The 57,671-nt window shown below is 42.7% G+C and carries 50 protein-coding genes (2 of these 50 running past the window's edge); 32 read left to right on the forward strand and 18 right to left on the reverse strand.

What is annotated here, in order from left to right:
- Positions 1-455, forward strand: partial view of a DEAD/DEAH box helicase gene (locus NST59_RS03680; RefSeq protein ID WP_058837808.1) — the end only. Its footprint begins 688 nt before the window's first position; 455 of the gene's 1,143 nt are visible here — the last part of the coding sequence; its start codon lies off the left edge, out of view; it ends in the stop codon at positions 453-455.
- 34 nt (positions 456-489) lie between these two features.
- Here NST59_RS03680 and NST59_RS03685 read toward each other — a convergent pair whose 3' ends face one another.
- Positions 490-1,494 (reverse strand): NADP-dependent oxidoreductase, encoded by a 1,005-nt coding sequence (locus tag NST59_RS03685; protein ID WP_041108604.1) that lies wholly within the window; start codon positions 1,492-1,494, stop codon positions 490-492.
- 121 nt (positions 1,495-1,615) lie between these two features.
- Positions 1,616-1,993: a YfmB family protein gene (locus tag NST59_RS03690; RefSeq protein ID WP_039177083.1), complete on the reverse strand. Its 378-nt coding sequence runs from the start codon at positions 1,991-1,993 to the stop codon at positions 1,616-1,618.
- 221 nt (positions 1,994-2,214) lie between these two features.
- On the opposite strand from NST59_RS03690, the gene NST59_RS03695 reads away from it, so the two are divergent.
- The 12 genes from NST59_RS03695 (at position 2,215) to NST59_RS03750 (ending at position 19,462) form a co-directional block, all read left to right on the forward strand.
- A complete protein-coding gene (locus NST59_RS03695) occupies positions 2,215-2,562 on the forward strand; it encodes a general stress protein (protein ID WP_039177084.1) in 348 nt (115 codons plus the stop codon).
- 959 nt (positions 2,563-3,521) lie between these two features.
- Positions 3,522-4,178, forward strand: a complete 657-nt coding sequence (locus NST59_RS03700; protein ID WP_144490797.1) for a class I SAM-dependent methyltransferase — start codon at positions 3,522-3,524, stop codon at positions 4,176-4,178.
- A 265-nt stretch (positions 4,179-4,443) separates the two neighbouring features.
- Entirely contained in the window at positions 4,444-5,169 is a 726-nt protein-coding gene (locus NST59_RS03705; protein ID WP_034282729.1) for a GTP cyclohydrolase II, read from the forward strand.
- A gap of 32 nt (positions 5,170-5,201) precedes the next feature.
- A complete protein-coding gene (locus NST59_RS03710; protein WP_144490798.1) occupies positions 5,202-6,005 on the forward strand; it encodes a formylglycine-generating enzyme family protein in 804 nt (267 codons plus the stop codon).
- 4 nt (positions 6,006-6,009) lie between these two features.
- Positions 6,010-7,767 (forward strand): WD40 repeat domain-containing protein, encoded by a 1,758-nt coding sequence (locus tag NST59_RS03715; RefSeq protein ID WP_058837805.1) that lies wholly within the window; start codon positions 6,010-6,012, stop codon positions 7,765-7,767.
- 283 nt (positions 7,768-8,050) lie between these two features.
- A complete protein-coding gene (gene ribD / locus NST59_RS03720) occupies positions 8,051-9,133 on the forward strand; it encodes a bifunctional diaminohydroxyphosphoribosylaminopyrimidine deaminase/5-amino-6-(5-phosphoribosylamino)uracil reductase RibD (RefSeq protein ID WP_144490799.1) in 1,083 nt (360 codons plus the stop codon).
- A 110-nt stretch (positions 9,134-9,243) separates the two neighbouring features.
- Positions 9,244-12,609: an exosporium glycoprotein BclB-related protein gene (locus NST59_RS03725; protein WP_341040147.1), complete on the forward strand. Its 3,366-nt coding sequence runs from the start codon at positions 9,244-9,246 to the stop codon at positions 12,607-12,609.
- A gap of 141 nt (positions 12,610-12,750) precedes the next feature.
- Positions 12,751-14,346, forward strand: a complete 1,596-nt coding sequence (locus tag NST59_RS03730) for a sensor histidine kinase (RefSeq protein WP_064497712.1) — start codon at positions 12,751-12,753, stop codon at positions 14,344-14,346.
- A 3-nt stretch (positions 14,347-14,349) separates the two neighbouring features.
- The gene (locus tag NST59_RS03735) at positions 14,350-15,045 is read left to right on the forward strand and encodes a response regulator (protein WP_025092679.1); all 696 of its coding nucleotides are present in this window, start codon (positions 14,350-14,352) and stop codon (positions 15,043-15,045) included.
- A 3-nt stretch (positions 15,046-15,048) separates the two neighbouring features.
- On the forward strand, positions 15,049-16,026 hold the full coding sequence (locus NST59_RS03740) for a tripartite tricarboxylate transporter substrate-binding protein (protein ID WP_144490800.1): 978 nt from the start codon (positions 15,049-15,051) through the stop codon (positions 16,024-16,026).
- 329 nt (positions 16,027-16,355) lie between these two features.
- Entirely contained in the window at positions 16,356-17,654 is a 1,299-nt protein-coding gene (locus NST59_RS03745) for a citrate:proton symporter (RefSeq protein ID WP_041087208.1), read from the forward strand.
- Between the two features lie 176 nt (positions 17,655-17,830).
- Positions 17,831-19,462, forward strand: a complete 1,632-nt coding sequence (locus NST59_RS03750; RefSeq protein ID WP_144490802.1) for a M14 family metallopeptidase — start codon at positions 17,831-17,833, stop codon at positions 19,460-19,462.
- Positions 19,463-19,515: 53 nt separating this feature from the next.
- Here the strand turns inward: NST59_RS03750 and NST59_RS03755 are convergent, their stop codons facing one another.
- Positions 19,516-20,001 (reverse strand): phenolic acid decarboxylase, encoded by a 486-nt coding sequence (locus tag NST59_RS03755; RefSeq protein ID WP_144490803.1) that lies wholly within the window; start codon positions 19,999-20,001, stop codon positions 19,516-19,518.
- A 112-nt stretch (positions 20,002-20,113) separates the two neighbouring features.
- Here NST59_RS03755 and NST59_RS03760 point away from each other — a divergent pair, with 112 nt between their 5' ends.
- A complete protein-coding gene (locus NST59_RS03760; RefSeq protein ID WP_107164104.1) occupies positions 20,114-20,671 on the forward strand; it encodes a PadR family transcriptional regulator in 558 nt (185 codons plus the stop codon).
- A gap of 104 nt (positions 20,672-20,775) precedes the next feature.
- A complete protein-coding gene (locus tag NST59_RS03765; RefSeq protein ID WP_058837493.1) occupies positions 20,776-21,882 on the forward strand; it encodes a nitric oxide synthase oxygenase in 1,107 nt (368 codons plus the stop codon).
- Positions 21,883-22,168: 286 nt separating this feature from the next.
- Here the strand turns inward: NST59_RS03765 and NST59_RS03770 are convergent, their stop codons facing one another.
- Positions 22,169-23,566 (reverse strand): MFS transporter, encoded by a 1,398-nt coding sequence (locus NST59_RS03770; protein WP_144490804.1) that lies wholly within the window; start codon positions 23,564-23,566, stop codon positions 22,169-22,171.
- A gap of 118 nt (positions 23,567-23,684) precedes the next feature.
- Between NST59_RS03770 and NST59_RS03775 the strand changes: the two genes are divergently transcribed.
- The gene (locus NST59_RS03775) at positions 23,685-24,572 is read left to right on the forward strand and encodes a LysR family transcriptional regulator (protein ID WP_126681357.1); all 888 of its coding nucleotides are present in this window, start codon (positions 23,685-23,687) and stop codon (positions 24,570-24,572) included.
- A 260-nt stretch (positions 24,573-24,832) separates the two neighbouring features.
- Here NST59_RS03775 and NST59_RS03780 read toward each other — a convergent pair whose 3' ends face one another.
- Entirely contained in the window at positions 24,833-25,105 is a 273-nt protein-coding gene (locus NST59_RS03780; protein ID WP_126681356.1) for an acylphosphatase, read from the reverse strand.
- 122 nt (positions 25,106-25,227) lie between these two features.
- Here NST59_RS03780 and NST59_RS03785 point away from each other — a divergent pair, with 122 nt between their 5' ends.
- The gene (locus NST59_RS03785; RefSeq protein ID WP_058837489.1) at positions 25,228-25,878 is read left to right on the forward strand and encodes an MOSC domain-containing protein; all 651 of its coding nucleotides are present in this window, start codon (positions 25,228-25,230) and stop codon (positions 25,876-25,878) included.
- Between the two features lie 42 nt (positions 25,879-25,920).
- On the opposite strand, the gene NST59_RS03790 is transcribed toward NST59_RS03785, so the two are convergent.
- The 3 genes from NST59_RS03790 to map form a co-directional block, all read right to left on the reverse strand.
- Positions 25,921-26,058 (reverse strand): YflJ family protein, encoded by a 138-nt coding sequence (locus tag NST59_RS03790; RefSeq protein WP_064497716.1) that lies wholly within the window; start codon positions 26,056-26,058, stop codon positions 25,921-25,923.
- 134 nt (positions 26,059-26,192) lie between these two features.
- Complete coding sequence (locus NST59_RS03795) at positions 26,193-26,354, reverse strand: hypothetical protein (RefSeq protein ID WP_087976421.1); 162 nt, start codon at positions 26,352-26,354, stop codon at positions 26,193-26,195.
- A gap of 123 nt (positions 26,355-26,477) precedes the next feature.
- Complete coding sequence (gene map / locus NST59_RS03800; protein ID WP_024424611.1) at positions 26,478-27,227, reverse strand: type I methionyl aminopeptidase; 750 nt, start codon at positions 27,225-27,227, stop codon at positions 26,478-26,480.
- A 189-nt stretch (positions 27,228-27,416) separates the two neighbouring features.
- On the opposite strand from map, the gene nagE reads away from it, so the two are divergent.
- The gene (gene nagE / locus NST59_RS03805) at positions 27,417-28,784 is read left to right on the forward strand and encodes an N-acetylglucosamine-specific PTS transporter subunit IIBC (RefSeq protein ID WP_144490805.1); all 1,368 of its coding nucleotides are present in this window, start codon (positions 27,417-27,419) and stop codon (positions 28,782-28,784) included.
- Positions 28,785-28,802: 18 nt separating this feature from the next.
- On the opposite strand, the gene NST59_RS03810 is transcribed toward nagE, so the two are convergent.
- Both NST59_RS03810 and NST59_RS03815 read right to left on the reverse strand, forming a co-directional pair.
- The gene (locus tag NST59_RS03810; RefSeq protein WP_058837487.1) at positions 28,803-29,561 is read right to left on the reverse strand and encodes a DUF817 domain-containing protein; all 759 of its coding nucleotides are present in this window, start codon (positions 29,559-29,561) and stop codon (positions 28,803-28,805) included.
- 440 nt (positions 29,562-30,001) lie between these two features.
- Complete coding sequence (locus NST59_RS03815; RefSeq protein ID WP_341040162.1) at positions 30,002-31,363, reverse strand: DJ-1/PfpI family protein; 1,362 nt, start codon at positions 31,361-31,363, stop codon at positions 30,002-30,004.
- Positions 31,364-31,842: 479 nt separating this feature from the next.
- On the opposite strand from NST59_RS03815, the gene NST59_RS03820 reads away from it, so the two are divergent.
- Positions 31,843-32,346, forward strand: a complete 504-nt coding sequence (locus tag NST59_RS03820; RefSeq protein WP_024426621.1) for a DoxX family protein — start codon at positions 31,843-31,845, stop codon at positions 32,344-32,346.
- 43 nt (positions 32,347-32,389) lie between these two features.
- On the opposite strand, the gene NST59_RS03825 is transcribed toward NST59_RS03820, so the two are convergent.
- Complete coding sequence (locus tag NST59_RS03825; protein WP_144490807.1) at positions 32,390-32,977, reverse strand: YjgB family protein; 588 nt, start codon at positions 32,975-32,977, stop codon at positions 32,390-32,392.
- A 98-nt stretch (positions 32,978-33,075) separates the two neighbouring features.
- Positions 33,076-35,061, reverse strand: a complete 1,986-nt coding sequence (locus tag NST59_RS03830; protein ID WP_126681355.1) for an LTA synthase family protein — start codon at positions 35,059-35,061, stop codon at positions 33,076-33,078.
- Between the two features lie 579 nt (positions 35,062-35,640).
- On the opposite strand from NST59_RS03830, the gene NST59_RS03835 reads away from it, so the two are divergent.
- The 6 genes from NST59_RS03835 to treR all read left to right on the forward strand — a co-directional run bounded on the left by NST59_RS03835 (position 35,641) and on the right by treR (position 43,665).
- Positions 35,641-37,299 (forward strand): pyridoxal phosphate-dependent decarboxylase family protein, encoded by a 1,659-nt coding sequence (locus tag NST59_RS03835; protein WP_039177127.1) that lies wholly within the window; start codon positions 35,641-35,643, stop codon positions 37,297-37,299.
- A gap of 31 nt (positions 37,300-37,330) precedes the next feature.
- Positions 37,331-39,055: a methyl-accepting chemotaxis protein gene (locus NST59_RS03840; RefSeq protein WP_058837483.1), complete on the forward strand. Its 1,725-nt coding sequence runs from the start codon at positions 37,331-37,333 to the stop codon at positions 39,053-39,055.
- Between the two features lie 157 nt (positions 39,056-39,212).
- Positions 39,213-39,599 carry a DnaJ family domain-containing protein gene (locus tag NST59_RS03845; RefSeq protein ID WP_341040167.1) on the forward strand — a complete coding sequence of 129 codons (387 nt, stop codon included), beginning with the start codon at positions 39,213-39,215 and terminating at the stop codon, positions 39,597-39,599.
- Between the two features lie 165 nt (positions 39,600-39,764).
- On the forward strand, positions 39,765-41,201 hold the full coding sequence (gene treP, locus NST59_RS03850) for a PTS system trehalose-specific EIIBC component (RefSeq protein ID WP_041087235.1): 1,437 nt from the start codon (positions 39,765-39,767) through the stop codon (positions 41,199-41,201).
- 15 nt (positions 41,202-41,216) lie between these two features.
- Complete coding sequence (treC, locus tag NST59_RS03855) at positions 41,217-42,917, forward strand: alpha,alpha-phosphotrehalase (protein WP_144491764.1); 1,701 nt, start codon at positions 41,217-41,219, stop codon at positions 42,915-42,917.
- Positions 42,918-42,936: 19 nt separating this feature from the next.
- Complete coding sequence (gene treR, locus NST59_RS03860) at positions 42,937-43,665, forward strand: trehalose operon repressor (RefSeq protein ID WP_144491763.1); 729 nt, start codon at positions 42,937-42,939, stop codon at positions 43,663-43,665.
- Between the two features lie 16 nt (positions 43,666-43,681).
- On the opposite strand, the gene NST59_RS03865 is transcribed toward treR, so the two are convergent.
- Complete coding sequence (locus NST59_RS03865) at positions 43,682-47,974, reverse strand: multifunctional 2',3'-cyclic-nucleotide 2'-phosphodiesterase/3'-nucleotidase/5'-nucleotidase (RefSeq protein ID WP_341040170.1); 4,293 nt, start codon at positions 47,972-47,974, stop codon at positions 43,682-43,684.
- Positions 47,975-48,228: 254 nt separating this feature from the next.
- On the opposite strand from NST59_RS03865, the gene NST59_RS03870 reads away from it, so the two are divergent.
- A complete protein-coding gene (locus NST59_RS03870) occupies positions 48,229-48,747 on the forward strand; it encodes a type 1 glutamine amidotransferase domain-containing protein (RefSeq protein WP_024425275.1) in 519 nt (172 codons plus the stop codon).
- Between the two features lie 108 nt (positions 48,748-48,855).
- Here NST59_RS03870 and NST59_RS03875 read toward each other — a convergent pair whose 3' ends face one another.
- A complete protein-coding gene (locus NST59_RS03875) occupies positions 48,856-49,071 on the reverse strand; it encodes a DUF1128 domain-containing protein (RefSeq protein ID WP_003214000.1) in 216 nt (71 codons plus the stop codon).
- Positions 49,072-49,148: 77 nt separating this feature from the next.
- Positions 49,149-50,504: an alanine/glycine:cation symporter family protein gene (locus NST59_RS03880; RefSeq protein ID WP_039177145.1), complete on the reverse strand. Its 1,356-nt coding sequence runs from the start codon at positions 50,502-50,504 to the stop codon at positions 49,149-49,151.
- 173 nt (positions 50,505-50,677) lie between these two features.
- On the opposite strand from NST59_RS03880, the gene NST59_RS03885 reads away from it, so the two are divergent.
- From NST59_RS03885 to NST59_RS03895, 3 genes are read left to right on the forward strand one after another with little or no spacing between them, the layout of a single operon-like run.
- Entirely contained in the window at positions 50,678-51,148 is a 471-nt protein-coding gene (locus NST59_RS03885; protein ID WP_144491761.1) for a low molecular weight protein-tyrosine-phosphatase, read from the forward strand.
- A gap of 20 nt (positions 51,149-51,168) precedes the next feature.
- A complete protein-coding gene (locus NST59_RS03890) occupies positions 51,169-51,492 on the forward strand; it encodes a YtxH domain-containing protein (protein WP_341040174.1) in 324 nt (107 codons plus the stop codon).
- Between the two features lie 27 nt (positions 51,493-51,519).
- A complete protein-coding gene (locus tag NST59_RS03895) occupies positions 51,520-52,338 on the forward strand; it encodes a YihY/virulence factor BrkB family protein (protein WP_039177150.1) in 819 nt (272 codons plus the stop codon).
- A gap of 204 nt (positions 52,339-52,542) precedes the next feature.
- On the opposite strand, the gene NST59_RS03900 is transcribed toward NST59_RS03895, so the two are convergent.
- Together NST59_RS03900 and NST59_RS03905 are read right to left on the reverse strand one after the other, a co-directional pair.
- Positions 52,543-53,049, reverse strand: coding sequence for a GNAT family N-acetyltransferase (locus NST59_RS03900; protein ID WP_106025877.1), 507 nt, complete (start codon positions 53,047-53,049; stop codon positions 52,543-52,545).
- Positions 53,050-53,065: 16 nt separating this feature from the next.
- Positions 53,066-54,229, reverse strand: a complete 1,164-nt coding sequence (locus NST59_RS03905; protein WP_064497727.1) for an MFS transporter — start codon at positions 54,227-54,229, stop codon at positions 53,066-53,068.
- Between the two features lie 75 nt (positions 54,230-54,304).
- On the opposite strand from NST59_RS03905, the gene NST59_RS03910 reads away from it, so the two are divergent.
- The 3 genes from NST59_RS03910 to NST59_RS03920 all read left to right on the forward strand — a co-directional run bounded on the left by NST59_RS03910 (position 54,305) and on the right by NST59_RS03920 (position 56,665).
- Positions 54,305-54,682 (forward strand): OsmC family protein, encoded by a 378-nt coding sequence (locus NST59_RS03910; RefSeq protein ID WP_106025878.1) that lies wholly within the window; start codon positions 54,305-54,307, stop codon positions 54,680-54,682.
- A 65-nt stretch (positions 54,683-54,747) separates the two neighbouring features.
- Positions 54,748-55,815, forward strand: a complete 1,068-nt coding sequence (gene cax / locus NST59_RS03915) for a calcium/proton exchanger (RefSeq protein WP_106025879.1) — start codon at positions 54,748-54,750, stop codon at positions 55,813-55,815.
- A 67-nt stretch (positions 55,816-55,882) separates the two neighbouring features.
- Complete coding sequence (locus NST59_RS03920; protein WP_017358796.1) at positions 55,883-56,665, forward strand: YfkD famly protein; 783 nt, start codon at positions 55,883-55,885, stop codon at positions 56,663-56,665.
- A gap of 356 nt (positions 56,666-57,021) precedes the next feature.
- Here the strand turns inward: NST59_RS03920 and NST59_RS03925 are convergent, their stop codons facing one another.
- Positions 57,022-57,671, reverse strand: partial view of a YebC/PmpR family DNA-binding transcriptional regulator gene (locus tag NST59_RS03925; RefSeq protein ID WP_024425262.1) — the 3' portion only. It continues 70 nt past the right edge of the window; the window shows 650 of its 720 coding nt (coding positions 71-720); its start codon lies beyond the right edge, outside the window — the gene reads right to left on this strand; the stop codon is at positions 57,022-57,024.

Here is a 57,671-nt window from a genome sequence, read left to right on the forward strand (position 1 = left end):
TGAAACTACTGCAAAAGCTATCACGGCTTGAGGACATGCAGGCGCTCGTTTTTGTGCGTGACATTACGAACTTAAGCATTTATGCAGAGAAATTAGCGTATCACCATGTCGACCTTGGTGTCCTTCATAGTGAAGCAAAAAAAGCTGAGCGTGCTGTAATATTAAAATCATTTGAACAGCGTGAATTCCCGCTCCTCCTTGCAACAGATATTGCAGCAAGAGGAATCGATATTGATGACCTGCCATATGTCATTCATGCAGATATGCCAAATGAAGAGGGCTACATCCACCGTTCAGGCAGAACCGGACGTGCTGGAAAAGAAGGCGCAGTCATCAGTCTTGTCACACCTCAAGAGCAATCAATGCTGAAAAAAATGGCGAAAAAGCTAAATCTTTCGCTTGAAGAAATTGTGTATAAGCAAGGCCAGCTGCAGCTTGCGCCCAAGCAGGCATAAGAAAAGGACCCTCCATGTGGAAGGGTCCTTTTTGTTATGAAATTTTGACAAGCTGTTTTCCGACATTTTCTCCTTTGAATAGTCCAAGGAATGCATCAGGAATGTTATCAAATCCTTCAATGATTGTTTCTTTATATGTGAGTTTGTCTTCTTTTACCCATTGTGCGAGATCCTTCGCTGCCTCTCCAAAACGATCTGAATAGTTGGCAACGATGAAGCCTTGCATCAATGCGCTTGTTTTGATGAGTTTTGTTTGCACACGAGGACCGATATCTTCGCTTGCACTAATATTATAAGAAGAAATGGCACCGCATACTGGAATGCGTGCAAAACGGTTCAAATGATTCATCACCGCATCTGAAATTTCGCCGCCTACGTTGTCAAAGTACACATCAACGCCGTTAGGACAGGCTTTTGCAATCGCATCATCTAAATCATTCGTTGTTTTATAATTAATCGTTTCATCAAAGCCTAATTCTTTTAAATAAGCGAGTTTATCATCAGATCCGGCAATTCCCACGACGTGTGCGCCTTTGATCTTAGCGATTTGTCCCACAACGGAACCAACGGCACCTGCGGCTCCAGAAATGACAACCGTCTCGCCTTCTTTTGGCTGGCCAATCGCAAGCAGGCCAAAGTAAGCGGTTTGCCCTGGCATCCCCAAGATGCCTAAATAATAGGACAATGGCGCAATGGACGGATCAATTTTAGTCAGAGATTCAGCTTTGGCAGTGGAATATTCTTGCCAGCCAAGGAAACCAAGGACAAAATCACCCTTTTCAAATTGAGGCGATTTCGACTCAACGACTTCTCCGACGACACCGCCCTGAATCACTTCATTTAGCTTGAACGGAGGTGTATAGGATTTTGTATCCTGCATTCGTCCTCTCATATAAGGATCTACAGAAACATATTTCGTTTGAATCAAGACCTCTCCATCTTGCGGTACAGGTATATCTACTGTTTCAAAATGAAAAACATCTTTTGTAGGTAATCCTTTTGGACGTTTAGCTAATTGAATTTGCTTTTGTTGACTCATGTCAAATCCTCCCTTTCACTTACAGCCTAGATTTACATTAACATGATGCTTCTTTTCGTTCAAAACATACGGTCTTTTCAAAACACACACAAAAAAGCAGCCGCCATCTCATCGAAGGGGACTACTTTTTCTGAAAAGATACAGAGAGGAGCGGCGGGAGACAGCCAAACAGCTGATACACATCCGCATCACGTTCTTTTAACAAATATTCGTTTGCATTTTGCATGGAGGCCTTCATCATATCGCGCGTCACAAAAGGAAAAAGGATATTCAAATATGAGGACAACAGGTCTTGTGGATCTTGTTCAATTGACTCGATATCTCCAATGTTAATAATGATGGAAAAGAGATAATCAATGGAGATGCGAAAGTGCTGTTCGGCAAACAATGTAAGCGGCTTTGTATTCGCTTCTTCAGGATTCCACTTTTGAAAAAGCTGTTTCACCAAATCACTGACAACCCAAGCATTAAACTGCTGCTCCGCTGAAAAGTAATACATCAGCTCTCCCTCATTTCTAGCCTCCAGTATAAGAATTGTACAACAAATCCACAGGAATGAACACGATATTTCAGAAAATTTAGTCACTTTAACAGGCTTTTTGTCAAAAATAAGTCGATAGGCATGGTATGCTCATTAAGCAAATTGGATGTGCTCTTGTAAGGTTTAATGTCAAAAGTGACGGGTAAAAGATTCGTAAGACGTTAAAGGAGGAATATAAAATGAAACCTGTTGTAAGAGAGTATTCAAATGATGAAACACTTCAAAGAGATGTAGAGCAATTAAAATCGATCGGTGTTGCAAGAGAGGACATTTATGTTCTATCCCATGACGATGATCGAACAGAGCGTATTGCAAATAATGCAGATGCCAATACGATAGGCTCAAGAGAAGTTGGACTTAAACATGCGGTCGGGAACATCTTTAGTAAAAAGGGAGATGAGCTCCGCAATAAAATTCATGAAATTGGTTTCACCAAAGAAGAAGCTGAGACATTTGAAGAACATTTAGATGAAGGGAAAGTGCTTCTCTTTGTCACAGATCATGAAAAAGTGAAAAACTGGGCGTAAACGCCAACTGAAAAAGCCTCTTACTTTTGTAAGGGGCTTTTTTTCATGCCTCCATGTCTGAAGGAGAGACATATATCTTTTTTACGATAAAAAACAAATACAGAAGTATGGAATAAATAGTAAACTCTCTAATTGAAAATGCCGCTATACCAAAGAAAAACATGGGGAATCAGAAAAAATAGTCGAAATATCACAAAAAATCATTCGGGAAATAATTATTGTATCTTTCTATTTTGATTTAAAATTAAATAAAAAACTTGTGTAATTTAGTAGATAAATTTCTTAGTTCTATTGGTTTAAATTGTATTTTTGTGTAGAAATGATTGTTTTAAGGTCAAAAAACCACGAAAAATACCTGTATTTTCAATTAGAAAATTCATTTTAATGTTTAGGAAATAATTTGTTGACAAAATAAACTAAAAACAATATATTTGGCTTATTCCAGTCATTATGGAATTAGTTGTTAAATTTCTGACGAGTTTATTCGGAGCATCACTTAGTGAAAGGGGGTGGCAGAAACCAAGGCCTAAGCGCCTTTAAGTTACAAAAGTGTCTACTAAAACAAAAAAAGAATCATTTACTTGAAAAAAAATGATAGTCATTCTAAACAGTAGATTGGTTTTTCTACTATGAACACTTTGCAAGAGATAGTCAAAAGGCGTTAAGTCCTTATACAAAAGGGAAAGCGGTTTCAATAAAGGGTGTGAATTGATCGAACGGTGAAGGAGGTGATCTCATATGAAAAAAAGAGAGAACAAGCTGAGGCGAGGCGGCCTTCAAACGGCTGCATATGAGGAGGATGAATGCTGAAAAAGAAGAGTGAACATGTGGGATGCTTCTCTCCTTTTTCAGACAAACAGATTTTCCTAAAAAATCCATCTTTCATTTTAACATAAGGTTTTTGGCTTGAAAACCACCTTTGTCCGAAAAGGCGATTGTGAATTGAAGGAGGTTTCATGATGAAAAAGGCTTTGTACCATGAAGACAGTGGTTTGTATTTAGAAAAGATGCGCATGGCATTCCAAGAGCATTATGAGCAAAGAACAGATATGTGGTCCACTGATCCATCCTTAACAGACGCAGCAGTGATGTCATTAAAGGCATGGCGTTCAAGGGAAAAGAATGCACTTGCTTCTGTACTGGATATCGGGTGCGGCAACGGCCGTGCACTTGAACATTTAAGCGGGCTTTCCGCATATGTCGGTATCGACCTGTATGAGCATGAGGAGTGGGAAGGGTTACAGAAAAGAGAAACAGTTCCTGTCCACTTTGTTCATCAAGATTTTATGTCATGGTCCATGGATCAGGAACGCGGGATGCAATTTGATTTGATTTTAGATCATGGTTGCTTTCATCATCAACATCCTGATGATCATGAACGTTATTTAAAACAGGTCTCTTCTTTACTTCATGAAGGCGGTGTCTTTTCACTTGTTGTCTGGGGAGAAGAGTGGAAAACAGGATTAATCGGAGAAGATGGCCGTTTTCATTTTTCGTTTTCAGATTCTCAGCTTGGCGAAAAAATTTGTACATCAGGTCTTGAGCTTGTATCCATATCACCATTACAAGCGAAGGCCGGAATATGCCAGCATCATGTCATTGCCGTCAAAATCTAGTACAAAGGTGAGTGATTCAAAGCTAGCAGAGGTGTTCAAGTTAAGAAAGAGCGTCTGCCAATCAAGGGCGTTTGCTGCTCTGACAAAAAAGCATATGAACCAAGATTTCTGCTCCTTTGTACTGGAAATGGACAAGGTCTAAAGCGATGAGAGACACTGCACATTCATTTCCTTCTGCGGGAGCACACAGGCAGAGGGAGTGCGTACACATATTCATCACTCCATCACTGCGCTATGGGTGCAGTGATGAATAGGGGGGAGACAAATGAACAAGTTTGTAGATGAATTACAATCAATGATTCATCATTTTACCTTTCAAGAAAAACACTATTTGCTCGTGGGGCCTGTGAATTTGCCAATTTCCATTCAACATGAAGAAGTGCCATTTAAGTGGTATGCCTTCGCACCTGTTGAACGGGATACAAAACCAACGATCGAATCGATTGTCCAAATGAGTACCGCGCAGCAAACCTTTTCCTCTTGTCTCTTATTTGGCGACTTTGAAAATGAACGGCCGCCGCTTGTGCGAATCCATAGTGTCTGCCAAACAGGTGATGTGTTTGGGTCACTGAAATGTGACTGTGGTCCACAGCTTGCATTATCACTGAAGAAAATCACCGATTACGGAAAAGGCATGCTTGTGTATATGGCCAATCAAGAAGGGCGGTCTATTGGGCTGATGGCAAAAGCATTGACGTATAAATTACAGGAAATGCAGCTGGATACTTTTGAAGCCAACCGTCTGATCGGCTGCGGGGATGATGATCGGCATTACGAGGAAGCAGCAGCAGTTCTGCACTATTTAAACAAAGGGAAACCATTGCATTTACTAACGAACAATCCGGATAAAGTCGATTCTATTGCAGCTTACGGTCTTCCTGTTTTGCGGTTTGATCATACGGTCGAAGCCTCTCTCTACAATGAAGCCTATTTAAAGGCAAAAGCAGCCTCAGGGCATATGGTCGATGAGAAGAAATTAATTAATCAATAGACGAGTTTATTGAAAGAAGGCGGGAGAAAAGCGTGAAACCTGATATCAATTGGATTCAAATTCCAAGCGGCTATGCAACGATTGGAAGTAATGAAGAAGATATGAAAAAGGCATCAGAATACTGGAAGGACAAGCTGCTCAATCCAACCTACGGCCGTGAGAAAAAGTTTCAAAAATGGCTGTACAAAGAATTTCCATCCTATCAGCCGTATATCAACGAATTTTTTATCTCAGATACGGTCGTCAGCAATGAACTGTATCAAAGCTATTGTAATGAAACAGGACAGACATACCCAGAGAGCTTAACGAACGAAGAGCTTGGCGGGGGAAAAGATCATCCAGCTTGGGGCATGGACATTGAGGAAGCCTTCTCGTTCTGTCAGTGGCTGAGCGGGAAACTGGGGATGGATGTGTCGATTCCTACGGAAGAAGAATGGGAGTATGCTGCCCGGGGAAACACGAGAAATCAATATCCATGGGGAGATGAGTTTGATCCTTCTTACTGCAATACGCACGAATCAAATATTGAAAAAACGACGCCTGTCCGTCATTACGAAAAGGGCAGATCCTTATTTGGTCTTTATGATATGGGGGGCAACGTCGAGGAATGGGTCAACACCAAATATCATGTATATGAAGGCGGCATCGAGGTCGTCGATGATTTAACGGAAACACTCGGAAGTGACTACTACATTTTAAAAGGCGGCTCCTTCGCAAGAGGTGGAGATTTATGCAGAGTCGCAAGAAGACACGGGAAGCACCCAGATCCCGTTTTTCGATTTACTGGTTTTCGTTTAGTGACTCGTCAAAAACAACATATAAAGGTGGGAGTGTAAAACCATGCATAGAGGACCAATTACATCTGTTTTATCAACTCAGCACGACCAAATTGTTTACACTGGCGGCTATGACCGTTGTATTTATCAGTGGAACCGGGAGACAGGAGAAGGAACGTTCATTGGCAGTCACGAGCATATCATTAACTCAATATCTCTTTCTGAAAACGGAAAGTATTTAGCGAGTGCATCGTCAGACTATACCATTCAATTATATGATACAGGCACAAATACACGAATCCGCACGTTGTTTGGTCATGCGGATGATGTAGAAGCCGTCGCTTTTGCGAAGCAGGATACTTTGCTTGTATCCGTATCCAGAGATAGAAGATGCTTAGTGTGGGATATCGAAACGGGTGCTATTTTAAGAGAATTCCATGGTCATAGCAAAGATGTATTAGCTGTATGGATACATGGTGATAAAGCTTACACAACAGGTGATGATGGATACGTCCTTGTATGGCTGTATGAGACCGGAGAAATTGTAGGGGAAATCGGCCCGTTTGATTATGAACTGGATACGATCAGCGGCAGCAATCAAAAAGAAGTATTCGCACTTGGCAGAGATGATGGCACCGTTATTATTTACGATGCGGCGACTTTACAGGAGAAGAAAATCATCAAAGCCCATTTACAGGGTGTCAAGCGCGTGAATTTTTCTCCAAGCGGCAATTACTTGCTGACAGCAGGCTACGACCATTTAATTAAGCTGTGGAATTATGAAACCGGTGATTTAGTCGATACGCTGCTGCCTCATAAATATCAGTGGGAGCGCTCGCTTGTCTGGACAGAGGATGAGAAGTCAATACTAGGAGCCAGCTTTGGAAAAACATATTGTGAATGGTCGATTGAAAAGGGCAAAGTCATATCAGATGAGATCGAAATGGCGACACCATCTATCAATGACATTGCGCTGACTGATGCAGGTGATATTATTACCGCATCAGATGATGGAAAATTCAGAAAAAATGGAATGGAAATTGCTAAATCAACGGGCGTTTTAACGAATGGAGTAGCTGTTGCACGGGATGGAAGCTATTATGCGTGGGGAGACCATGCAAGTCAGGTGCATATTGTTCATGAATCATTACAGCAAATGGTTTCGTTTGATCTCAACACAGGTCCGGTCAACAGCGTGTATTTCCACGAGGAGGATCGTCAATTTTATATTGGAACTTACGGCGGTTATGTCCATGTCATTTCAACAGAACACTTAAAGGAAATCGGCCGTTCCAAAGCACACGATTGTGCGGTCAAAGCATTAAAGGTAGAAGGAGATCATATCATCACAGCAGCGGTTGAAGGAACCATCTGTCTTTTAGATAAAAAGAGTTTATCCTTAAAAGCGGAATACATCGGTGCGACAGAGCTGTTAAATGATGTCTTTATTGATAGTAAACGAGACCGTATCGCCATTGTCAGCCGTGACAAGAATGTGAGATTGTTTGATTTGCATACTGGAAGAATTTTAGACCAGCATAACGAACACCAGTATTCGATTAAATCGGTCACAGTCACAGACTCTGGCTATATTGTAAGCGGCGATTATTGGGGCTATATCGTAGTGTGGAATCCAGAGCTGGATGTCAACACCGGCCCAATTAGAATTGCCAAAAATGGGATTAGTGCCATCAGACAATTAGGCAATGATGTATACGCAAGCTCATACGACGGCGGGATTTATCACGTTCGAGAAGATGGGACGCATACCGAAGTACTACGCTTATTCGAACAATTTCCGAAAGAAGTAATCTCTCATTAAGAAAAAGAATGTAAGCGGGGGATTCTCATGATAAGTGTTTGCAAGGAACATATGAAAAAAGGTCTGTCTGTACTCAATTGTCCGCATGTGCTCCTCATTAATAAATATGAATGTCGCAAATGCTGTTTTTGTAAACAACGAGCATCTTATAAACTTTTTTATTCCTTGCCTTACTATGATCGATCTGAAAAGAAACGGATGGAAAAAATATAGCACATGAGAATAGAACTCCTTCATTTCCTGAAGGAGTTCTTTCCCTTGAAAGAGAGGAAAGGAGACTTACATGAAAGACGATGTTTTTTATATGAAGCTAGCGATTGCCAACGCAAAAGTCATGAAAGGACAAACCTCACCAAATCCGCTTGTCGGGGCAGTAGTAGTCAAAAAAGGTGAGATCGTCGGAATTGGTGCTCACATGAAGGCGGGCGAACCGCATGCTGAAATTCATGCGCTGCAAATGGCAGGAGAAAAGGCGAAGGGAGCTCATCTATATGTGACGCTCGAACCTTGTTCGCATCATGGAAAAACAGGTCCTTGCTCAGAAGCGATAATAAAGAGCGGGGTGAAACGTGTGGTCATTGCCACTGGGGACCCAAATCCGCTTGTAGCAGGTAAAGGGGTCACAATGTTGAAACAAGCAGGGATAGAAGTAGAAGAAGGGATATGTAAACGGGAAGCGGACAGCTTAAATCTTCCTTTTTTTCATTCCATACAATCAGATATTCCATATGTCATATTAAAAACAGCCATTTCGTTAGACGGGAAAATTGCAACAGCTCATCAAGAAAGCAAATGGATTACGGGAACAGAAGCGAGGAATGAAGTGCAGCAATTACGTCAAGAAGCAGATGCTGTGATAACAGGCGTCGAAACCATTATTCAAGATGATGCAGGTCTTATTGTAAAAGATTCATTCGTGACACAGCCCATTCGTGTCATTTTAGATTCCACCTTAAGGATTCCGCTTCATGCGAAATGTTTAAACGATCATATGGCAGAAACCATTATTTGTACCTCAAACAAGTACGATCAAAAAAAATATCATCAACTGATGCAAAAAGGAATTCAAGTATTTGTCACAGGCGGAGAAAATCGGACAGATCTTCATGCAGTGTTACGTATGTTGAAAAAGCGTTCTGTGATGTCGGTACTTGTGGAGGCGGGAGGAAGTGTGAGTGCATCCTTTTTAGAAGCATCACTTGTGAACGAAGTCATTATTTATATGGCACCATTATTAATTGGAGGGAAAGATGCACCTACTTTCTTTGAAGGAGAAGGTGCGAGAACATTACAAGAAGCCATCCGTCCAATAGATATGGATTATAGTATGGTAGGAAAAGATTTAAAAATGACGATGAGACTTTAATGAAAGAAAGACCTTGTACATGAAGTGCAAGGTCTTTTGATTAATAAAAAAATAAAAGTGTACATACACCTTTCTAAGTCATGATGAATACGATGGATGGGGGTGATTCCATGAAAAGATGTAGGCAATGTGGTAAGACATATCCAACTCATTCGACAGACCACTACCAAAAAGGAAGCTGGTATGATGCGTATAAGGATGATGGCTGGGAATGTGATAGTTGTAAGAAAGGGAAATCAGAAAAGCCAAGGAAACCAGTGAAAAATCCTTGCTGCGGAAAAGATCCTTGTGTTTGTGTGATTCAAGGTCCGCCAGGCGGGAGAGGAAGAAGAGGCCCAGCCGGTCCGGCGGGTGCAGCAGGTCCAGCAGGTCCAGCGGGCCCAGCAGGTCCAGCAGGTCCAATCGGTCCAACAGGTGTAGGTTTAACAGGCATTCTGGCATTTGATCCAGCAGTAGCGCCAACCTATCCAGTAGGGCAAGTGGTGACATACGATGGCAGTACGTATGTGGTCAATTCAGCACCGCCATTAGGGACGCCTGATACATCACCGGACTATACGCTTTTAGCTGCTGCAGGAGCAACAGGTACAGGACCAACAGGTGTTACGGGAGATCCCGGTCCGACTGGGGCAACCGGCGCTACCGGTGTAGGTCTAACTGGAGTTGTTCCGTTTGATGCGGCAGCGGCACCAGGGTATCCAGTAGGTCAAGTGGTGACATATGAAGGCGAGACGTATCTTGTAAACACAGCATCGCCAACAGGTACACCCGATACTTCCCCAGATTATACGCTTTTAGCTGCTGCAGGAGCGACAGGAGTTACGGGCGCCACCGGCACAGGAGCAACCGGAGCCACAGGTGAAACGGGAGCGACCGGCGTCACAGGAGCAACGGGGGAAATTGGTCCAACCGGCGCCACTGGAACAGGAGCAACCGGAGCCACAGGTGAAACGGGAGCGACTGGCGTCACAGGAGCAACGGGGGAAATTGGTCCAACCGGCGCCACCGGCACAGGAGCAACCGGAGCCACAGGTGAAACGGGAGCGACTGGCGTCACAGGAGCAACGGGGGAAATTGGTCCAACCGGCGCCACTGGTACAGGAGCAACCGGTGCAACAGGTGAAACAGGAGCAACCGGCGTCACAGGACCAACAGGTTTAACTGGGGTAACTGGTGAAACAGGGGCAACAGGAGTGACCGGAGCGACTGGAGTCGGTTTATCCGGAGTCGCAGCGTTTGATCCAGCAGTAGCGCCAACTTATCCAGTAGGTCAAGTGGTGACATATGAAGGAGGAACCTACCTTGTTAACACGGCGCCACCAACAGGCACACCAGATACGTCACCAGATTATACGTTATTGGCCGCTGCAGGAGCGACTGGCGTTACAGGAGCAACCGGTACAGGAGTCACGGGTTCCACCGGCGCAACAGGAGTGACAGGACCAACGGGAGAGGTTGGTCCAACCGGAGTCACTGGCGTCACAGGAGCAACAGGAGAAATTGGTCCAACCGGTGCCACTGGTGTTACGGGAGCGACGGGGGAAATTGGTCCAACGGGAGCTACTGGTACGGGAGCCACCGGTGAAACAGGTGCAACAGGGGTCACAGGAGCGACAGGAGAAACTGGTGCCACCGGCGTCACAGGACCAACAGGTGCAACAGGGGTAACTGGTGAAACCGGGGCAACAGGAGTGACTGGAGCGACTGGAGTCGGTTTATCCGGAGTCGCAGCGTTTGATCCAGCAGTAGCGCCAACCTATCCAGTAGGTCAAGTGGTGACATATGAAGGCGGAACATATCTGGTCAATACAGCACCGCCAACAGGCACACCGGATACTTCTCCAGACTATACGTTATTAGCAGCCGCAGGTGTTACCGGAGCCACCGGCGTCACAGGAGCAACTGGGGTAACCGGTGATACTGGAGTCACAGGAGTAACCGGAGCGACAGGAGCAACTGGTGTAACGGGTGATACAGGAGCAACGGGAGTCACGGGTACAGGAGTGACCGGAGCCACAGGAGATACAGGAGCGACCGGCGTCACAGGTGTTACTGGAGCAACGGGAGCAACGGGAGCAACTGGAGCCACCGGAGTAACGGGTGTAGGATTAACTGGCATCCTGGCGTTTGACCCAGCTACAGCCCCAACCTATCCAGTAGGTCAAGTGGTGACATATGAAGGTGGAACCTATGTTGTGAATACAACACCACCAACAGGTACACCAGATACGTCCCCAGACTATACGTTATTGGCCGCCGCAGGTATTACCGGAGCAACAGGAGTAACCGGGGCAACTGGGGTAACAGGTGATACAGGAGCAACGGGAGCAACAGGAGTAACCGGAGCAACTGGGGTAACGGGTGATACAGGAGCAACGGGAGTCACGGGTACAGGAGCGACCGGAGCCACCGGCGTCACAGGAGTAACAGGAGCGACCGGAGCCACTGGCGCCACGGGTTTAACAGGTGCAACTGGGGTAACCGGAGCAACAGGAGCAACGGGAGCAACGGGAGTAACCGGAGCCACTGGTGTTACGGGTGATACAGGAGCAACGGGAGTCACGGGTACAGGAGCGACCGGAGCCACCGGCGTCACAGGAATAACAGGAGCGACCGGAGCCACTGGCGCCACGGGTTTAACAGGTGCAACTGGGGTAACCGGAGCAACAGGAGCAACGGGAGTAACCGGAGCCACTGGTGTTACGGGTGATACAGGAGCAACGGGAGTCACGGGTACAGGAGCGACCGGAGCCACCGGCGTCACAGGAGTAACAGGAGCAACCGGAGCCACTGGCGCCACGGGTTTAACAGGTGCAACTGGGGTAACCGGAGCAACAGGAGCAACGGGAGTAACCGGAGCCACTGGTGCCACAGGTTTAACAGGTGCAACAGGAGTAACCGGAGCCACCGGCGTCACAGGTACCGGAGCGACCGGAGCAACAGGTCCAACAGGTGTGACAGGATCGAGTGCGATCATTCCATTTGCTTCAGGTACACCTGCTGTCCTGACAACAATTGCAGGCGGACTTGTTGGAACATCCAGTTTGATCGGATTTGGTAACTCAGCGACAGGTGTCAGTATTGTAGGCGGAGTTATTGATTTAACAGGCGCTGCGGGTACATTAATCAACATGGCGTTCTCAGTTCCGAGAGCTGGAACAATCACGTCATTTGCCGGCTATTTCAGCACAACAGCAGCTCTTTCTTTAGTTGGCACGAGTGTTACCGTAACGGCTAGTCTGTTCGCTTCACCGACACCAAATAACAGCTTTACACAAGTAGCGAGTGTCACATTAGCCCCAGCTTTAACTGGAGTTTTAACACTGGGTGCTATTTCAAACGGTATTGCGACTGGTCTAAATGTACCAGTCACACCTGAAACACGATTGCTTGTTGTATTCTCTGCATCAGCTACAGGTCTATCCTTAGTGAATACCGTAGCAGGCTATGCGAGTGCTGGTTTATCGATCACGTAATAGGTATACAGGGATGACTCGATTCTGAGTCGTCCTTTTTTGTTTGAAAGAATTTTCTCTTAACTTAGTAAGAAAAAATGATATCATTTTCTTAGAGTCTATTCGGGTGAATCTACTGAATTAGGGGTTGTGGCGGTGAGGATGGGCAAAAGGAAAGTTACTTTACAAACGAAAATTTTGGGGTTAATTATCGGGCTTTTGCTTGTTGTCATTGCATTATTAACCATTTGTTTTGGTTTTCTGCAGACATCGGAAAGGCAGGGACAAGCTGAACAGCTGGCGGTGCAGACTGCTAGAACGATATCATATATGCCGCCCATTAAAGCATCGGTGGCCGTGTCAGCTTCCCAAAATGAAGAACAGGCAGTGCTTGAGCAAATGAAGGAGCAAGTAAGAGCACATGCCATCTTTATTACCAATCGAAAAGGAAAGGTTCTTGTTCATACGAATCATGAGGACGTAGGAAAAACCATCAGTGTATCGGAAGGAAGAAGTACCCTCTTATTTGGAGGAACTTCTATATCAACTGATGATTCTAATGGTGAAACCGTTGTCAGAGGCAGTGCGCCCATTATGAAAGAAACAGAAGGGCATGAAGAAATTATTGGGACAGTCACCGTTGAATTTTTAAAAAAGGAAATCGATCAAGCGACAGCTCATCAGCTATTGAAGCTTAGCTATATTGCCCTTTTAGTGCTCTTGCCTGGCATATTCGGTGCGATTTTTTTAACGAAGAGTATTCGCAAAGATACATTAGGGCTTGAGCCGCATGAAATTGCTTCGCTGTATCGAGAAAGAGAAGCGATGCTGCTCGCTATAAAAGAAGGGATCATTGCGTTTGACCAGAAAGGCGCGATTACGATGATGAATACATCAGCTGAACATATGCTGCGCGTCTCAGCAGAACTGCCCCTGCATATTGATCAAGTCTTGCCAAATGCCAAACTTCTTCTCTATTTAAAGGCAGAGACGATTGAACCTAACATCGAAACCGTCGTCAATGATAAAACCTATGTTTTAAATGTGAAAAAGGTAATGCAGGACAATCGAGTATTCGGGGGGATTGTGAGCTTTAGGGAGAAAACCGAACTGACGAAGCTGCTGGATACATTAACAGAGGTCAGCCAATATTCAGAAGACCTGAGAGCACAAACGCACGAATTCTCAAATAAGCTGTATGCCATCTTAGGCCTGCTTGAGCTGAATCAAGTCGATGAAGCCATCGACTTAATTAAAGAAGAATATCATCTGCAAAACCGACAGCACGATTTACTCATGAAGCAGATTCGATCTCCTAAAATACAAGCGATCTTACTTGGCAAGTTAGGGAAAGCATCTGAGAAGAAAGTCCAATTTCACATTGATGAAAATAGCTCACTTGAGCCGCTCCCAGCACATTTAAGTCTATCTCACTTTATCACCATCATTGGCAATCTCGTAGACAATGCTTTTGAAGCTGTAATAAATAAGGAGAAGCGCGAGGTAGACCTATTCATCACAGATATTGGGTTTGATATTATCATAGAAGTGTCAGATTCAGGTGATGGAGTGAATGAAGAGGAACTGTCACAGATTTTCACAAGAGGCCATTCGTCAAAGGGAGAAGGACGAGGCTACGGGCTTGCGAATGTGAAAGAAGTATTGGACGAGCTTGGGGGCTGGATTGAAGTTGCGAACCAAAAAGAAGGCGGTGCCATCTTCACTGTATACATACCGAAAGGCACAAAGGGGGAATAGATGGTGATTAAGGTACTCATTGCGGAGGATGATTTTCGAATCGCTGCCATTCATGAATCTTATATACAAAAGATAGAAGGATTTAAGGTCGCCGGAAAGGCAAAGAGTGCAAAGGATATGTGGGAGGCGCTCCAAAGGGAGCAAGTTGATCTCATCTTACTTGATGTCTATATGCCTGATGAGCTCGGCACAAACTTGCTGCCGCTTTTAAGAGAACGCTGTCCTGAAGTAGATGTGATCATTATCACGGCTGCAACGGAAACGACGCTTTTAAGAGATGCACTTCATTACGGAGTGGTTCATTATTTAATCAAACCGGTAACTGCACAAAAGTTTGCACAAGTTTTAACCGAATATAAAGAAAAGAAAGACATCATCAATTCAAAGGATGAAGTCAATCAAACGATGATCGATCTGTTTTTTGGGCAAATGCAGGAAGAGCCAAAACAAAGGGATGACAGAGATCTCCCCACAGGCATCAATTCACTGACCTTGGATAAAGTGAAAACATTGATGGCATCAGAGAACAGCGGAATTACAGCAGAAGAACTCGGGGAAAAGATGGGCGCATCACGTACAACTGCGAGACGGTACGTAGAGTATCTCGTGACAACAGGGGAATGCCGGGCAGAGCTTGCATACGGAATCATTGGCAGACCTGAACGTAAATATTATCCTGCCAAACAAGCGGAGTCATAAAAGATGAAAAAAGGAATATTTTTTGTTATCGTGCTCGGCCTTTGTATCACGCTCACCTTTAATGAAAAAGAGGCCGGAGATTCTTTCCTTCAGCAAAGCTCCTTATATATTGTAGTGTCAGGTGTACCAGAGGGAGGATTTGACCAAACGGCTCAGGTGATGAAATCAGTGCTTGAACAAGAGAAGCTGGTGAACCGGCCTGTGAACATTCTTTATCAAAGAGGCGGAACAGTGGATAAAGGATGGACATACATGATGGAGCGAGAAGCTAACTATATCAGTTTAAATTCAAGCTTATTGTTAAGCCGTAACTTGCTTGGCAGCAGTAACGTGACGATGAATGATGTGACACCGCTGGCAATTCTTGCAGAAGAGTGGCAGGTCGTCGCAGTCCCAGTGGATTCTCCTTTTGCAAATGGGAAGGAGCTGTTACACGCACTCAAGAAAAAACCAGATTCCTTAAAAATTGGGTTTGCCCCTGACTTTGGAAATGATGATCAAATCTCATTCGCCCGGGCAGCAGAAATGGCAGGGATTGATCCATATCGCATTCAATTTCTGAAATTTGACAGTGCAGATGATTTATTTCAGGCGCTTATCGATCATGAGGTAGATGCAGCAACGACTACTATTACAGAGGTTCGTCATGATTATGAAAAAAAGAGGCTGAAGCTCGTAGCCACGACAACCAGCGAGCGCTTAGATGGATTTGAAGATGTGCCGACATGGAAAGAGCAGGGCATTCCGCTCTTCTTTTCCCATTGGCGCGGTGTGATGGGCCCTAAACAAATGAGTCAGCATGACATTCGTGAATGGGATCAGCTTCTTCAAAAAATGACGAAAACGAGGTTATGGAAAAAACGATTAAAGCAAAAGGGCTGGACAAGTCGTTATATGAACAGCAAAGAGGCAAAGATCTTTATGGAAGATCAATTAAGGCAATACGAGCAATTGATACAAGGAGAACAAGCGGTCGAGTGAGACCGCTTCCAGCATGTAGACAAACCCTTGCATTCGCCCGCATTCCTGTGTGCCGGTGCTCACGAATCTCACATTCGCTCCACTCCAGTACTCGTCTTTCCTAGACTTCTATCAAGAAGACAAAGGGCTAAAATAAACCCTTTGTTTTTTTCATGGAATGAAAAAGGCCAATGTTTGAACAAAATGAACAAAAAGCATTTATCGACCGAAAAAGAATTAAAATTCATAATATTTACTTCAATTCTCACCTCAGATATGATGACAAAAAGGGTTGGAAATGGGATACCAACACATTAATGAAAGCGTATACAACATAAGGGGTGAACAATATGTTAGCAATCTTAGGATTTCTTATGATGATAGTATTTATGGTTTTGATTATGACGAAACGTATGTCTGTTTTAACGGCATTGGTGTTAACACCGATTGCATTTGCTCTTATCGCAGGTTTTCATTTTACTGAAATTTCAGACATGATTGTCAAAGGTGTGCAGCAAGTAGCACCGACAGCGGTCATGATCATGTTTGCGATTTTGTACTTTGGCATTATGATTGATGCGGGTTTATTTGACCCAATGGTGGCGAAAATTTTAAAAATCGTTAAAGGCGATCCATTAAAAATCGTAGTCGGAACAGCTGTCCTGACGATGCTTGTTGCACTTGATGGTGATGGAACAACGACATATATGATTACAACAACAGCGATGCTTCCACTATTTACACTGCTTGGCATCCGACCAATTATTTTAGCCGGAATTGCCGGAGTTGGCATGGGAATTATGAATACAATTCCGTGGGGAGGAGCCACACCTAGAGCGGCGAGTGCACTTGGGGTCGATCCTTCACTTTTATTTGGCCCGATGATTCCAGTCATTGGTGCAGGGGTTCTCAGTATGATTATTGTTGCTTATTTTCTTGGAAAAGCCGAAAGAAAACGTCTTGGTGTCATTGAACTTGACCAGCCGATTCATGCAAATGAAATGGCAGCGGCACTGCAAGATGACATCAAACGACCGAAGCTTTGGTGGTTTAACCTGGCGCTGACTTTGTTATTGGTTCTGCTGCTTGTATCAGGTAAAGTCAGTTTAACTGTTCTATTTGTTCTTGCTTTCTGTGTGGCAATTATTGTGAACTATCCGAACTTGGAACAGCAGCGTGAGCGAATTGCGGCTCACTCCACAAACGTTTTAGCCATTGCCTCGATGATTTTTGCGGCAGGTGTTTTTACAGGTATTCTAACTGGAACGAAAATGGTTGATGAAATGGCGATTTCGATTGTATCTGCAATTCCAGAGCAGCTTGGCGGCTTTATTCCAGTCATTGTCGCATTAACAAGCGGGATCTTTACTTTCTTTATGCCGAATGATGCATACTTTTATGGCGTACTGCCGATCCTATCAGAAACAGCGGCAGCTTACGGTGTCGATAAAATTGAGATTGCCAGAGCCTCTATTATTGGTCAGCCGATTCATATGTTAAGTCCACTTGTTCCATCGACTCATTTACTTGTTGGACTTGTTGGCGTATCACTGGATCAGCATCAGAAATTTGGGATGAAATGGGCTGTGCTGGCGGTCGTCGCTATGACTGTCATGGCAGTTCTCATTGGGGCTATTTCCATCTGGTAAATAAAAAGTGTCTGCTGTGAGCAGACACTTTTTTTAGGTCATATTGCTGGGCAGGCTCCATTCATTTGCCCTAGACAAAGATATGCCTGTTCCTCCAAAAGATTTATTTTTGAAAAATACTGACACTTTTGCTGTTTTTTTCTTTATAATGCAAATCAACGAAGGGAGAGGATAGCATGTCCAAACGAAAAGGCACGATTCTTTTTGCTGCTGTATGCCTCATGGCAGGCAGTTTGTCGTTGGTGAGCCCAACTTCAGCTCATGCAGAAACCCCTTATTACGGAAAGAATTATGAACAGCCGGCTTCAGTGAAAAAGCTATACCCTGAGCCTGACGAGACGTTTGATACCCCTGCCTTTCAGAAAAAAGAAGAAACATTTACGACACAAGAAGAGCTTCAAACTTTCTTACGAGACATTGTCCGCAAAAGTCCTTACGCCACGCAGAAACAGATTGGAACATCCATTGAAGGCAGGTCCATTTCGGCCCTGTACTTTACAAAGGATCGCTCGATTACTCCACTTTCAAAAAAGCCAACAATCTGGCTCCAAGCACAAATACACGGAAATGAACCAGCCTCTGGTGAATCTGCTCTCGTCATTGCAAAACGATTAGCAGGTGAAGAAGGAGAGCGTATACTTAATCATGTCAATATCATCATTGTCCCAAGAATCAATCCTGATGGTTCTTATGCGTTTGACCGCAGACTGGCAAACGGATTAGATGGAAACCGTGATCATATGACATTAGAATCTCCAGAATTGACAGCACTGCATCAAGAATTTAATCGGTATGCGCCAGAAGTGGTCATTGATGCCCATGAATACGATGTGGGTCAAAAGCAGTTTGAAGATATCGGTTCATCAGGCGCTCTCAAATATCATGATTTGCTTATTCTATCAGGGAAGAATCTAAACATTCCTGAAAACATCCGGCTGACATCAAATGAGTTATATGTTAACGGAGTTCGTGAAACGCTGACGAATAAAGGGTTTTCTAACGATTTGTATTATACAAACACAAGAGGAAAGGATGGCAAGATCGACATTTATGAAGGTGGAACGGATGCGCGAATTGGCCGAAATGCCTTTGCACTTTCGCCAGCCCTGTCATTTCTTGTAGAAAGCAGAGGGATTGGGATTGGGAGAGAGGATTTTGCCCGCCGCGTCGCTGCGCAAGTAGCCACCCATGAAAAAATCATTGAGACCACGGTGAAACATGCCAAGCAGGTGAAGCAGCAAATGGTGACGGAGCGGTTGAAGCTTGTGAAAAAAGGGCTTCATCCAAAAGATGACGATCAAGTCGTCATTCAAGATGCTTTCAAATCACCTGTTGATGACACGCTGGAAATGGTTGATATTGAGAAAGGACAGACCACCAATGTTCCTGTACGTTTTCATAGTGCGAGCGATGCTGTTCCTGTCTTAACAAGAGAACGGCCGACAGCTTACCTCATTCTTCCGGGGCATGAAGGAGTAGAAAGGAAACTCAGAACATTAGGGTTAAAAAGTGTCACATTGCCGGTTGGCATGAAGTTGCCGGTACAAGCCTACAAGGTGACAAAACGAGAGGAAAAGAGCAAATCAGATATTCAGCTTGAAACAAAACTCGTTGACAAGAAACGTCAGCTGCCAAAAGGAACAAAGGTATATGTCACGGCACAGCCGCAAACCAATTTGCTGTCACTTGCCCTTGAACCAGAATCAAAGGACAGCTATATGTCATCAGGGTTTATCGCTTCAAAAACAGGTGATGAACTGCCAGTCTATCGTTTCGTGCTTCCTCAAAATACGTTAGGCATTCAATAAAAAGGGGCTAAGATTTTATCAAATGTAAAAGCGGCACTAGGCGTGCCGCTTTTTTATTTTCGTCCAGCTCTTATTTCATCTGTCATGCCTTCATATGGTGCTTCTGCGATAATGGTTTCGTCATTCACACCTGCATGATGGATATACGTAATGTCCGCAAATTCTGGGACAACATATTTCGGATAGGTTTCGTATTTTTCACGAGATTCTTTCATGAGATCGATGTGGTCATTTTGATAGCAGACGGTGATGTCTGGACGTTCATGCACCCATTTTGGGAAGAAGATGACGCCATGCATGCGTTTTTCTTCAGGCATAAAGTTTAGAGAGACGTCTGTCCCAGTTGGTTCTGTCCAAGAGACTTTGTATACGCCTTTTGTCAGCTTTACAATATTTACTTCCTGATCACGGACCCAACGTCCTCCAACCATTCCGCTATGAATGCGGTAATCAATGGTGTGATCGTTTTTAATGTAAATCTCATATTCCCAGCCATTTTCATACGTATAAATCATATGAAGTCCAACGAATTGATCCATGTTTATTCCTTCTTTCATTAGAATGATGTTTTTTCAAACATGTTGTGATTTACATGTTTATTTTAAAGTCTATGGTATACTATTGTCAAAGAATAAGCGTTGGAGGCACATCATGAGAGTACTAAAATATGCCATTCTTGGCTTGCTGGATCAGCATGAGCTGACAGGATACGATATTACGAAACATTTTAAGGACTCCCTTGGACAGTTTTGGAGTGCAAAGCACAGTCAGATTTACCCTGAGCTGAAGCGTCTTACAGAGGAAGGGTTTATTGAATTTGATATTCACATACAAGGAAAAAAGCTGGAGAAGAAGGTCTATCAAATTACAACGGCAGGAAAAGAAGAATTGCGTCAGTGGTTAAGAACAAAAGATCCGATTCCAGAAACAACAAAGGATGAATTCATGCTCAAAACATTTTTCATCTCCTCCATGGACAAAAAAGAAGCGGCTGACCTCTTTGCATATCAACTTTTAGAGCGCACCAAGAAAGTAGATGTGCTGGAACAAAAGCTGCACGCTTTGACAGAGGAAGACCCTTCTGCTGAATCACTGCATTCAGCGCAATTTGGGCATTACTTAGTGCTGACAAGGGCAATCGAAAGAGAAAAAGGCTATGTCCGCTGGCTCCAAAAGACCCTTATACGTATTGATTCATCTATGGTCTAAGGACAATGGTCGGATGATTTGATAAAAAATGGTTTGAAACGAGTGAATTTATCAATAGAAACCGCTACAATGGATATATTCGTATTAAAGTGAGGCGAGTATGTTTGAGTAATCAAGAAGCGTTGTGGAATGAAGCAGAAGCTTTTATTTCTGTATGCTATGAAGAATTAAATAAGTCAAATGAAGAGAAAGCAGCACGTCTGCATGAAATAAAAAAAGAAATTGAGTCTGAAGGTAGTTATACGCATACACTAGAGGAATTAGCTCACGGGGCGAAAATGGCATGGCGCAACAGTAACCGCTGCATTGGCCGTTTGTTTTGGTCGACCCTGCAAGTGCATGACTGCCGGCATGTAAAGACAGAGGATGAGGTGAAAGAGGCGCTCTTTCATCATATTGAGTATGCGACAAATGGCGGGAAAATCAAACCGTCTATTACGATCTTTCCCCCAGAGAGTCACAAGCAGAAGGAAGTCGTCATTTATAATCATCAGCTCGTTCGTTATGCAGGCTATGAGACGGAATATGGCATCATCGGCGACGAGGCATCTCTTGAATTAACAAAATTATGTGAAGCCCATGGCTGGAAAGGAGAGGGCACACATTTTGATATTCTACCTCTCATGTTTCAGCTAAAAGGTCATCCGCCTGTTCTGTATGAGCTTCCGAAAGAAATCGTCCAAGAGGTAGAGATCACCCATCCTGAATATGATGGATTCCGTGATTTGGGACTAAAATGGTATGCGGTTCCGATTATTGCTGATATGAAATTAGAGATTGGCGGTATTCATTACAATGCTGCACCGTTCAACGGCTGGTATATGGGCACAGAAATTGGCGCACGCAACCTAGCGGATGAAAACCGCTATAATATGCTGAAAAAAGTCGCTTCTCTTTTAGGACTGGACACAACCAAGAATTCGTCCCTTTGGAAGGATAAAGCCATTGTCGAATTGAATGTGGCAGTTCTCCATTCTTATCGCGAAGCAGGGGTAACCATTGTCGATCACCATACAGCAGCACATCAATTCAAGCAGTTTGAAAAGCAGGAAGAAAAGGCTGACCGCAAGCTGACTGGGGACTGGACATGGCTGATTCCGCCAGTATCACCAGCTGCTACCCACATATTCCACAAGCATTACGACAATACCATTGTGAAACCAAACTATTTTTATCAGGACAAGCCCTATCACGGGACAGAAAAAGCCTAGCGATAGTTATATGTATGTTCTCTAATATGATGTTGAACATTTAAATTGATTAAAAAACAAGGGATAGATATCTATCCCTTGTTTTTTATTTATGATGACCACAAAAGATCTCTTCCTTACTACAACAAGGGGCGAAAATTTGCGCTCTCGCATTCCACTTCTGTATGACTTTCTCACCCTGGGGTTGTTTATCCTTTTGCATTCCCTGCCAAGTTTGATCCCATGAGGACCATTCCTTGATATTAACAATTGTTATAACATTCAACTCCTATTTTTATTTTTTGTTTTAATTGCTTTTACTCGGTTCATCCAATTGCTCAGAATTTCTGAATCGCAGACTTATAAATACTAAGATCAATGCAATGACCGTTAGGAAAACCCCCAGCAATCGGAATCCTGTAAAGTTGAACGCACCTCCCATAATGATACCTGTCAACAGTGAAGATAAAATTGTTCCCAAGTATCTCGATGTATGAAATAGGCCAGATGCTACACCGGCAATTTCTTTTGGAGAGCTTTTAAACAAAGCTGCCTGCATACCAACAGCGTTTAGCCCATTGCTAAAACCGAATGCGGCTAACGCCAGACACACACTGATGACTGGTGAACTTTGCGTCCATGTCACGATCCACACTGCCCCTACCACCATCAGTAATGAGGATACAATCAATACAGGTCTGGGTCCTGATTTATCGACCCATTTCCCTGCTATTGGCGAAGCTACAATCGAGCTCAAGCCCAAGGTTAACATAAGAATCCCTGTCTGGAATTCACTGACAAGACGTACCATTTGCAGGTATGATGGAATCCCAAAAAAGAGTGAATAATAAAGTAAGTTAACTAGCAAGTATTGTATATTGATCCAAGTCATCTCTGGATATTTGGCGAAGGTGCGTAAAGGAATAAATGGCGACACTGTTTTTAGCTCATGTCGTACGAATATTCCCACCGCAACGAGACCGATTAGCACAATAACGATATTCCACATAGAGAAATGCCCAGATGATTTCGCTGCCAGCAAGCCAACTAGAAGGGCAATCAGACCCACGGCAAAGAGCAGAATTCCTGGCACATCAATCACACCCAGTAATTTTCGAAACGACATGTCACGTGAAACCGTTGCGGCTGGTCCATCGTTAGGAATCATTTTCCAAGCTAATATAAAGCTCGCCACTACAAACGGGGTATTGACGATGAAGATCGCTGGCCAGTCCCACCATTGAATAAGTATTCCTCCGGCAAAGGGTCCTATAGCTGCTGCACCGGATAGGAAAATTGATAAACCTGCTAAAGCATCTGATTGCTTTTCAGTAATATGAATGCGTATTATAGCTGTTCCAACTGCAATCAGCATACTAGTTCCGATTGATTGTACGATTCTGAACACAATTAGCCATCCGAAATTTGGAGAAAATGGAGCCAGAATAGAAGAAACTAAAGATACAACAAGACCAGCCAGAAATATCTTCCTCCGACCGAATAAATCACTAGCCTTCCCCATGACAGGTTGGGCGATAGCACTAGCGATATAAAATGAAAACACAATCCAGGAAACAGCAGTAAAATCAATGCTATACACATGTTGCAACCTAGCAATGGCAACAGAAATCATTGATGAATTTAAAGGGTTTAATAATATTCCTAGTCCAACGGATATCATTAACCATCTGCTACGAGAATTCATTTTTTTCTCCCCCTTTAAATTTGTTACATTGATATCTTACTTGGAATTTTACATTCATTCCAACGCATTTAAAGTTATGATATCATTGACCAAAAGGAATGATTGGAGAGAAAATGAAATGGAACTCCTTCAACTACAATATTTTCTAGAGGTAGCTCGATTAGAGCATGTAACCGAAGCTGCACGAAGCCTCCACGTTACGCAATCGTCGCTAAGCAAAACGATTCAGCGTCTGGAAGAAGATTTAGGGGTACCTTTATTTGATCGCACAGGCAGGAAACTGCGATTAAATGAATTTGGCAACAAATTCATTCGTCGCGCGGAAAGGGCTTTGTTTGAGTTGGAACAGGGAAAACAAGAGATTAGCGATTTGTCTAGAGCAGAATCTGGCACACTAAAGCTTGCGGTAACCACAGCAAGCACTTTGCCTCAGATTATGCGAGAGTTTCGTAAAAAACGCCCTAATATCCAATTTCATGTGCAAATGCTGACCACACTCGAAATGGTCACGCTTTTACATCGAGGCGAAGTCGATTTTTGCTTGTCGTCCTCTCCTTTTCAAGGGGAAGACATCGAATGTCAAGTAGTCTTTGTTGATCCCATTCTTGTAGCAGTTCCTAATGGGCATCGACTGGCAGACCGAGGTAGCGTATGTTTAACAGAACTTAAGGATGAATGCTTTGTCGGTGTGAAAAGAGGATACGGCACTCGTGATTTAGTAGACTCTGTATGCAAATCGGCTGGAATTGACCTTAAATATGTGTATGAGGGCGATGAACCTACACGTTTGATCAGTCTTGTAGAAGCTGAAATTGGACTTGCCTTCATACCAAGCACAGCAAAAATATCATGGGGAAAGATTAAATATTTGCAAGTTGAGAATCATGAACTTGTACGTGATATCGCTTTATTATGGCATACAAGCCGATACATGACGCAAGCTTCATTGGAATTCCGCAAGGTAGTTCTAGACTATTTTGAGGCAATATCGAACCAGTCCAATTAATCTTATGCATGACTTGTACCGATTCGATGTTATACGAGGTCTAAGTCCCAACCAGCCTCAAACATATCTCTACAAGTAGGTGGTAAACTGTTTACTTGACGGAAATCAATGTCCTACGCCCCCGTACGTTCTACCCTGGCTACTGATAGATTAAATCTAAATAAAAAAAGTTCAACCAGAAAGTTCTGGCTGAACTATATAATACGAACGCTCTGTCTAACTATCATGAATAGGAATAATGTTTACAAATAGCTAGTTTTTTATGACCGTATTCGAAAAAACTTATAATGAGCCAGCTCGGTGAGCGGTTCCATGTGCATGCCGGTGACTTTTGAAAAAGGACTTCCTTTCCGGACAGTTTCTAAGAAATCAATCACTTTCTGATGCTCACCTTCTACCTTTAACTCGACATGACCTTCATCTGTGTTGCGTACCCAGCCTTTCATTCCACGATTGACGGCTTCTCCCTGAACAAAATAACGAAAGCCGACTCCTTGCACACGTCCTTTTACAATGGCGTGATAATGAACCATGGTCATCTCTCCTTTTTTCACATCGTACCATAGCTTGCATCTGATCTTCACGCCTCGACTTTGATTTGTTTGTCAAACGATGTAAAATAAAAGCCAGTAGACAACCAAAGGAGATGGCCATCGTGGGACAGAAGAGATATGCCATAGAAGGAATCCAGGTGGGACAACCTATCATTACCTATGCGAACGGAAAAGAAATCAAAACAGCCATCAACAAAAAGCGCATTCATGAGCCTGTGTATTTAAGTCAGATCAATTTTGAGGGAGATGGCCAAGGTGATTTGATTCATCATGGGGGTTATGATAAAGCCGTCTGCGTCTTTCCGTACGATCATTATGCTTACTTTGAGCAATTTTTAGGGATTCCTTTACAGGAAGCTGCCTTTGGCGAGAATGTAACAGTACGCAAGCTAGTCGAGACGAATGTGCATATTGGCGATGTGTTTCAGCTTGGAGATGCATTTGTTGAGGTGAGCCAGCCAAGACAGCCTTGTGTGAAATTATCTGTTAAGCATGGCAACATGAAGCTCGTAAAGGAAGTGCAAAAAACAGGGTATACAGGCTTTTATTTACGTGTACTGAAAGAAGGCATGGTGCCGCCTGATGCATCGCTTGTACTCGTAGAAAAAGCGTCCCATCACATTACGGTCCATGAGGTCAATGAAGTCAAATATCGTCAAACAAGTCCAGAGAGACTGAAAGCCGTTCTTGAAGTAGAAGCTTTAGCAGATGTGGTGAGGAAGTCTTTAGAAAAACGAATTCAGCACATTTAAAAAAAGCCGTACATCAGCTTAAGATGTACGGCTTTTCAGCGTTTATGAGCTGCGTTTCTTTTGCTCAAGAAGATTTGCAAGGAAATATGTTTTTAAGCTTTGAAGCTTTCTTCCTTCATGCTTAGTCACACCAAGCTTCTTTAATTCTTCGACATACCAGCCTTTGCTACCATAATGCATGATAGAAAACTCCTTTCAATTGAAACTGCCTGCATTGTAACATCTCAAAAAAGGACGTGAAAAGTGTGCAGGTGTCAAGAAATGAAAACTGATTCTATCTGCCTATGATCCATGTATATGCTGGAAATATTGATTTATGAATTTGGCGGGTTGAGGGTAACGAGGATCATGCCGACCGTCATAATCATGATGATAACACCAAGATAGGTCATCATGGATTGTTTTTTCTTAATCCCTACAACCGTTAAAATAATACTTTCGATGAAAAAGATAACACCTATGATGATGAACCACATATCAAATAAGACCCCTTTCGCATATCTTTGCCTATTTTACCACAGGCATTTTTGTTTAGTCGTGACAGATTCGTGAAACGGGCATGAAAAAATCCCCTCCAGTAAAGGAAGGGACCCGCTGGCTTACAGCTTTGTTAAAATAATCGGTTCGTCTTTAGTGATCACAATGGTATGTTCAATCTGTGCGACTAGACTTTTATCTGGTGTTTTAAATGTCCAGCCATCATCAGCCTGATAAATCGATTCAGCATTTGTTGAAATGAAGGGCTCGAAGGCAATAACTGTGCCATTTTTAAACAAAGCATTATCGAATGGATCATAGTAGTTCAAAATATGGTTAGGTGCTTCATGCAGGTTCTTCCCAATGCCGTGTCCTGTCAGGTTTTTAATAACGGTAAATCCTTGTTCTTTCGCTGTATTGTAGACCGCACGGCCAATTTGGTTTTGTCTTTTACCGGCTTTTGCATGTTTTAATCCTTCTAGGAACGCATCCTCCGCACACTTACATAATGCTTCAAGACGAGCATCACCTGTACCTAAAACAAATGAAATGCCTGTATCGGAATAATATCCGTCAAGCTCTGCTGAGATATCAATGTTTACGAGGTCACCCTCTTGTAAAATGGTTTTTTCACTAGGGATACCGTGTGCCACTTCATCGTTTACACTGATACAAGTGGTACCAGGGAAGTCATATTCCTTTTCAGGTGCTGAATTGGCCCCATGCTCTTCTAATATTTTTTTCCCAATCAAATCTAATTCTTTTGTAGACATGCCTGGTTTCGCTTGGCTTTTCATTTCTTCTCTTGCCAAAGCGACAATTCGGCCGACTTTTTTTAAGGCTTCTAACTCATGATCATGTTTGACAATCACTGTTCATTCCCGCTTTCTATAACTTCATTCTATTCAATAGCTTACCACATTTTACGCAAAAAGAGTAAAGAGCGGAATTCAAATGGATGTGGACAAATTGGTATAGATAACTAGACGTGCATATGATATATTTTTTATGAACATCATGAACGTTTTAGTCATGATGATGACAAAGGGGGGAGAAGTCAGATGGTGTTTCAGTTTTTTCAAAAGCTAGGAAAATCATTTATGCTTCCAATCGCTGTACTTCCAGCAGCAGGGATTATTTTGGCCATTGGGCGTGAGGATGTATTCAATATCCCGTTTATTTATGAGGCAGGGAATGCAATTTTTGCGAACTTGGCTTTAATTTTTGCAATGGGTGTAGCGATTGGTATTTCAAAGGATGGGAATGGGGCAGCGGCATTATCAGGTGCGATTTCTTATTTTATTTTGTCAGCCGGTACAACATCGATCAACTCCACCAACAATATGGGGGTATTGGGCGGTATTTTGTGCGGGCTTTTGGCAGGTTATGTTTACAATAAATTTAAGGATACGAAACTGCCGGAATACTTAGGTTTCTTTAGCGGAAGGCGGCTTGTGCCTATTATGACGGCACTTTTCACCATTCTATTAGCAGCCGTTTTCGGATATGTATGGCCTCCGATTCAAAGTGTGATCAATGATTTAGGGGAATGGATTTTAAGTCTCGGTGCAACAGGTGCAGGGCTGTTTGGTTTCTTTAACCGATTGCTCATTCCATTAGGACTTCACCATGTTTTGAATAACTTATTTTGGTTTCAATTCGGGGAATTCAGCGGGGCAACAGGGGATTTAGCGCGATTCTTTAAAGGAGATCCAAGCGCGGGTGTCTTTATGACAGGATTCTTCCCAGTGATGATGTTTGGTCTGCCAGCGGCATGTCTAGCCATGGTTGTGACTGCAAAACCTGAGAAGCGAAAAGCAACAGCTGGTCTGATGATTGGGATGGCACTTACATCATTTATTACAGGGATCACTGAACCAATTGAATTTTCTTTCATGTTTTTATCTCCACTTTTATATGGTGTCCATGCTATTTTAACAGGGCTTTCGCTTTTTATTGTGAACACCCTCGGGATTCATAGCGGCTTTGCCTTTTCAGCAGGTGCGATTGATTACGTCTTAAGCTTCGGCATTGCGCAAAAGCCGATCTTGCTTCTTGCAGTAGGAATCATTTATGGCGTCGTGTACTTTGTCGTTTTCTATTTCCTCATTAAACTATTAAAGCTGAAAACACCAGGCAGGGAAGATGATGACATGGAAGATATCGCAGCGGATGATGCGGTGACGGCAAGAGGAGCAAGTATGCTCGTAGAGGGACTCGGCGGCAAGGACAACATCACCACGATTGATCATTGTGCCACACGTCTTCGCTTAACAGTAGAGGATACAAATTTATTAAATGAAGGTACATTGAAAAAAGCAGGCGCCAAAGGGGTGCTGACTTCTGGAAAAACATCCGTACAAATTATCATTGGAACGAATGTAGAATTTGTCGCAGATGATCTCCGTAAGGAAGTCGATCGAGATTAAAAAAAGCGTTCAGCCAGGTCAAACGGGCTGAACGTTTTTTTGTTTACGCTGTTCGATCACTAGCACAATACTGATCACGACGAGTAAGAACCATGAACTAATTTTCCCTAGATGAACAATGGACCAAGCATGCTGCTGATTTGGATATTGCCATGCGCCTAAAAAGGTGGTGACATTTTCGGCAATCCAAATGAAAAAGCCAATCAGGAAAAATGAAACAACAAGCGGCATTCGAAAGGAAGATGGACCAACCTGAAACGAAACCGACGTTTTCCAAAACACAACAACAAGCAGACATGTCAGCCACCACCTGACATCATAAAGCCAGTGATGCGTAAAGAAATTGAGATAAATGCACAAACTGATACCAATTGAAAGAAATGGATGAGGCCAGTCGGTCACTTTTACATGAAGTCGTGAAAATGCCTGATAAATATAACTAGCCACACTTGCATACATAAAGCCGCTATAAAGTGGAACCCCGAATATTTTTGTATAAGCTTCTTCTGGGTAGGACCAAGAGCCCATATGTACTTTATACACTTCCAAACAGATTCCTATGAGATGAAATAGACAAATGACCTTTAGCTCCGTCCAAGTCTCCAGCCGCAGCGCAAGCATTAGGATTTGAGCTGCGAGGCAAAGCAGTAGAATGAAATCATACCGGTGAAGAAAAGGAATAGACACCGTCTTTGATAGGGCAAGCGCCGCAAAGATCATGACGGGGAATAGACATGAGATGGCCTGTAAATAAGCAAAATGAAATAGTGTTTTCATACAAAATTAAACCCCTTTTTACTGTCTGAAATGACTTAGACGGTTTTCGCAAGGGAAAAGTTTACCTCTATGAAGCAGAAAGAACAAGATAAGATGAATTCTGGTGGTGACCTGTTCAGTTTTGACTCAGCTCAAAGAACACCCTCTTAATAGAGGGTGTTTTTATAAAGTTTAATCAAAAATACCTCATAAACCCTTATTTTACGATAAATTAGAAGAATCCATTTTGAAAAAAGTATGATCAAAATGGATTCTTCTCTAGCATATTTAAGTTTTGGTTTTATAAAAAAGTTTGATCATTTTTTATCAGGAATTTAATTAAATTTATAGTAATCAACCATTATGGCAACTTTCAAAGCATGATCAATCTCATTTACTCTTAATTGTAAATGGATTGTGCTTCTTCTTCCTAAACTGTGATGTTTCTTTTGCTTCCTGTTTTATGCAGGAACAGTTTTTTTCCTTAAGAAACGTCTTTCTACCAAATATACGACGAACATAGACAACAAGCCGACACCGATCGGTATGCCGAACGCTTCGTACGAAAATGATGATCCTTTAAGCTTAAGCTGGCTTGTGGCGCGGTACTCGAGCCGCTTGGCGGCGAATTTCGCCGTCAAGATATCTTCTTGCTTCGCCAAATCTTCAAACGCAGGTTCCATCGCGAACCGCTCTGGCGAATCACTGTGCAGGAAAAGCTGCTCAGCCTTTCCACCGTTCACGTTCCAGTTTCGGATATCATCTGCAGCGCGCGTCTTCACGTCCGGTCCCACAAAAATCATTTTGTCGAGTTTTGGAGCATCCTCTATTTGATATCGGGCGATCAGGTTCAGACCGTGCCGAGTAACAACCGGCTCGCGTTTGTTGGATATCGTCAATGTTGTTGTTGTTCCAGAAGCCCCGTACGTGTCAAAAGCCGAGGATAACATAAGCTCGTCGGCACCGTCATACAGCAGGACTCCGTTCTTTTCCTTGCTCCATTGAAACGCATTGTTCAAAATATAGACGATATCGCTCAATCCGGCCGTGAAAGGCTCCATTTGCGGATGCTGAACAAAATCGTAGGAAGGGTAATTCATTTCCTTCGCCACTTTCTCCGCTACAGGATCTCCCATTTGCTGGGATATAACATACAGTGTGGCATCAATCCCCGAAGTCAGGCCGGCGGAGGAGACTATGTTACCGTCATGCACGTAACGCTGATCCCTTTTCCAAGTAATCTCGGTATATTTCTTTTCCAATCTGCCGATATCTCCCCAATGTGTTGCTGCAGATTTCCTGTTCAGCAGGCCGGTATCCGCCAAATTTTCCGCCCCATTGCAGATGGACAACAATATCGTTTCCTTGCCGGAGTGCTTCCTTATCCAATCGCGGACGGGCTTGTATTGCGCTTCATCCAAAATCGGCATGAAAGGGATCACAATTATATCCGGGCTTTTGCCTGTCAATTTGTCCAACTCGTCGAAAGAGTAATGCGGTACGACATCAAGCCCGCCCGTCAACGATTTTATGTTTTTGTTGGGAGCTGCCGCAAATACATTGTACGAACCCGTCATGGAGAACATTTCGTATGGTACGAGAAAATCAAACACCTCGGTTACTTCATTCGCCAAAATAACGACCACTGCTGGCTTTTTCGAATCATAGGTAGGAGTTTGGATGCTTTGTAGAGAAGCAGGAACTGGCTTATCATAAACCGACATAGCCTCCTGCATCGTGCTCATGAAACCGATCGCTCCGGTTCCTCCAACAACCAGAACGAAAACGCATACATACACGATGAAACGCCATAATTTATTCAATTGTCTTCTCTCCCTTAATGTTCTCTAGTTAATTGTGACGTGTTACTTACTTTGATAATAAAGGGAGGAGGAAATTGATTAAACCCGCTCGAGGCTTATATTTTCTCTGACTAAGGTCTTAGTAAAGGACTTTTTTCTCGAACAGCAGACGAAAGCTTATTTTAAAATATTAACTGACCGGACAGGTTGTTAGAGTATTACTTCTGGTTCTTTAAAGGTACACATCACTACTAACCAATACCTCATCCCTATCGTACTTTGACACAGCAGTTGAGTTGTTTGAAAACCATGAAACGCGTCACACTCCAAAAGTTTATTTCTACAAGCTGCACACACTTTTGAGATTTGCATAAATTAGATATTCATGAACAATTTGTGAATATATATGTGAAAAAGATCACAAATAAGATATAACATAGTATAATAAGATCATAAAGAAAATGTGAAATATTTCACATAATTTAAAAGGAGGCATCATCATGTTTACAAAATTCTTACAAACGAATGTATGGGCAGCCGTTATCCTTTTGGCAGCAAGACTTTATATCGGATGGACTTGGCTGACATCTGGTATTGGAAAACTAACAGGTGGATTTGATGCATCAGGCTATTTGCAATTTGCGATATCTGAACCTGTCGTCAAAGATGGTCATCTTGTGTATCCATTCTATGTATGGTTTTTAGAAAATGTCGCTTTGCCGAATGCCGGATTATTTAGTGCCATGGTCATGTGGGGTGAAATCTTAGTAGGCCTAGGATTAATTGTCGGATTATTCACAACAACGGCAGCCTTTTTTGGAAGCGTGATGAATGTCTCTTTCTTACTAGCTGGAACCGTCTCTGTGAACCCGCTGCTTCTTCTGATCGCAGTCTTCATCATGGCAGCGAAAGGAAATGCCGGAAAACTTGGTCTTGATTATGTAGCAGGTCCAGTCCTCAAACGAAAACTGAAAAGAAAGCCGCAATTAGAAGTGGCATCATAATAAAGAAAAGCATCCAGAGCATGTGCTCAGGATGCTTTTTTATTTAAGAATTGGCTTTTATCAAGTTGATATGCAGCACGGTGAGTTCATGCTGGCTAATATCTGGATCATGGCCTACAATAAATTCGAGTTCATAATCACTGGTTCGATACACATATTTTTTCTCTTTTGTTTGCGGGATGGTGCTCACTGAATCCGCTGATCCGAGCTGTTTCTTTAGTAGTGCAGGGGTCATTCCACCAATATTCGTTTCTTTTTCTACATTCGTTCCGAAATAACGGATTTCATCAATCTTGCCTTTTGCATCATAGTGAAAAGCAAATCCTGGATTCCCCATTTCAGCGTGATAGAGATCAAAGCTGCTTTGTCCTGTTTCTGGGTATGGATTTCCGAGCTTATGATGAACGTCTTTTTTTGTTTGAACGCCTATTTTGAGCCCTTTTGCATAGTAAGGCATCTGCCCTTTATGTGCCAGCTCATAAATGCTGTTAAGTGCGGCTTTTGGACCTTGAGGAACGGATTGTTCTGCTGCTGGTTTGGTCATGGCGTGTGCTGAGACCGCAGGGCTGAAACCGAATAAAGCGGACGAAGCAAGCGAGGCAGTCACGACAAAAGCTGCTGTTTTCTTCATGATAAATCCCTCCTTCTTCTCCTATACCCGGTGCAATCATGATCAAACGTAAAAAGAACCAGCTGATCAAGGATCGGCTGGTTCTTAGCATGAGAAAGTTATTTTGAAGAAGAGCTGGATTCATCTTTGGCGGAAGAGGAATCCTTTTCATCCTGTACTTTCTTTGTATAGTCATAGTCGTTGCGGTCAATCGGTGTAAAGCCTTTAGGCTTGTAGAAACGGAGTAAATCTTCGGTGACAATCTTATCAGATGTCTCCAACATCTTTTTCACCGTTTCATTTTCTTGTGATGCCTTGTCAGTTGGCTCGATTTTCTCGCCTGTTTTGTTGCTGTAATAGTTATTGCCTACTTTTGTGTAGTCCTTAGACACGAAGTCACCGTTTCTAAATGGCACAAGCTCTTTAAAGTTCTTCGATAAGATATCAGAACCAGACATTAAATAGTTCTTCGTATCATCGCCGAGCAGGTGCAGAAGGGTTGGTGCGACATCGACTTCACCAGAGTATTTATGAATCTGTCCGCCTTTTACGCCAGGTACATGGATAAAGAGCGGCACACGCATGAGCTGTGCATTTTCATAATCTCCAATTTTTTGCCCTGTCACTTTTTCCATCGCTTCATTATGGTTTTCAGAAATGCCATAATGATCTCCGTACATAATGACGACTGTGTTGTCATAGAGACCTGACTTTTTCAAATCGTTGAAGAACTGTTCAATCGCTTCATCTAAATAATGAGCCGATTGGAAGTAGTTATCGACGACAGAGTCACCGAAGTCACCAGGTTCGAAATCAGTGTCACCTTCGTCCATTCCAAATGGGAAATGGTTCGATAAGGTAATGAATTTCGAATAAAACGGCTGCTTCATGTTTTTAAGCATTGGCATCGATTCTTTGAAGAACGGTTTGTCTTTCAGTCCGTAGTTCTTCGTATCCTGCTCGTTCATATCGTAGTACTCAGAATCGTAAAATCTGTCATACCCAAAGGATTTAAACATTTCATTACGGTTCCAGAAGGTTTTCGTATTACCATGGAATTCGGCTGACGTATATTGATCCTTCTTTAAAATACCAGGAAGTGCTTGATATGTGTTTTGCGCTTTGTTAATAAAAACAGAGCCCTGTGATAATGGGAATAATCCAGTATCCATCATAAATTCAGCATCAGACGTTTTTCCCTGTCCTGTTTGATGGAAGAAGTTATCAAAGTAAAACGTTTTGTTGTCGTGTGCCAATGAGTTAAGGAACGGCGTTACTTCTTTTCCATTCACTTTATAATCAATGACAAAGTTTTGCAGAGATTCAAGAGAAATTGTAATCACGTTCATGCCTTTCGCTTTCCCGTAATAAGCCGGGTTAGGATCAGCGCTGTTCGCTTTTAAATAATTCTCTACATCTGTCACGTCATTTGAATTTGCGAGAGCACGCTGGCTGTTTGATTTCACATTTTGAATGGCATCAAACACAGTAAAGTTATAAGCACCTAAATATTTAACTAAATAATTGCGGTCGAACGATCTTGATAAAAGCTCTGGACGATCGATCTCTGCAGCAACTAAGTTTAAAACAAAGATCACAACAGAGGACACAAGGACGAGTCTAAACGATTTTGACTTTTGTACAGGTACAGTCGTGGCTGTACTTGTTTGCTGCTGCCTTTTCATGCGGACTGCAAGTACGATCAAAATGATTGTATCAATAAAGTAAAACACATCAGTCCAACGCATGAGTGAAAATGCACTATCACCTAATTGTCCGCCATTCGTTCCTGCCTGCATCACTGTAGGCAGCGTGATAAAGTCATTGAAGAATCGATAGTACACGATGTTTGCGTATAGTAAAAAAGACATGAAAAAGTGAATCACAATGATAGCGGCAGGCTGCCATTTTTTCTTGAACAATAAAGCAAAGCCAAGAAAGAACAAGCTGGAGCTAATAGGATTCACGAAAAGCAAAATATGCTGAAGCACATTTGATATACCAAGTTTAAATTCGATTAAATACGCTGAATACGTTTTGAGCCATAGTAAGATGGCTGCAATCAGAAAGAAGCCGAGACCTCTTTTTTGAATAAATGTTTTCATATAAACACTCCTTTTCTCCGATACACGGAAGAGGCGGAACGAAAGAAAACGAACCATTAGAATATACCACGAAATGCACAAATAGAAAAGTCATAACCGGTGAGGCGCCTTTGCAAGCCTGTCCGAGCAATAAAAGGAGAGAAAATGAAAATATTCGCCCATCGAAAAACTTTTTATGAAAATCGACCTATTATTGACAGAAAATTCAGCAATTTTCCAGTTGCTATATCAATAAAACAGGTAAAAAGGCATAAGTCTAAAGAATTAATTTAATTTCTACAATGGTCATTTAGAGAGTTTTTCCATTGTTTATTAATGTTTATGCAGGTTAAGCAAAAAAAATGAACAATGGAATGGAACAAGATGATGGATAAAAATTCCTCTCATACGATATATCAATATATTTTTGTATTTCATCAACATAATGCTTTTAATGTGTTTTTTAAGGGTTTTATTTATTTTAATAAGTAAACAAATTATCTAGATATACTTAAGTGAACATATCGAGACTATAAACTTCTGAATTGGGGTCGATATAGACAGTGACAGGAAATCTTCCATTGAAAGGATTGATAGTATATGACTGTACGAGCAGAGAACCTCGTTCAGAACTGGTTTCCGAGTGAGGACGGAAATGCAGGAGAGCGTAAAGAACTCGTCAAATTGATGGAGCAGATCATTTCAGGGGTCGATGACCTGAAGGATCCCAACCGTGCACACCTTAAAGGTGAAAAGAATCGTGGGGAGGACTTTTACAAAAAGCTCACTGAAACAAGTCAAATTCCGATGAACGGCCAGCAAGCGGAACTTGTGAATGAAGAATTACTGAAGCTTTTACATAACCATCCATACCACACCAAGTATTTCTTCACGAACATTTTGCCAATGGCAAGTACACCAGGAATTTTAGGCATGCTGACAGCTATGCTGGTAAACGGAAACAACCTATGGGATGTTTACGGGCCAGCAGGTGCGGAAGCTGAGGTCAGAGTGGTCTCAATGATGTCTAAGCTCATCGGATATGATCCAAACGTGAGCGGGGGATACACAACATGGGGAGGTCAAGGAGCGATTTTTTCAGGACTTCGTTTAGCGATTGCCAAAGCAGCGCCGGAGTCACTGCGAAAAGGAGTTCCGCAAAATCTTTATGCGTTTTGTTCTGATGCCGCACATTACAGCTTATTTAAGTCAATGGAAGCAACAGGACTTGGCACAAACAACTTAATCAGAATTAAGACGAATAAAGATCATTCAATGGATATGGAAGATTTGCGTTGTCAAATGGAACGTGTTGCACAGGATGGCGGGATTCCCGTTTATATTGTGGCAACAACCGGAACAACAGATGCCATTGCAATTGATGATGTAAAAGGGGTACGTGAAACAGCAGAAGCGATTGCTGAAAAGTATGATCTGAAGGTGCCGCATATTCATGCAGATTCGGCGCTGGGTGGATTCTTTGCTTTCTTTAATGAGTATGATGTATCAGAAAACCCGCTGCAATTCTCAGACGGTGTTCTTCGTATGCTAAAAGAAATCAAAGCGAAATTCCAGCATCTTTCTCTTGCAGACTCGATGTGCTTTGATTTTCAAAAGCTCGGCCAAACACCTTACACATCCAGTTTATTCTTAGTGAAAAACGCTGCTGACTTAAAGCGTTTGGATCTGGAAGAACAAGAGACGCCATATGTTGGCCATAGAGGCTACGGGGAATACCATACGGGTTATACACTTGAGTGCTCAAGAATGGGAAGCTCAATCAGCATGCTGAGTGTGCTGTTAACGTTTGGGATTGAAGGCTACCAGCGCTTGCTCGGTCAATTCTTAGAAGTAAACCTTGCCTTCAGAGAAGCACTTAGTAGGGAAATTCCGCAAGCAGAAGTCGTGAATGATGACAACGTCGGAATGGCTACATTATTTAGAATTTACCTAGACGGCTCACCGCGTTTTCAAGAAGAGATTTCTGGCGAAGCGACTTCAATGGAAATTGAGCGAAACAATGAATTGAACAAAATGCTGTTTGAAAAACTTGGAGAGAAAAGAGACGAGATGTTCTTTGGCGATACAACGAAGTTTTTACTTGTTAACTCAAAAGAAGGTCAAGAATTCTATCTAAGTGTTAGTAAGTTTTTTGTCATCTCACCTTATACGTTACCAGAGCATATCCCTCATATCGTATCTTATTTAAAAGATGTGATTGCATCTGTTTGTGGACAATTTGAAAATGTACATGCTTAAATCAAATCTGAGAGTGGAGATGTAGGAAAAAATGGCGAAACAAAGGAAATTTGGAGGATACACGATATCCTCTAAAATCATGTCAGTCGTTACCGTAACATTACTCGCAACCGTTGCATTATTCGTTCTAACATTTTATCTAGTCAGCCAGGATTTATCATCCCAGTTATTAAAGCAATTTGATTATCGATTAACAACAGATATTGATACCGCCAAAAAAGAAATCGATAACATCGATGGAAACGTGCTCAGCATTAGCGGGAAGGATGATCCCATTTATGTCGATATCAAAAAGAAATTCACAGAGCTTCAAAAAGATCATACGCTTGAGAACTTATACGTGTTATCTAATAAAGGCGGTAAAGAAAGAATTATCGTATTAACTGGGGAAGACAATGATTTTGACCAGGATTATGCATTCTCAGATGAGATGAAGCAAGCTCTCTCTGAAGATAAAATGGTCAAAAGTGATATTTACCATGATTCATATGGAACACATAAATCAGTCTTTTTGCCAATCAAAGATTCAGGCGGTGAGCTGACAGGGATTTTAGGGATTGATTTAGATGCATCAATTGTTCCAGCCACAACGAAGAAGCTGACAATCTACATTACGGTTGCATCGGCTATTGTGCTCATCGGTGGATTGCTCTTCTCCTTTATCATGGGAAGAAGAATTGCGAAACCAGCACGTTCATTGATGGATTCAGCGAACCGAATTGCTGACGGTGATTTAACTGGAATGGTAGAAGTTGAGAGTAAAGACGAGATCGGCCAGCTTGCTGCATCCTTCCAAAAGATGCAGGGGCGGATCAAAGAGCTCATTTCGAAGATCTCGCACTCATCTAGTGAAGTATCAAAAATGTCTTCACAGCTTCGCACGGTGACGAACGAATCAAGTCAAAGTGCGCAGCAAGTGTCAGAAGCCATGACGAATATGAGTGAAGGAATCAATGATTCTGTCGCAAATATTACGGATTGTACGAGATCTGTTGCAGAGATCGATACTCAAATCGAAGGTGTCACAAAAGAAGTCGATGAAATGAAATCTGTTTCATCTGACGTACAGGAGCAGTCAGAATCTGGTCAAAAACTTGTGAACCATGTGCTTGATCATCTGAACTTGTTACATGACAAGATGACCAACTCGAAGCAGGCAGCAGAAGAATTACAATCCCATTCAACGGAGATTGAAAGTGTGATCTCGATTATTACGGACATTTCAGCACAAACGAATCTTCTTGCACTGAATGCTTCCATTGAAGCGGCACGTGTTGGGGAAGAAGGAAAAGGGTTTGCTGTTGTGGCAGATGAGGTACGTAAATTAGCAGAGCAATCAGCAGATGCAGCTAAAACTGTTTCAGACCTCGTTATCGGTACACAGGAAAACAGCCAGCGTGTTCTTGAAAGCGTAGAGGAAAGCAGTAAAGCAGTGGAAGAAGGACGTGAGCAAATGGAAGGCACGTCACAGAACTTCGCTGTGATTTACGACGGTGTATCTCAGTTTTCAAGAAGAACGAACAATTTGCTTGCTTCTATTAAGCAAGTTGAGCGAGCATATCAAACGATTTCTACATCGATTGAGCAAATTTCTGTTGTATCGGAAGAACATGCAGCCAGCTCTCAAGAAGTAGCGGCAGCAACAGAACAGCAAAGTGCTGGTATGCAGCAAATTTCAAGTGCGATTGAACAGCTCTCTGACATGTCAGACGACTTAGCACAAATGGTCTCAACTTTCAAAATCGACAAGAAATAACGAGAAAGGGCTAAAATATTTTAGCCCTTTTTCTCTTTTCAGTGAAGTAGGGATGAGCACCGAATGCGGTTTGTCTAGACGCTGAAGTTGGCTCTTGTGAGAGAGGCAGCTTTTTTGCTATGCTTAATCACATACTTGCGGTCAAAGGAGAAACGCTATGGATTTTGCGCAGAGATTATCAGAAGAACGGATCAAAAAAGCGATGGATAATGGGGCTTTTGAAGGATTATCTGGCTTTGGGAAGCCTCTGCCAAAAGATGACGCTGCTCATGTACCAGAAGAACTTAGAATGGGCTACCGCATTATGAAAAATGCCGGATTTGCTGGGGAAGAAACAGCGCTGAAAAAAGAACTTATGATTGTCAAAGAATTACTTCAATCGAGTATAGATGGAGAGGTAAGAAAGAAACTGTCTCTCATATGTGAAGAAAAACAAAAACGTCTGGATGAACTTACATCTAAGCGTCAAACTTTTGCCCGACCAGCCTCCTCCTTTTACAAAAATAAGGTCTACGAGAAATTAACGGAGCATAAAAAAAGATGATGACACGCTGCCTCCCTGAGCACATTGAGGGAGCTTTTTTATGTAAGCGCTACATTTTATTGTTGACTACATGTATATACAAATATAAAATATGAAGTAAACATGTATATACAAGTTTTTTGGTTCTTTTTTCTTATATAAAAAAACGATCTCGGAGGGGATAGTATGGCTGATTATCAGGCAGCAGCAGATCAGATTGTGAAAGCCATCGGCGGCAAAGAAAATATCGATCAAGCGACACATTGTGTAACAAGGCTGCGCTTTGTGCTGAAAGATGAAGGTAAGGTGGATGAGAAAGCACTTGAACAAATTGATGAAGTGAAGGGATCTTTCTCAGCGAACGGTCAATACCAAGTTGTTATCGGCCAAGGGGTCGTCAATCGAGTATATGCCGAAATGGTCAAAAGGACGGGAATTGGGGAAGCCACAAAAGAGGACGTCAAGCGTGCCTCTGATCAAAAATTGAATCCATTGCAGCGTGCTGTGAAAACGCTTGCTGATATCTTTATACCGATTCTTCCTGCTATCGTCACAGCCGGTTTATTAATGGGGATTAATAATATTTTAACAGCTCCTGATATTTTCTTCGATCAAAAATCGATTGTGGATGTGTACCCGGCATGGGCTGATTTAGCGAATATGATCAACTTAATTGCTGGCACTGCCTTCACGTTCCTGCCAGCATTAATTGGCTGGTCAGCTGTGAAGCGATTTGGGGGGAATCCACTTTTAGGGATGGTCCTCGGTCTGATGCTCGTACATCCAGACTTGTTAAACGCATGGGGCTATGGAGCGGCAGAGAAGACCGGTGACATTCCTGTTTGGAACTTGTTTGGACTTGAAGTGCAGAAGGTAGGCTATCAAGGACAGGTTCTTCCGATACTCGTTGCCTCCTATTTACTTGCAAAGCTCGAATTATTTATCACAAAACGGACACCTGAAAGTATTCAGCTGTTAGTTGTTGCACCGATTACGTTATTAGTCATTGGATTTTTATCATTTATCGTCATTGGACCTGTTACATTTGCAATCGGTAACGTTTTAACATCTGGACTTGTAGCGGTATTCCAGCAATTCGCAGCACTTGGCGGTCTATTATACGGCGGACTGTATGCAGCATTAGTCATTACAGGAATGCACCATACGTTCCTCGCTGTTGATATTCAATTGATTAACTCAAAGCTGCACGGCACGTTCCTATGGCCAATGCTTGCCTTATCCAACATTGCACAAGGATCAGCTGCCCTTGCGATGATGTTTGTCTTAAAAGATGAAAAGCAAAAAGGACTTTCGTTAACATCCAGTATTTCTGCTTATTTAGGAATTACTGAACCGGCCATGTTTGGGGTCAACCTGCGTTATCGATTCCCATTTATTTTTGCTCTGATCAGCTCAGGATTAGCCGGTATGTTTATCGCTTCTCAAGGGGTGCTGGCAAGTTCAGTTGGTGTTGGAGGCATTCCAGGAATCTTCTCCATTATCCCGAAATATTGGGGTGCATTTGCAATCGGAATGGTGATTGTACTCATCCTCCCATTCATCGGTACTCTTTTATATGCAAAACTAAAAAAGAAGAAGGATTTTTCAGACGAACTTAACTAGTGGTGGTGAAGGAAATTGAATCAGCAAACAAATGAACCGTGGTGGAAAAAAGCGGTGGTCTATCAAATTTATCCGAAAAGCTTTTTAGATACAACAGGCTCTGGGACAGGTGATATCAATGGCGTGACGAAAAAGCTTGATTATATCAAAGAGCTTGGGGCGGATTGTATTTGGCTCACGCCAATGTATGAGTCCCCGCAGCATGACAACGGCTATGATATTAGTGATTATACAAAAATCCATGAGATGTACGGCACAATGACAGATTTTGAACGCATGCTGAAGGAAGCGCATGAGAGAGGAATAAGGGTCATCATGGATTTAGCCGTTAACCATACATCCATTTTCCATGAGTGGTTTCAAGCCTCGCGTGAGTCAAAGGATAACCCTTATCGAGATTATTATATTTGGAAGGAGCCAAAAGCGGATGGATCTCCGCCGAATGATTGGCAGTCGAAATTTGGCGGTCCAGCCTGGGAACTCGATGAAGTAACAGGAGATTATTATCTTCATTTATATGATGTCACTCAGGCGGATCTCAATTGGGAGAAGGATGAAGTGCGCAGGAAAGTATATGACATCATGCACTTTTGGTTTGAAAAAGGAATTGATGGGTTTAGGCTGGATGTCATCAACAACATCTCAAAGGATCAGCGTTTCTTAGATGATGCCGGACAATCTGTGCAAGGCGACGGCCGCATGTACTATACCGATGGTCCGAGAATTCATGAATTTCTGCATGAAATGAACCAGGAGGTTTTTTCGAAATACGATAGCATGACAGTGGGAGAAATGTCTTCAACGAATATCGCAGACTGTATTCGGTATACAAGACCTGATCGGCAGGAGCTGGATATGACGTTTAACTTCCATCATTTAAAGGTGGATTATCCAAACGGTGAAAAGTGGGCGATCGCACCATTTGATTTTCAAGAATTGAAGTCGATTCTTTCTGAATGGCAGACGAAAATGCATGAGGGCGGCGGCTGGAATGCGCTGTTCTGGTGCAATCATGATCAGCCGCGTATCGTCTCAAGGTATGGTGATGATGACACGTATCATCAGCAATCAGCGAAGATGCTGGCAACCACAATGCATCTCATGCAAGGGACTCCTTATATTTATCAAGGTGAGGAAATAGGCATGAAGAATCCTCGCTTTGAGGACATTTCGTCTTATCGTGATATCGAATCACTCAATATGTACGAAGTCATGCTTGAAAAGGGAAAATCAAAGGAAGAAGCACTCGCCATTTTACAGGTCAAGTCAAGAGATAATGCGAGAACACCAATGCAGTGGAATTCAGAGAAGAATGCAGGTTTCTCAACAGGAACGCCTTGGATTGAGCCAGCCAATAACGACATTTCGGTCGAGGCTTCATTAAAAGATCAGACGTCCATTTTCTATCATTACCAAGCCCTTTGCAGACTGCGTAAAGAACTTGACGTGATCACATATGGCAGCTTCTCCTTACTCCTAGCAGAAGATCCAAAGATTTTTGCTTATGTTAGAGAAAGCAAGGATGAGAAGCTCCTCGTGATCAACCACTTTTATGCAGGTGAGGCGCACTTTACGCTTCCTGATGAGCTTGTGCAGGCTGCTGATGAGATGGAGTGTCAAGTGCTGTTATCCAATTATGAGGATGTGCCGGCACATATCAAGGGATTTACGTTGCGCCCATATGAGTCAATCGTTTATCATTTAACCAAACGCTAGAAAATGGGGCGGAGGGAAAATGAAAGAGAATAAGTTTCGAGTGATTTATGATCAGCTAGCAAGACGAATCGAACAAGGTGAATGGCAGGATAAAGGCATCCTCCCATCAGAGCATGAGCTTTCGATTATGTACGACACGTCCCGGGAGACGGTGAGAAAGGCATTAAATATTCTTGTGCAAAATGGCTATATCCAAAAAATCCGCGGGAAAGGCTCTGTATTGCTGAATCGGGAGAAAATGCAGTTCCCTGTATCAGGTCTTGTCAGCTTTAAAGAGCTTTCCAAAACGCTTGGCCGAAAGACAGTCACAACGGTTCATGAATTTGGTTTAATCAAACCGGATCAGTATATTCAGTCTCAGCTGAAAATTGATGGACAGACGGACGTCTGGAAAGTCATTCGCTCTCGCAATATTAGCGGGGAAGAAGTGATTTTAGACAAGGACTACTTTTTGCAAAAGCATGTTGAAGTATTGTCTAAAGACATATGCGAAGGATCAATCTACGAGTATATTGAAGGAGAACTCGGTGTATCAATCAGCTATGCTCAAAAGGAATTTGTGGTAGAGCCATGTACAGAAGAGGACGCCAAGTACCTTGATTTAAAGGGATTTGACCATGTCGTCGTGGTAAAGAATTATGTGTTCTTAGAGGATACGAGTCTATTTCAATACACAGAAAGCCGTCACAGGTTAGACCGCTTCAGGTTCGTCGATTTTGCTAGAAGAGAAAAAAAGGACAGAGCATAGGCTCTGTCCTTTTCTTTTAAGATGATACATTTTTTCTTGTACGCTTACGCTGGTAGTAATAGAGGATGCCGCCTGAGGCAAGCATGAGTACGCCAATCAATACAGCTGTATACATCATTGTTGCTGTATTCGGCAGTGTGCCGCCTGGGAGTCCGGTTCCATCTTGGTTTGGATCTGTACCTGTACCTCCGCCTGGCGCTGAACTTCCACCGTCTCCACCAGTTTGATCTGGCGTTGTTCCAACTGCCCCGCTTTGGTTGAGTACGGTGTATTCGCTGAAGTGCTTAGTTTGACCTGAAACGGCCCCATTTTCGAATGATCCATTACTTGTTTTGGCATAACGATTTTTCTTGCGGTCTACATAATATACACCAGGTTTCTTTGCCTTTTGAGGCTCATCTAATGTAAAGGATAGTGTAACAGGATCTTTAAAGGTAGAAACCTTTTTCTGATCTTGTTTGATTTGGAAATCATACGTATTCGTTAATGCATTTTTCACCTTATCCGTCTTTGTCATCGATATTTCTGCGTTTTTCTCGGACAAGTTAGAGAGCGGTAATGCGAGTCCCACTTTGTCATGATAAATAGTGACGTTCGGATCTTGCTCTCTTTTCTTCAGCTCGGTTACCTGTGCTTTTGATAGTGACAATTGAACGTTTTTCGCTTCGCTCGCTTTGTCTAAATAGAGCAATGCTTTGTTTGTATGCTGCACATACGTTTGGAATTTCTCATCATCTTGAATGTCATAAGCGCCTTTTCCTTTCGCACGTGGAAGGAACACTTCTTTCACTCGATGATCGATGACAGGAGAAATATGCCCGCCGTCTGCCTGTTCAATTTGCTCTTTGAAGATTTCATAGTCAACATAGCCTAAGTCTTCGCCGTGAGAGGCTTCTGTAAAGACGCTGTAGCCATCGCCGCCTGTCCCGACAAATGCGTTTGTTGCCACGCGGTATGTTTTCTTATCATCAATGTCTGTTAGTTTGCCGTTTTTGTCTTTCAGTTTGACATCAATGAGTCTGCTGCCAGCTGGTTTACTCAGTGTAAACGTATATTCAATGCCGGCTACATGAGGGAATGCGCCGCCGCCTTCCTCAATGCCTGAAAGCCCTTGTTCGAGCGCTTTCTTTATTTGGCTGCCTTTTAAATCCGCAACATAGAGTGTGTTTCCGAATGGCATGACCGTTAAAATATCACCTAAAGTGATATCTCCTTTTTCAATGCTGCCTCGAATACCGCCGCCGTTTGTGATGGCAAGATCAGCACCAGCAGATTCCTGCGCTTTCTTCAGCATGCCGTCAGCAATAAAGTTCCCAAGGTTCGTTTCCTTCGCCCGGACGTGCTCTCGTTGTCCGTCTAAGAGGACATCAGTAGAGCCGACTTTTTCCGTTTTTAAATCTTGAATATCTGCCTTGTACTGATCGAGGATCGCTTTTGCATCGGCATCTTCTTTGACAGAGTCATCTATGGTGATGAGGTCAAAAGAAGATTTCTTTGGCTGTACGACTCCTTTTTGATTAAAGGCCACGTCTACTTTTCCTAAGAATTGTCCGTAGTCTTTTACTTGTGCGACAATCGTTGGTTCTTTCTTATTGACGACCTTTAATTTTTCTACAAGGGTGTGCGTGTGACCGCCAATGATTAAATCAATACCGTCTACTTTTTGAGCCAGCTCAAGGTCACGGTTATAGCCAATGTGTGTTAAAGCAATGATTTTATTGATTTTTTCTTCTGTTTGAATGGTGTTGACTGTTTCCTTTGCTTTCTTGTATGCATCCTTGAATTGAATGTTAGGGCCGCTGCTGGATGTAATGGCCGTGTCTTCAGTGGTTAAGCCAAATACAGCCACCTTTTCACCGTTTACATCAAGCAGGATGTATGGGTAAATCCCAGCTTCTTTTTTCTCACCAGCTTTAAATGTGGCTGGCTTTTTCACTAAGCCGCTCAATTGTTTTTCCTTAGAGACATCAACGTTTGATGACACAATCGGGAATGCAGGCTTTTCAAATTGGTGACGGTTTTTCGCATCTACATCTGATGCATCACCTGTCAGGAATTGACGAAGAACAGAAGGACCTTTGTCAAATTCATGATTACCAAACGTCATGGCATCATATTTCATTAAGTTCATCAGTTTGAGGTCGGCAAGTCCTTGCCATTTTGTGAAATATAGGTCACCAGAGAAGACATCTCCAGCATCTAATAAAATGTTGTTCTTGCTTTCTGCCCGAACTTCTTTAATCTTTGTGGCACGTCTTGCCGCATCATCAAGGTGTGCGTGTGTATCGTTTGTATGCATCACCGTTAAATTCCAGTTGTCTGATGCAGGCGGTTCTGTTGTGCCATCCTCTTTAAAGGCTAGCTTGTACACACCAAGACCATCTGTGCTGGCGTTACGAACAAAGTCTACACTGCTAGATTTTTCAGCAAACGGCTTAGCTAAAAGAGAAGATTCGAATGTGACTGTTGCGCCTTTGATTGGTGCAATGGACCAGTTTTGATCCGCACTTGGGTTGATGGTTTTTTGTTCGATAATATAATCCATCAGCACTTGGCGGTTCTCATCGGCTGAGGCAAGCACCACTTTATCTTGCGTCAGATGCGGGAAGCCACCGCCGCCAGAAGCTCGATAGTTGTTTGTCACGACTAAAAATTCTTGATTGTCAGAGACTGGTTTCCCGTTGTAGGACAGGTTTTTGATGCGGTTTGCCTTCGCATTGACAAGAGTGCCTGTTGTGCTGTACTTAGCAGGCTGCGTCACATCAACTTGATAGGTGACACCATCGATCACATCAAAGTTATACGAGCGGTATTCTTCGTTTAAAATAGGCTGTTCATTTGAATCGTTTGGCTTGATCTGATTAAACTGTCCGGCAGACATCTCGAGCCAGTCTTTCACTTCACTGCCTTTCAGTTTGACAATTTGCACGGTGTTATCGTAAAGGTAGAGATCGCCGATGTTTTTAATCGCTAAATCACCTTTTGCGATATTTGTATAATAATTTACACCGTTTCGGCCGCCGGCTTTAAACGGGGCGCCTGCAGATAAAATCGGTAAGTTTTTGTATGACGTATCCTTCATTTTTTCTTGTGCATACCATTTTTGTGCATCCGTCACAATTTGAATAGAAGGGTCATCCATCACTTGAGCAAAAAAGCTGTTAATGTCTGCTTCTGTTTTACCGACAGGCTTTCTTACATAATCAAGTGTGTTTTGATGCGTCGTTTGAATAGCATCTTTTACAGTGCTGTTTTGAGAGGTGACTCCTGCAACAGATTCAATCTTTCCTGTTCCATCTGTGACTTTCCAGTTGCTGCCGTCAGGCTCTAATGTTAAATCAATGACGCCGAGGTAGCTTCCCCAGTTTTTAGACATGACGACTGGAATGCCGTTGATGGTTCCTTTTGAGACATCGAATTTGTCAACGCCGCTATATTCAGCGCTTGGGAATGTGCCGTGCTGGTGGCCAGACACGATCGCATCAATGCCTTTCGTTTTCGTGGCAAGGTCAAAGATCATATTTTCTGATCCTTTAGGCGAAGCGGTTTTTTCAATTCCTGTATGGGCAAGAGCGACGATGATATCTGCTCCTTTTTCCTTCATTTCAGGAATGGTTTCATTGGCAGATTCGACGATATCCTGCACTTGAACTTGTCCATCTAAATGCTTCTTATCCCACGTCATAATTTGTGGTGGAACGAATCCTATGTAACCGACTTTCACAGTTTGTGAGGCTCCGTTTGCGTCTTTAAATGTTTTTTCTTGAATCACATAAGGCGTAAAACGGTGTTCTCCATTTAACTTTTTGACGTTCGCATTGACAATTGGGAAGTTAGCCCCGGCAATAGTACCGTCAAGAAATGATAATCCGTAGTTAAATTCATGATTGCCAAGTGTTCCTGCATCGTACTTTAGTTTGTTGAGTGTATGAATAATGGGGTGAACCTTTGTTTGATTGATGATGCTGTCTTTCTCATTTTTGTAAACGTATTCTCCAAGAGGGGTTCCTTGAATCAGGTCTCCGTTATCAACAAGGAGTGTATTTGGATTTTGTGAACGGTGCTTTTCAATTAGCTCGGCTGTTTTTGCCAAACCAAATTCATTTGTTTCTTTGTCGCTGTAATAATCATAGTTCATCATGTTCGCATGAACATCCGTTGTGGCTAAGATGCTGACTTTTACGGCATCGCCGTTTTCTATTGCTGCATGAGTAGGTACTGCTGGGAGAATGAGACTAATCATCATAATGGAAGTGAGCAGAATAGACAGGTTTTTCCTTCGTTTAGACCTATGTGTTTGCTTCTTCACCTGATCTCCGCCTTTCTAATTTTTTTGACCACAATACCTATTGTAGAAATGTTTCGTTAACTTTTGTAGTTATTTTTTGCAGATTATTGTAAAGATAACATAAATCATACGAATTACCTTGTTGAGGAAATATAAATAAGTCTAAATGCTTATTTTTATCATAAGGGGTTTTCTGATCGGGATAGGATGTTTGATTTCAATGTACCCGGGTATAGTGTGTAGTGTAAACGATAATCAAGCAGGAGGGTTTCTACATGGGTAAGAAAATTGCAGTTGTATTAACAGATTACTTTGAGGATGTTGAATTCACCGAGCCTGCAAAAGCCTTTAAAGATGCAGGCCATGAGATCACAGTAATTGAAAACGAAAAAGGTAAAACAGTGAAAGGGAAGCAAGGAGAAGCAGAAGTGAGAGTGGATGCGTCCATTGATAACGTGAAGCCTGAAGACTTCGATGCACTACTGATTCCTGGCGGTTTCTCACCAGACATTCTGCGTGCAGATGATCGCTATGTCCAATTCACAAGAGCATTTATGGACGAGAAAAAACCAGTATTTGCGATCTGTCACGGACCGCAATTGCTCATTACAGCGAAGACGCTGGAAGGCAGAGGCGCGACTGGCTATACATCCATTCAAGTAGATATGGAAAACGCAGGCGCCAAATTCAAAGATGAAGAAGTTGTTGTTTGTCAGGATCAGCTTGTGACAAGCCGTACACCTGATGACATTCCAGCATTTAACCGTGAATCATTAAAACTGCTCGCAAAATAAGCAGTTTTTGATAGGATAAATAAAGCCAGCACCTTGCGGGGTGCTGGCTTTTTCTGTGCATGGATGGAAGAAAGCGGCGTAAACCGCAATCTGGTTTCCTTTGCACGTTTATTTTCTTAAGTTTTTTAGTTCGCTTGCGATGGCTTGCATTTCACTTGGGCTGAATGAAGATTTTTTCATAACCATTTGGTGTAGAAATTCAATATCTTCGTACTTGTCTGGACTGAAGTCCTCGGCTTTGATGACTCCAATGTTCAGCATATTTAACTTTTGCGAAATGTCTTCAATCAGCTGATTGACTTCAGCCGCTTTTTGCTCTGACAAGGGCGGCACGTCCTTTCCTGCATATGTGTTGAATAACATGTCTATTTTAACAGAAATGCAAAAGAATAAAAGGGCTATTAAGACGACACGGAGATGTTTTTCTCCTTTTTCTCCTGCTTGATCTTATCAATGATTCGTTTAGATTCAAACACGACAACTCCTGATAAACCGATAAGGCCGATTAAGTTCGGAACAGCCATCAGTCCGTTTAGCATATCCGCCACGCCCCAGACGAAATCATTCTTAAACACGGCACCGAAAAAGACAGCAATAACAAACACAACACGATAATACATCACATACGAATCTTTTGCCAAATATGTAAAGCATTTTTCACCGTAATAGGACCAGCCAATAATGGTGGAATAAGCGAATAAAAGTAAGCCGATTGCAACAATGATTGAGCCGATTGGTCCAAGGAAATGAGCAAAGGATAACGAGGTGAGTGCATCACTTTTTTCTGTGACGTACATATCGGCCATGACAATTGTGATCCCTGTAATGGAACAAACAATCATCGTATCAATAAATACTTGCGTCATTGACACAAGCGCTTGACGAGCAGGCATATCTGTTTTGGCAGCAGCTGCAGCGATTGGTGCAGAACCAAGACCTGCTTCATTGGAAAATACCCCTCTCGCCACACCCCAGCGGATTACGGTACCGATCGCACCGCCTGCAACGGCTTGACCTGTAAATGCATCCGTAAAAATGAGCCCGACTGCACTTGGGACAAGATCCGCATTCATGACAAGAATGATCAGCCCGCAAATGACGTAGAATAAAGCCATGACCGGTACAAAAATAGCCGTCACCCGGCCAATGCTTTTAATCCCGCCTAAAATCACGAGCGCAGTAAAGGCCGTAATAATAATGCCTGTGATCCATGTTGGAATCTGAAAGGTTGAATTCATGACACCAGAAATCGAATTTGACTGCACGAGATTCCCAATTCCAAAGGCAGCCGCAGCACCAAAAATAGCAAACAGCACCCCTAGCCATTTTTGCTTCAAGCCATGCTCCAAATAGTACATCGGCCCGCCGGACATTTCACCTTTTTCATTTTTGACACGGTATTTCACTGCGAGAACAGCTTCAGCATATTTTGTCGCCATTCCAAAGAACGCTGCAAACCACATCCAAAACACAGCGCCTGGTCCGCCGGCAATGACAGCAGAGGCGACCCCTACAATATTTCCCGTTCCAACCGTTGCAGCAAGAGCTGTCATTAATGCTTGGAAGTGAGAAATATCACCTTCTGATGTCTTGTCTTGCTTTGAAAATGCAAGCTTCAGCGAATAGGGGAGCAGCCTAATTTGAATGAAGAGTACGCGAAAGGTAAGGTAAATCCCAGTCCCCACGATCAAAAACAAAAGCGGCGGTCCCCATAATACATCATTGATATTGCTGACAATCTGTTCTACCCATCCCATATGTATCCCCCTTTATTTGTGCAATTCTCCTAAAGTGTCCCCTTTTTTTGTATAATGTGTCAATGCCGATGGGAGTTTTTCTTGCAAAGTTTTCAAAAGAAAAAGGGCTTGATATGATAGAGAAAAGGTTTTCGAAAGCAGTTTCTAGGGAAAAGATAGGAGGAGAATGAAGGATGATTCATGTATTATTCGTATGTCTTGGCAATATTTGTAGGTCACCGATGGCAGAGGCCATGTTTAGAAAACGAGTAGAAGATGAAGGACTAAGCGAGCACTTTGTCATTGATTCAGCAGGCATTGGCGGCTGGCATCAAGGCTGTCCTCCGCATGAAGGAACACGAAAGCTGCTTGATGAAAAAGGGATCAGCTATGAAGGGATGTCCGCAAGACAAATCATACATGAGGACATCACAGCATACGACTATATCATTGCGATGGATGCTGAAAATGTAGGGGCACTTCGCAGTATAGCCGGTTATGGGAAACATCACTTTATTGGCCGTCTTCTTGACTTTGTTGAAGACGATGATCGAGATGATGTGCCAGACCCTTATTACACTGGAAACTTTGAGGAAGTACATGATTTAATTGAAACAGGAATTGATCGTTTTTTGACGTATGTAAAGAAAGAGAAACACCTTTAACTGAAAGGAGATCAGACGAGATGGAAGAGAAAAATCAAATCATGCTTCGAGGAGCTGTGATAGGAGCAGCTTGCGGCGCACTGCTGACATTATTTCATCGGCCAACGAGAATTGCGCTTAAAGACAAATGGGATGACTGTCAGGAAAAGCTGGCGGAATACCGTCAGGAGCCAGCCAGAATTTCTGCTTGCGTGAAAGAAAAAATGGAAGAAACGAAGCAGCTGATGCGAACAGTCTCAGATGATTTGTCATTTTTAAATAAACAAGTCAATCAGTTAAAGGAAACAACCCCAAAAGTATTAGAGATTATTGAAGAAACAAAGGATCACTTTCGATCGAAATAGAAAGATTGATCATTGGAGATGAGGCGTATGGGTTTTATTAAAGCGTTAATTGAACGCTTTTTGCTGCATGAAGGACCAGCAAAATCTGCTGAGCTTGCTTACTTCTTTTTGCTTTCATTATTTCCGTTTCTCATCTTCGTGCTGACACTCGTTGGATATTTGCCGCTGACGTCGAAGGATGTCCTGAGCGTCATCTCTGGTTATGCGCCAGAAGGAGCGCTTTCGATGATTGAATCCATCGCCGAAGAGACACTGAACAGCCGCAACGGCGGATTGTTGTCATTCGGGATTATTGCCGCCCTTTGGTCTGCATCTAACGGGATTAATGCCGTCGTCAGAGCATTTAACCATGCTTACGAAGTTGAGGAAAATCGTTCCTTCATTCTCGTACGTTTAACATCAATCATCTTAACCATAGCGATGGTTCTTACGATTATTTTTGCCTTAATGCTACCTGTCTTTGGAAAAGAACTTGGCTTATTTGTCGCTAAATTAGTTGGGCAGTCAGATGCCTTTCTCACCATTTGGACGGCCATGAGGTGGATCATTAGCCCGCTGATTTTATTGATTGTGTTTACAGCCTTGTACTATTTCGCCCCAAACATCAGACTGAAATTGAAATTTGTTCTGCCAGGCGCCATTTTTGCATCGATTGGATGGATTTTGGTCAGCATGCTGTTCTCATTTTACGTAGGCGAGTTTGCTAATTACAGCGCGATGTACGGAAGTATTGGGGGAATCATTATTTTAATGATCTGGTTCTATTTAACCGGCATCATGATTATCCTTGGCGGCGAGCTCAATGCGCTTTTACATAAGCGTAAAATCGTACCAGGCAAGGTGTGAAGAAATCTGGGCATCCTAAAGAAGAACGAACATGTTCAATCTTGATGGATGGGGGAATCACATATGTCCAAACAATCGAAAAAAGGCGGAAGCAACACGAAACAAAACAAAGGCCATCAGCCAAAGCACAAAACAAGCGGCAGTGCGAACGGGCAAAATGGTTATCATTAAATGAAAAAACTCCTCTGCGGTGCAGGGGAGTTTTTATTTCGACAATCGTATATACCGCTTAAGGTTAAAAGCTGTATCAGGTTTTGACTGGTAATGAGAATCAAGCTGAAACCCTGCGTTTATCGCTACACGTTCACTTCTGACATGGCCAACAGGACAAAAAATTTCAAATCCATCGACTTTAGGAGCAAAGGTATCTGTCATATATTTCACGATGGTTGTCACAATGCCTTGTCCTTGAGCGTCTTCATCAATCCAATAACCGATATTGCCTACTTGTTGATCAAACGTCAGACGGAGCACACCGATTAATTGCTCGTTCAGCTGAATGCCAGCTTCCAACCCTTTTTGTTCAATGTAGGTGGTTTGAGTTGATTGAATAAACGTTTTGACTGCTTCTATGCTTTTGCAGTGATGAACCCAAGGCAGCCACTCCCCTAAATGAGCCTTATTTTTTTGAATAAGGCTAAATAGTGTGTCCGCATCATCTATTTGTAGAGATGCCAAAGTCAACTCATTTGTGATGTTATAGGTAAACAACGATTGACCCTCCATTTTAGTGACTTTCCACCACTGCCGTCGTTCTCCCAAACCGAACGCAGCAAAACACAAATAATATCACGATACTGACAAGGTAAAGTAAATTCATTCCTTCAAACGTTTGCACAAAGAATCCTCCAAGTACCGGCCCGAGAATACTGCCTGCACTAAACGCCATCCCGCACATCAAATTCCCGGCGGGAAGCAGATGCTTTGGCAATAAGTCGGTCATATAACTGATGCCAAGTGAGAAGGTAGAGCCTACAGCCATTCCGGCGATAAAGAAACAAATGGCGACAGCCAAAACGGATTGAATGAAGATCCCTGCTAAAAGGAAAAAGAATGATCCAGCGAGTGTCACACATAAAATGATGCGGCGTCTGCCAAACCGGTCACTGAGCATCCCAAGAGGAAGCTGAAAGACAATGCTCCCAATGGCAAACGCAGGTAAAATAAACGCAACTGCCTCTACTGTCACACCGCTTCTTAGCGCATATACAGGGAAGTTACTATTAAGCGTCGTTTCTAAAAATCCATAGCAAAATGGCATCATAAAGGCGACCCAGCCAAATTGAAAGGCCTTTTTGAAGCGCTTCAAACTGTTTGTCTGCTCTGACGTTTGCACTTCGCCCGTATCTGGATATGTATTTTTTAAAACAAACACAAGCAGCCAAATACATAAACTAACGGCACCAGAAACAATAAAAGGCAAAGCTGGATTGATCTCAATGAGCGGCGTTAAAAAAGGGCCGGCGGCAAAACCGAGTCCAAACGATAATCCATACAGTGAAATGTTTCTTCCGCGATTTCTCGAGGATGAAGCATAGGTCACCCACGTCTGTGTAGAGAAATGCAGCATATGGTCACCAATCCCGATCATAAGCCGGAGGAAGAACCAGACGACATAAGATTCAAAAAACACAAAGCTAAACAAGCTTAAAAAGACAGCGGCGCCTCCAATGACGATTAACGGCTTAAATCCAAACCGGCGAAGCGGTGCTTCCATAAAAGGAGACGCAAGCAGCACACCGAGATATAAGCCTGTGGCATGCAGGCCGTTTAACGTAGGAGATGTACCGGCATGTTCGAAAATAATGGAAATGACAGGAAGTAATGCACCCTGTGAAAAACCAGACACGGATACAAGTAAAATTAAAATCATAAAGTGAATTCTCGACATAAGATGCTCCTTACAAGTTCATATTTTCATCGTACAATGGAACCATAGGGGTTTCAATAGAAAGGTGGAAAAGGAATGAAGCTGACATACGAAAACGATCATTGGATCGCACATTATGAGGACAGGCAGCTGCCTATTTCAGGAACAGAAGAAATGGGGTACCGTCCATCTCAATTGTTCACCTCAGCCATTGCAGGCTGCTTTGGAGAAATGCTCATTCATGTGTGCCATAAAAAGCGAATATCCTATGAAGGGCTGACGATCACACCTGAAACGACAAGGGCAGGAGCTGTAAACAAGATTTCCTGCATTCATTTACATATCTTATTTGAAGACATTAATACATCTGATGAACAAATCGATAAAGTGATCACCCTTGCATTGAAGCATTGCTCTATGGTGCAGTCCGTGAAAGGAAGTATTGATATCACCTTCTCACACGCGCGAATCTAAAATGTATATGATGCCGGCACTCACGAAAGAATAACAGTCAGACATATGTAAAGGAGAATGGCTGTATGAATCGTTTATTTCTTGTGATTGTCGCAATCGGTGTTCCGCTATCGGTGATTGGCAGTTTACTTCATTTCCCGCAGGTCGTCATGTTTGCGGTTTATTGTATCGCCATTATTGGTCTTGCTAGTTTTATGGGAAGAGCCACAGAAAGTCTTGCCATCATTGCGGGGCCCAGAATTGGCGGACTTTTAAACGCTACATTTGGAAATGCGGTGGAGTTAATCATTTCGTTTTTTGCTTTAAAGCAAGGATTGACGGCCATCGTACTTGCATCATTAACAGGATCGGTTATCGGTAATTTACTGCTTGTGGCTGGCTTGTCTTTTTTCGTTGGCGGATTAAAATATAAGCGTCAAGTATTTAATGTCCATGATGCAAGGCACAATTCAGGCTTGCTCATGTTTGCCATTATTGTAGCGTTTGTCATTCCAGAAGTGTTTTCGATGGAGATGGCAGAGAATAAACAGTTTGTTTTAAGCATTGGGATTAGCATTGTCATGATTTTGCTTTATGTCGCGGCGCTCTATTTCAAACTGGTCAGCCACCGCGGGGTGTATGTTGCCAAGCTGGAGAGCATGGAAGGCGAAGCAGAGACGGAAGAAGAAACACCTGAATGGTCTGGCAAGTTTGCCACTGTCATTTTGCTGCTTTCGACAATCGCAGTTGCGTACATTTCAGAGCGTCTTGTTCATACATTTGATACGGTAGGAGAACAATTTGGCTGGAGTGAGCTGTTTATCGGTGTCATTATTGTGGCCATCGTCGGCAACGCAGCAGAACATGCCTCAGCTGTCATCATGGCGTATAAAAACAAAATGGATGTAGCAGTAGAAATCGCCTTTGGCTCCACGCTTCAGGTTGCCATGATGGTCGCGCCAATCCTTGTCATCAGCTCTCTATTTTTCGACAAGCAGATGCCGCTCATTTTCTCCTTGCCAGAACTCATTGCAATGGCATCCTCTGTACTGCTCACGGTCATTTTATCAAATGATGGTGATACAAACTGGTTTGAAGGCGCCACATTACTCGCTGCCTATTTTATTATGGCGATTGGATTTTTCCTTTTATAATCTTTTGTGGATAAGTGACGTCTTTCGGGAAAATACTATGGAAAAATGAATGAGAAAGAGTGATGATATGAAAAAGATGCCCCGCATCATGTTTGTTGTTCTCTTATCCTTAAGTTTTCTATACAGCTTTCCAGCGGAGGCGGCAAAGCCATTTAAAGTGCCATCCTCTGTCGCAAGTATTTCAAAGGAGAATACGTATCCGAACGCGTCACAGGATCAGCCGCTGCTCCAGCCGAGCGAGCTGACGGCTGAATTGTTCAAAACAACAAGTGTCCCGATTGAGAATACTCATTTGATTAAAATGCTGAATGAATCCAGTATTTCAGGGACGCCATTAGCAGTTGGATACCGCGCGACCATTTTCCTTGGGAGATGGGCACTGAGCTACGATTCAAACGAAACAGTCGCCAATTGGGAATACAAAAAGGTGAATACGAACCATATTGATAACAGAGGCGGCAATAAAACAGCCATTGGAAAATACGTTCAAAAGCAGCAAGTGAAAGTAAGCGGCGGACTCACAGCAAAAGTACCAAACCCAGAAGATGTGAAAACATTGATGATGCAAAAAGCGATTCAAAAAACAAAGCTGCCCCTCGCGTTTGACACCGTAATTGGTGCAGGAACAAAACGAGATCAGTCTTACCATGTCTCTCCAAAAAAAGCAGCATCGCTTCATGCCTATGCACCAGCGATTAACGAAAAAGGTAAGGTTACTTACGGAGAAGTGTACCTTGTGCTAAAAGGAAATAAACGCAAACTCGTCGTAAAAAACGTGACTTCACAAGGAATCGGCGCTTGGATACCTGTTCAGGATCACCTGACGTTTGGGTTTCAAGGGATGAATTAAAACAGTCATCTCCTCTTATCAACAGAGGAGATGACTGTTTTTTGCTAATAGGGTTTCTCTTTTTTTCTTTTTAGTTCATTTTTGTAAAAGTCAAAGGCGTTATATAAATACCAAATGATAAAAAGAAAGAAGATAACTTTAGACAATATCGGTAAGTCGTTGAAAATAAGACATAGGCCAAGATAAGGGATGATCATAAATCCATAATAAGAAAACCACCATGTTTTAAAAATGAAACTCATCTCCTTGAAAATTGTAGACATTAACACATTATACATATATTACATTTTATTGAGAAAATAAAAAAGCCATAGTAGAAGTTGAATGAACTCAACGACTACTATGGCTTAATTTTTTTATTCCCCTAAATCCACATTATGATAAACCTGCTGCACGTCTTCAAGCTCTTCTAATACATCGATCAGCTTTTCAAATTGTGCTTTAGATTCATCATCTAACGTCACTTCGTTTTGCGGTAGCATTGTGATTTCAGCGACAGTGAATTCTTCAACACCGGCTTGTTTGAATGCTTCTTGTACTTGATGGAATTGATCTGGTTCAGCGTACACAATCACCGTTTCATCTTCTTCCATGATGTCACGTACATCAACATCTGCTTCCATTAAAAGCTCAAGTGTTTCTTCTTCGCTTTTCCCTTCGACACCGATGACAGCTGTTTCGTCAAACATGTAAGCAACAGAGCCGCTTACGCCCATGTTTCCGCCGTTTTTCCCAAATGCTGCTCGAACATCTGAAGCTGTACGGTTCACGTTATTGGTGAGGGCATCAACGATGACCATTGATCCGTTTGGACCAAATCCTTCGTAGCGCAGCTCATCGAAGTTCTCTTCCGCACCGCCTTTGGCTTTTTCAATGGCACGGTCCACAATATGTTTTGGGACACTATATGTTTTTGCACGTTCTAGGACAAAACGAAGTGCTTGGTTTGATTCTGGGTTTGGCTCACCTTGTTTGGCAGCCACATAGATTTCACGCCCGAATTTTG

Source organism: Bacillus sp. FSL R5-0439, from assembly GCF_038008805.1.
In the GTDB taxonomy this organism is placed as follows: domain Bacteria; phylum Bacillota; class Bacilli; order Bacillales; family Bacillaceae; genus Bacillus; species Bacillus safensis.

What these genes read in the sequence shown, in the direction of transcription:
- NST59_RS03685 (WP_041108604.1), bottom strand. Translation starts at nt 1,494, where the DNA reads ATGAGTCAACAAAAGCAAATTCAATTAGCTAAACGTCCAAAAGGATTA.
- NST59_RS03690 (WP_039177083.1), bottom strand. Translation starts at nt 1,993, where the DNA reads ATGTATTACTTTTCAGCGGAGCAGCAGTTTAATGCTTGGGTTGTCAGT.
- NST59_RS03695 (WP_039177084.1), top strand. Translation starts at nt 2,215, where the DNA reads ATGAAACCTGTTGTAAGAGAGTATTCAAATGATGAAACACTTCAAAGA.
- NST59_RS03700 (WP_144490797.1), top strand. Translation starts at nt 3,522, where the DNA reads ATGAAAAAGGCTTTGTACCATGAAGACAGTGGTTTGTATTTAGAAAAG.
- NST59_RS03705 (WP_034282729.1), top strand. Translation starts at nt 4,444, where the DNA reads ATGAACAAGTTTGTAGATGAATTACAATCAATGATTCATCATTTTACC.
- NST59_RS03715 (WP_058837805.1), top strand. Translation starts at nt 6,010, where the DNA reads ATGCATAGAGGACCAATTACATCTGTTTTATCAACTCAGCACGACCAA.
- ribD (WP_144490799.1), top strand. Translation starts at nt 8,051, where the DNA reads ATGAAAGACGATGTTTTTTATATGAAGCTAGCGATTGCCAACGCAAAA.
- NST59_RS03725 (WP_341040147.1), top strand. Translation starts at nt 9,244, where the DNA reads ATGAAAAGATGTAGGCAATGTGGTAAGACATATCCAACTCATTCGACA.
- NST59_RS03730 (WP_064497712.1), top strand. Translation starts at nt 12,751, where the DNA reads ATGGGCAAAAGGAAAGTTACTTTACAAACGAAAATTTTGGGGTTAATT.
- NST59_RS03740 (WP_144490800.1), top strand. Translation starts at nt 15,049, where the DNA reads ATGAAAAAAGGAATATTTTTTGTTATCGTGCTCGGCCTTTGTATCACG.
- NST59_RS03745 (WP_041087208.1), top strand. Translation starts at nt 16,356, where the DNA reads ATGTTAGCAATCTTAGGATTTCTTATGATGATAGTATTTATGGTTTTG.
- NST59_RS03750 (WP_144490802.1), top strand. Translation starts at nt 17,831, where the DNA reads ATGTCCAAACGAAAAGGCACGATTCTTTTTGCTGCTGTATGCCTCATG.
- NST59_RS03755 (WP_144490803.1), bottom strand. Translation starts at nt 20,001, where the DNA reads ATGGATCAATTCGTTGGACTTCATATGATTTATACGTATGAAAATGGC.
- NST59_RS03760 (WP_107164104.1), top strand. Translation starts at nt 20,114, where the DNA reads ATGAGAGTACTAAAATATGCCATTCTTGGCTTGCTGGATCAGCATGAG.
- NST59_RS03770 (WP_144490804.1), bottom strand. Translation starts at nt 23,566, where the DNA reads ATGAATTCTCGTAGCAGATGGTTAATGATATCCGTTGGACTAGGAATA.
- NST59_RS03775 (WP_126681357.1), top strand. Translation starts at nt 23,685, where the DNA reads ATGGAACTCCTTCAACTACAATATTTTCTAGAGGTAGCTCGATTAGAG.
- NST59_RS03780 (WP_126681356.1), bottom strand. Translation starts at nt 25,105, where the DNA reads ATGGTTCATTATCACGCCATTGTAAAAGGACGTGTGCAAGGAGTCGGC.
- NST59_RS03790 (WP_064497716.1), bottom strand. Translation starts at nt 26,058, where the DNA reads ATGCATTATGGTAGCAAAGGCTGGTATGTCGAAGAATTAAAGAAGCTT.
- NST59_RS03795 (WP_087976421.1), bottom strand. Translation starts at nt 26,354, where the DNA reads ATGTGGTTCATCATCATAGGTGTTATCTTTTTCATCGAAAGTATTATT.
- nagE (WP_144490805.1), top strand. Translation starts at nt 27,417, where the DNA reads ATGGTGTTTCAGTTTTTTCAAAAGCTAGGAAAATCATTTATGCTTCCA.
- NST59_RS03810 (WP_058837487.1), bottom strand. Translation starts at nt 29,561, where the DNA reads ATGAAAACACTATTTCATTTTGCTTATTTACAGGCCATCTCATGTCTA.
- NST59_RS03820 (WP_024426621.1), top strand. Translation starts at nt 31,843, where the DNA reads ATGTTTACAAAATTCTTACAAACGAATGTATGGGCAGCCGTTATCCTT.
- NST59_RS03825 (WP_144490807.1), bottom strand. Translation starts at nt 32,977, where the DNA reads ATGAAGAAAACAGCAGCTTTTGTCGTGACTGCCTCGCTTGCTTCGTCC.
- NST59_RS03830 (WP_126681355.1), bottom strand. Translation starts at nt 35,061, where the DNA reads ATGAAAACATTTATTCAAAAAAGAGGTCTCGGCTTCTTTCTGATTGCA.
- NST59_RS03835 (WP_039177127.1), top strand. Translation starts at nt 35,641, where the DNA reads ATGACTGTACGAGCAGAGAACCTCGTTCAGAACTGGTTTCCGAGTGAG.
- NST59_RS03840 (WP_058837483.1), top strand. Translation starts at nt 37,331, where the DNA reads ATGGCGAAACAAAGGAAATTTGGAGGATACACGATATCCTCTAAAATC.
- NST59_RS03845 (WP_341040167.1), top strand. Translation starts at nt 39,213, where the DNA reads ATGGATTTTGCGCAGAGATTATCAGAAGAACGGATCAAAAAAGCGATG.
- treP (WP_041087235.1), top strand. Translation starts at nt 39,765, where the DNA reads ATGGCTGATTATCAGGCAGCAGCAGATCAGATTGTGAAAGCCATCGGC.
- treR (WP_144491763.1), top strand. Translation starts at nt 42,937, where the DNA reads ATGAAAGAGAATAAGTTTCGAGTGATTTATGATCAGCTAGCAAGACGA.
- NST59_RS03870 (WP_024425275.1), top strand. Translation starts at nt 48,229, where the DNA reads ATGGGTAAGAAAATTGCAGTTGTATTAACAGATTACTTTGAGGATGTT.
- NST59_RS03880 (WP_039177145.1), bottom strand. Translation starts at nt 50,504, where the DNA reads ATGGGATGGGTAGAACAGATTGTCAGCAATATCAATGATGTATTATGG.
- NST59_RS03885 (WP_144491761.1), top strand. Translation starts at nt 50,678, where the DNA reads ATGATTCATGTATTATTCGTATGTCTTGGCAATATTTGTAGGTCACCG.
- NST59_RS03890 (WP_341040174.1), top strand. Translation starts at nt 51,169, where the DNA reads ATGGAAGAGAAAAATCAAATCATGCTTCGAGGAGCTGTGATAGGAGCA.
- NST59_RS03895 (WP_039177150.1), top strand. Translation starts at nt 51,520, where the DNA reads ATGGGTTTTATTAAAGCGTTAATTGAACGCTTTTTGCTGCATGAAGGA.
- NST59_RS03905 (WP_064497727.1), bottom strand. Translation starts at nt 54,229, where the DNA reads ATGTCGAGAATTCACTTTATGATTTTAATTTTACTTGTATCCGTGTCT.
- NST59_RS03910 (WP_106025878.1), top strand. Translation starts at nt 54,305, where the DNA reads ATGAAGCTGACATACGAAAACGATCATTGGATCGCACATTATGAGGAC.
- cax (WP_106025879.1), top strand. Translation starts at nt 54,748, where the DNA reads ATGAATCGTTTATTTCTTGTGATTGTCGCAATCGGTGTTCCGCTATCG.
- NST59_RS03920 (WP_017358796.1), top strand. Translation starts at nt 55,883, where the DNA reads ATGAAAAAGATGCCCCGCATCATGTTTGTTGTTCTCTTATCCTTAAGT.